The sequence below is a fragment of the Alcanivorax sp. 1008 genome (assembly GCF_020667895.1).
Classification (GTDB): domain Bacteria; phylum Pseudomonadota; class Gammaproteobacteria; order Pseudomonadales; family Alcanivoracaceae; genus PGZG01.
Genome location: NZ_JAFMPS010000006.1, coordinates 1 through 56,658, shown reverse-complemented (window position 1 = coordinate 56,658; position 56,658 = coordinate 1). Strand labels below are relative to the sequence as shown.

Here is a 56,658-nt window from a genome sequence, read left to right as displayed (position 1 = left end):
CCGCAGTTCAGTGTTTCAGAGGCTTCCACCCCCATAATCACGGCCAACTTGCCCTGCGCAATCACCTGACGCGCCTGCTGCGGGGAAGTGACGATACGGAAGAAGCCTTTGCCTGGCCCGCCATACTGGGCATCAATGTAGTCTTGCAGTTGTCTGATGCGTTCTGCCTGAAGCCGGATGCTGGCCATTGTGTCGCAGCTGTTGTGCGGCAGCCAGCCAATCGGGTTGAGGGTGGATTGCGCCAGACACAGCACCTGATTCTCTACCAGTTGCGTCACCAGGACGCGCTGACCGGACAACCAGGCCCGCTCAATCCACGACCAGTAGTAACCAGTATGCGTTTTTGCATCCTTTGAAGGCCAATAGGGGAAATGCGGCCAGCCCCTGGTGTCATAAGTAAATGTGGGGTCGCCCTTCACCTCAAGTTTGCCGATGATATCGAGCTGACCATTCGGTCCATGACTCTCCTTCGCATCACTGAGCGCATACGGAACGCCGTACTTGTGGAATGGCGCGCCATGGATCACCTTGCCGCCCATGAACTCATAGGAGGTGATGTGGGCGTGGGCATCAACAAAGCCGCGCACTGGATCAGTGACGTTGCCCTTCAGCCGATTGCGGTCGCCGCGCACGCCAGAGGCAATTTCCGGATAGGAGCGGCAATCACCGCGACGTACCACATCAAAATGCTGCTCCAGACGCGGCTCATGGGTGTACCAGGTAAAGCGCCACCAGCTATGTTTGGTACTCTTTATCCACTCATACTGGACCGGTGCCTGGGTCAGGCGGTTCTTGAAGCGGAAGCGGAAATGACTACTGCTGACCTGCGCAGCGCTGATGTCCCATTCGGCGGCAAGACCCGGATTGGAAGCCGGTGTTTCCACCAAAGGCACCACGCTGCTGAGGTAGCGGCCGTTGCGGTCGGTCATCAGGAAGTCGCCGAGTCGCGCCGGCTTCATGAAGAACTTCTCGGCCTGATTGACATCGGTGGTGGCAAACTGGAACACGCCATTGCGGTTTTGCAGATACTTGCCCGTGCCCGGTGAACGGATGGCATAGCATTGCTGCGCCATCTGGTAGACGGCATCGTCGGTGGCGCCGGCCAGAGCGGCGGGGCTGTGAATTGTGGTGGTCCAGATCAGGGCCTGTGCCACCAGGGCTAGCCAGTAAGATCGCTTCATGGCCGTGCATCTCCGCGTGATTAGTTATTGTCATGACGGTGCTGACGGCGCTGTTGCGCGGCGCCGTGCGCATTAAACCGCAGTTGGCATACGCAAATCTGGCCAATAACATGACAATTACCGCCAGTTGACGGGCTGCTGCCGGATTTACCACGAAGATCAGGACACCTTGCCGGCTCTCCTGTTGGCGACGTTAAGCATAAAAGGTTAATTCAGTATGGATTATAGTAGTACTGTCACGGCGGCATTCAACGACAATCAATCTACAGGCGCATTCAGACATGAGTGGCGAGCAACCAAATAATCCATTGCACGGCGTCACTCTTGAGAAGGTCGTGGTAATGCTTGTCGAGCACTATGGCTGGGAAGAACTGGCGACTAGAATTAACATAAACTGCTTCAAGAACGATCCCTCTGTGAAATCCAGCCTGAAGTTTTTGAGAAAAACACCATGGGCCAGAGAGCAGGTAGAGAATCTTTATATCTCTACGTCTTTTCTATGAGGAAACCCCACGTGGCGAGGTTAGTATGAAAGTAGTATCTATTAACACTGCTACTCCAGAAAAACTTCAGGTTGGTAAAAAGTCAGTTATAACCGGAATATTCAAGAAGCCTCAAAATGGCTCAATTTTAATTAATGAGCTTGGATTGAGCGGCGATACGATTGTAAACAAGAAATTTCATGGCGGGGTCGATCAGGCTATATACCTTTATAGTGCGAAGGACTACGCCTGGTGGCAAGACCAGCTAGGCCGTGAACTTCAGCCCGGAATTTTCGGCGAGAACCTTACTATCAGTGACTATCACGATGGCGATTTGCGCGTTGGAGATCGTTTGCTGCTAGCTGGCACTGTGCTTTTGGAAATCTCAGCCCCAAGAGTTCCCTGCGCTCAATTTACAACAAGGATGGGGGATGGCTCATTTGCGAAAAAATTCATTGCTGCGCAAAGGCCCGGTGCTTACGCCAGAGTGTTAGTGCCGGGAGAGATAGAGGCTGGATGTGAAATTGAATGGCAACCCACCGACCAGGATTACGCGACTATAAATGAGATATTTATTGAGTGGCATAGAAAATCATGGTCTCAATCTATGGCAAAAAAGGCGTTGAATTCGCCAATCTCAATGATCGCGAGAGACATCATTCAACAAAGAAGCGGCGTAGTGGTTTGATATATTTTAACCATTGAGGCCGCTCAACCAAACTGCAGCAGCGCCGCCTCACCCTCGTCTTTTGGTGCCTGCGCGGCGGCCCTTACCGGGCGTGTGGCAAGAAAGTGATCATACTGCTCGCGCGGCAGTGGCCGCCCGGCGGTCGCCCATGCCTGCTTGGCACTGACAGTGACCGGGTTTTCTGGTGCCAGTCTCAGCAAAGCTGGCCCCACCACCGGCACCGTGTTCGGTGAGATCATTTTCAAGATGCCGATCTGCGTGCGCGGGCCTTTCGGCACCACGCGCGCGGTGACCTTCATCAGCGCAACCATCACCGTATCTGTGGCACGACTCTGGCGAATGCCGCCAAGCTCACGCAGCCAACGCGGCAGCGTGGCGATGGTGCCGCGGCGGAACGCCTCGTTCACCACCGGCGCCACGGGCTTGAGATACCAGGGCGCCTTTTCCAGCAGGAACTTCGATGCGCCGAGCAGGTGGGCCACAGTTTTCTGCGTGGTTTCTGTGGCGCACAGGTGCGGCCGCATGCGCTGGTAATAGGCGCGCATCTCAGCGCGGTTCCGCGGCACCTCATCAAGATTGATGCTCTGGAACTTTGCCGCCTCACGGCACTCGGCCCAGTACTGACGGTCCTCCGCTTCAGTCAGCGGGCCGGGGCCGAACTTCTCGTACACATACAACACCGAGTGCCACTGGGTCAGGTGAATCCACAGCTGGGCATGCGGCTGGTTGGCATCGTATTCCAACCCGCTAAGCGGCTCGATGCCGCGAATACGCGAGTGAATCTTCATCAGAGTGTCGGCCGCGGTCACCGCCGACGAGCTGTCGTGAAAAGCAATGGTGGATACGTACTGCAGTGTGCGGTCATAACGCACTGCCGGGCGGTTCATCACTGCCTCGGTGTGATCCACCGAGGCGAGCAGGAACGGCTCGAACATTTCAACTACTACAGTGCGCTGGAAGCCCAGCGTCACCGAGCCAGCAAAGCGGAACACCCGCCAGGTGATGGAATCCGGGCCAAACAGGCCGTAATCCTTGTGCGGCCTGATGCGGGCGCGCGTCTGTTGTGAGCGGGTCATATGCGGATCTCCCCTGTGAGCGTGCCTCCAGACTATGACTAGCGTGCGCGCGACCCCATGGCCTACCATGCCGATAAGTAATCTTTTAAGGACAGGCATGGCCATTGCTGCTCACTGGGATTTCCCCCGCCCCATAGCCAGTGCCGCCATCCTCGTGGAGGTGGGCGAGGAATATGGCCTGACGCGGGCCCAGTGTCTGGCAGGCACCGGTATCGCAGCTAAGGTTCTGGCTAACCTCGAGGCCCAGATAAGCGCTGACCAGGAACTGCGCCTGATCCGCAACCTGCTTTTACACCTCGGCGATGGCCTGCCACTGGGCCTGCACGCCGGGCGCCGTTATCAGGCCACCAGCTTTGGCATCTGGGGCTTTGCGGTACTCAACGCCCGGACCATGCGTCAGGCGGTGGAAGTGGGCGTGCGCTATGCCCGCCTGACCACGGCCTGGTGCCAGCCGCGAGTCCTTGACCGGGGCGAGCAGGCGTTGATGACTGTGAGCGTGGATGGCCTGCCGGCGGACGTTAGCCAGTTCCTGCTGGAACGCGACGCCGCCATACTGATCAGCATCCAGCGCAGCATGGTGCCGCTGCATGTGCCGCTTACTACGGTTACCTGCACCTTCCCGCGACCGCCCTACCACAACGCTGTGGATGAGTACTTCGGCGCGCGTGTGGCTTACGACCAGCCGGAAAACCTTATCGGCATGCACCGGTCGCTTGGCGGGCTGCCGCTGCCCAGCCACAACACGGCATTCTTCAAACGCTGTGAACAGGAATGCGAGCGCCTGCTCGACAGTCATCGCCATAGAGGAGGTGGACTTGCCGGCCGGGTGCGCCAGAGCATCATGCGACACCTGTGTGCTGGCGCGCCACTGGAGCGCGTATGTGAGGACCTGGGCATGCACCGGCGCACGTTGCACAGACATCTGGCTAAAACAGGGATGGATTACGCCTCCTTATTGGAAGAGACGCGACAGGCGTTGGCGGAGCAACTGCTGCTAACAACAGACTTTTCGATTGAGGAGATTGCATATCAGTTAGGGTACCGGCAGGCGACAAACTTTATTCGCGCCTTCAAAGGGTGGCGCCAGATGACACCGCTCAAGTGGCAACGCGTCCATGGCGGCGGCAGGATTTCTTTAGCTGCCACTATATGAAAGCAATGCCGAAAAGAGCTGCGTAATATAGTGCCGAAGACCACAACACCGAGAAAGTGGCCAGCATCAATAAAATACGCGACTTGCGCGTACCAAGCCTTGCTGAAATCCAGGCACCCAAAGGTATGCCAACAAGCACAGGCGTCAATAACATTACAAAATAGAAGCCATAACGTCGCCAGAACCGTACGTACCGTCTCAAGTTCCCGCGAAATCTCGGTGTGGTATCTTTTTTTGGCAGCAGCCGCCGAACCAACAAATTTATGTTACGACTGAAGTGAAGCGTCACTGTGGCACTGAGCATGGCGCCACTTACGTTCCAGAAGATCATTTCCCAATAGGAGAATCCGTAGGGAGCACTCAGAGCCGGGCCCAACCAGGTCTTCCAGAAACTCAGGAAGAAAACCGACAGGCCCTGCAGTATGTAGGAATCGAAGAAGTCCATAGCCCCAACCTTGGATTCTTTATTAGACTTCTTAATCGGCCGCTTTTTTGGGAACCGCTCTGGGATGTTTCCCGAGTTGCCAGCCGTTCATATGGAGCCCTATGATTTCGCATCACCTAGGCTTAGGCTATCACGAATCGACTCGCCACCATCAGGCACAGGAGCCGATATGGGCTTAATGGAAATATTGGCTTTGTTTGCTGTAATGGCAGGTCTAGCCTTAGTGCCCAGCGCTAGTGTTGCACTGGTCATTGCGCGCTCCTCCTCCGCCGGATTTATCAACGGCTGCGCCGTGGCGGCAGGCATCGTAGTCGGCGACCTCGTCTTTGTGCTTTGTGCCATTCTAGGGATGGCGGCGTTAGCGGAAACCATGGGTGCTTTTTTTCTTATTCTGAGGTACTTGGCAGGCGCCTATCTTATTTGGTTTGGCATAGGCCTGATGAAATCAAGCGCTTCTATGCCAATTGCGAAGTTTGATCAGTCAAGACCAGAACTATCGGCGAGCTTTTTCTCCGGGCTACTTCTCACCCTGGGAGACATAAAAGCAATATTTTTCTACGCAAGCCTTTTCCCAGCCTTCGTTGATCTGGCCAATATTACCGAGGTGGATATACTAATGATCTCGGCTTTAACCGTGACTACAGTTGGTGGCGCTAAATTAGCATACGCATACTTCGCCACAGCCATAGTGTCTTTCGCAAAAAGCCATGGCGCAGGGCGCGCACTCAAGGTGACAGCCGGTGGAGTGATGACAGGCTCAGGCTTATATCTAATAGCAAAGACCTAGAAGTAGATCGCGTAATGCATTGGCTCTTTAATTAGCAAGCATAGCTCCCTGCGTATGCAAGGTATCGACACCATGACACCAGGTGTACTGCAGGCGTGTCGCCGCTGACTCTCAACTGGAACTGCCATACGAGACGTCGCCAGAGCAATAAGAAGGCACGTTAATGAAGAGCAGTTCGATAGTTTTCTTGGACAGCTTCCAGCGACCCTATTCGCTGCCATTCGCTTATGGGGTATAACTCACTGAGAGCGACACGCCAGCATTCCGGCAGCCGCCCTTCCATTTAACCCTGAACAACTGGAGCAACATTCATGCTGGTAAGCAATATCGAGATTATTCCCGGCCGCAAGGTGATTAAGCACTTGGGTATGGCACAGGGAAACACCGTGCGGGCGAAGCATCTGGGCAAGGACTTTCTCGCCGGCCTGAAGAACATCGTCGGAGGCGAGCTGAAGGGCTACACCGAATTGCTGCAGGAAGCTCGAGATGAAGCGGTTCAGCGGATGGTCGATCAGGCCAAGGGCATGGGCGCTAACGCGGTTATCAATGTGCGCTTCTCCACTTCGTCTGTCTCAGCGGGAGCCGCGGAGTTGTTTGCCTACGGCACGGCCGTTGTTCTGGAGTAAACCATGGATATTCTGATACTCCTTGGCCTGCTAACCACGGGCTATGTGTTCGGGCGGATTGCGGAAAAGCGGCATTTCATATCAATCCGCACTCGCGAGGAAGAATATCGCGACGTGCTTGCCTTCAGTGCACGCTTTCCTCCTCCGAGCTCTACGCCCACAACACCTGTACTGGTAGGCGGCAATGTGGTGGTAGCAGTGGACTACTTCAAAATGACCGCCGCCGCGCTGCGCAACCTTATAGGCGGCCGCGTAACCTCATTCGAAACGCTGGTAGAGCGAGCGCGCCGGGAAGCTATTCTGCGTATGAAAGAGGAAGCCCGAGCACATGGCGCCACCCAGATCTTCAACGTAAAGCTGGAAACCTCGTCCATCGGTCAGGGCACCTCAGGACAATCCTTCAGCGTAGAGGTGTATGCCTACGGCACCGCACTTGTGGCGGGCAAGACTGACTAATGGAATACGAAAACCGCCCGCCGCCGGAAGGCATCAATGTCAGCGACCAGCATCCGCTAGTGGACTTTTTCTGGATGCTGGCCGCGGTCGCGCTAGCGGCAACACTGCTAGTGCTAGCGTTGTCACTGGGCGCAGGCTGGCTGGCGCGCCAGATACCAATGGCTCAGGAAAATCGCTGGTCTGACGCCTATCTAGCCCAGCGACCTGTAGAGCTATCTGAAACCGCATTACGCAAACAGCGTTGGCTGCAAGATCTTGCGGACCGCCTTTCTCCCGCTATGGATCTGGGGCCAGACACAACCATTCATGTGCGCTACGTGGAAGATGACGAGGTTATCAATGCATTTGCCACTCTGGGTGGCAACGTTGTCATTTACAGCGGCCTGCTCAATAGCCTCGATACGGAAAACGCGCTGGCCATGGTGATGGCCCACGAAATCGCCCATATCAAACACCGTGATCCAATAACGGCGCTGGGGCGTGGCGCAGCAGTGGCGCTTGGTTTAAGCGCAATCAGCGGCGTATCTGATTCGGCAATGGCGCAACGAATCGTCGGCAACGTAGGCATGCTCACCGGGCTGAGCTTCTCTCGCGGGCAGGAAAACGCTGCTGATCAGCAAGCCATAGAGGCCATGCTAGCGCACTACGGCCACTTGAATGGCGCTGCCACCCTGTTTGAAAAGCTTCAAACAATGGGGTCGGGATTGATGCCGGAAATACTGGCCACTCACCCGCTGACAGAAAAGCGTATCGAAAGGCTCGCCAAGGCCACTGATGCGCAGAGTGATGGCGCGACTATCGCCCTGCCTGACTGGCTAACTACAGGATATTAATAGGCTTTCCTGGCACCATCATTGACACTGGCGCTGCGGCCACTATTGCTGTCATATACCTTTTGGACTGGAAACAAAACTGGAGGAGACATGGATATCATCAGCTTTCTTATCTTTTTGGCAATTGGCGCACTGGTCGGCTGGCTTGCTGGCAACATCGTTAAAGGCAAAGGCTTTGGCGTGATCGGCAATATTATTGTCGGCATTATTGGCTCTGTGCTGGGTGGCTTTCTATTCGGCCTGGTCGGAATAACAGCGGGAGGCCTATTGGGCTCCATTATTATGGCCACCATCGGCGCGGTTATCTTGCTCTACCTAATCAGCCTGATTAAGAAGGCGTGACCAGGCACTAGCTCAGACAGCGAGCCGTGCTATCAAGATGGTGCCAATACAAAGATCACCGACGCTATTCGCCCATCCTGATAAGCCGGCTCAATCTGCTGCTCACACTGCCAGCCAGTGTGAGCAAACAGTGCCAACCATCCCTCTAGCGTGCGGAAATACCAAGGTGCCGGGCGGGAGAATGCATCACTAAACCCCTGCCAGCTTCCTTCGCGCCAGCCGTCTTGATAGGGCTGGTCTCCACAGGCACTTGTCGGATGCAAAGTTTGTATGAGCAGGCTACCACCAGGACTAAGCATGGCGGGCAAACCCGCCAGCAGGTTTTCTACCGATGTCTCTCCGAGCAAGGAGAAATTACACACCAGCACATCGAAGCGTTGCCGTAGCTCTCCGGCCACCAGTTGCTGGTAGCTAAGCTGGTAATAGTCTGCCCCACCCGCCGCGCGGGCGGTGCCTATCAATGCAGGAATAGCGTCGACACCGGTTACCTGCATGCCCTGGTCTGCCAGCCTGCGCGCCAACCAGCCTTCGCCGCAACCGATGTCCAGTACGGTGGCTGGGCAACGTATCTTTATCGCTTCGATAATGGCGGCATCCGTCACCAGCTTTCGGCTGGCAATCTCCTGATTGCGAACCACCTGCGTCCACGGCGCAGCGTTAACTTCCCAGCTATGCAGTATCTGCTGTTCCTGATCACTCAAAACACGGTCTCCAGCACCGTACCCAACTGTTGTTTGCCAAACGGCGCTTCAAAGTGATCGCTACTCCAGGCGGGATGGCCATTGACCATCACCAGCGGCACGACGCCATCGGTGCGATTCACCAGTTGATCGTGTTGGAACTCGTCGCGGTAGATGCGCCGCGCACTGTCGTGATGATCAAATTGCTGCAGCGCTTCGGGATCAATGAGAATCAAGTCGGCTTGATCGCCAACTTCCATGCGCCCGCCCTTTACCCGAAATACCTCGGCAGCATCACGAGTCAGGCGTTTAACCATATAGGCCACATCCTGCTGGCCACCTTGGGCGGCCAACTTCAGGGCCCGCAAGTTGCCATCGTAGAACGCCATATTGGTGAGGTGAGCGCCACAGTCATTGAAGCCCGGTAGCAGCAGCGGATCCATGAGCAATTCGCGCACCATATTTTCGTCGCGATTGGCAGACACGGTGTACCAGCTCAGCTCCAGATCAAAGGCGCGCAGCATGCCCAGCATAAAATCGGCTTCGTCTTGCACCTGAGCAAAGAACTCCGCTATGACCTGCTGCTCCTCGCCGGCGGGGGCTGCCCCCATTTTACTATTGGCGTTAAGCACACGATCAAAAACTTGTTGGAAATTCATACCCTGCCAGACCTTTAGCGGACACAGGTCAATCACCATGTCTTCCAGGGTGCGGTTGAAGGCGTAGTCTTCCAGACGCAGCAGACGTTTTAGTCGCGCGGGGCCGAAGCCAGTCTTGCCGTGCATCCACATGGCTTTGAACTGTTCGATATAAGCCGGATCATCCAACACTCGGCGGCGCGCGGGGCGATCTTCCAGATCAATTTCATTTAGTGCGCGCAGCTCGGGGATTTCCTCGGAAAGTGGCGTTACCGCACCATCCGACCAAACTTTGAACGGCGCCGCCAGCGCCTGCAGGTGAAAGTCACCGCCGAGAAAACGGGAGTTCAAGACGCGCGCCAGCAGCCGGCCAAGACGCACGATTTTTCTGTTCGCCTGCACATCCAGCGCCGCTACCACGGTAGTCTTCAGCGGTTTGCCATGGAGCCGGCCGCAGCTGAGTAGAAAGGTGCGAATGGTGCCGATGGTGCTATCTTTCGGAGGTGTTGCTTGCCACACCGCGCCGCGCCGACGCAGCACCTCGGTGAGTCGCTTGATCTCCGCGTATTTGGCGAACTGGGTTGGTATGGTTTTGCCGGTGTTCGGCTGATTGGCCAGATAATGAAACGGCAACGCATCGGTAGACATGCCGACATAGCCATCGTCCAACGCCTGCTCCAGCAAGGCTTCCATTTTCTGCAACTCTTCTTCCGTGGGATCACGGGAAATACTGTCCTGAAAGCCCATCACTTCAATACGCAGCATGGAGTGCGGCAGCAGAGTGACCACATTGGGGCCAAGGCTGAGTTTATTCAGGTGCTGCAAATATTCACGCGGGCTATGCCAGTCGACTTTATCGGCGGTGGCGCGCAATACGGACTTCGGAATATTTTCCACCCGGGCATAGCAGTCAACGATGGGATCGGCGCCATTTTTACGCTGAGCCCCAAAGGCCAGACCGAGACTGCAGTTGGCAATCACTACCGTGGTGGTGCCATGACGTACGGATTCCGGCAGGCCCGGAGCCACTTCCAGCTCCAGATCATAATGGGTGTGAATATCGAACAGGCCGGGCATGGCCCAGCGGCCGTTGGCATCAATAACCTTGCGCGCATTGCCCCCATCCAGGTTGGCGCCACGGGCGGCAATGCGGCCGCCTGCCACGGCGATATCTTCACGCACGGGAGGTGCACCACTACCATCAAATACGGTAGCGCCCTGAATCAGATAGTCCCAATGCTGCTCACTCATGACGGCCTCTTCTGTTATTGTTCGTCAGGCTGCGATTATGTTGATAAATATCGCCACAGCCAGACTATATCAACGACGGCTCAATAACGCGTCAGTGTTCAGGAGAACAGCATGCGCCCCGACCAATGGCAACTCCGTGGCAGCCTTCACGCGGTGAATGGTTTCCAGCTTTTTGCCATGGATGAAGGCACCACTGAGCAGGACACGATTCTGCTGATTCACGGCTTTCCCACCGCCAGCTGGGACTGGCACAGAATCTGGCCAACGCTAGGCCAGCATTACCGCCTGGTGGCCGCAGACATGCTTGGTTTCGGCTTTTCCGACAAGCCGTCACGGCATCACTACTCCATTCACGAGCAGGCTGATTTACTGGAAGCGCTGGTACGCAAGCTCGACCTCAAGCGCTTTCATGTTTTGGCCCACGATTATGGCGATACCGTAGCGCAGGAGCTGCTGGCTCGGCAGAACGCCGGCGCGGGCGCGGGCGAATGGCTGTCGGTGTGTTTCCTTAACGGTGGCCTGTTCCCGGAAACCCATCGCGCCCTGCTCACTCAAAAGCTGTTGCTCAGTCCACTCGGCCCGCTGATTAACAAGCTCTCTAACAAGCGTACCTTTGATGGCGCCATGTCGCGGGTATTCGGGCCGAACAGCAAGCCGGATGCCAGGGAGCTGGAAGATTACTGGTCATTGGTAATGCATAACGACGGCAAGCATATCTTCCACAACCTGATCACCTATATGCGTGATCGCCGAGAGCATCGCGAACGTTGGGTGGCGGCGATTCGCGATGCCAAGGTGCCGGTTGCGCTAATCAATGGTTCGGCCGATCCGGTATCAGGCGCGCACATGGTGGCGCGCTTCCAGGAACTGGAACTACCCCTGGCCTTTCTGGCAGAGCTGCCCGAGATTGGTCACTACCCGCAAATGGAAGCAGCAAACCAGGTAGCGGCAGCCTATCTGAAGTTTCTTGATCAGATACTAAACACCTGACCCCGGTAATATTTCATCTCTTCAATCGAGTCACGGATATCATCCAGCGCCAAATGGGCTCCGGACTTTTTCACCCCTTCCAGCACTTCCGGCTTCCAGCGGCGGGCCAGTTCCTTGATGGTGGACACGTCCAGATTGCGGTAATGGAAGTAGGCTTCCAGTTGTGGCATTCCTCGCCACAGGAAACGACGGTCCTGACAGATGCTGTTACCGCACATGGGGGACATGCCGCGCTCAACCCACTGCTCAAGAAACTGCAGTGTCTCTTTTTCCGCACGGCGCTCGTCGTGCTCGCTTTGCCGTACTCGATCTACCAGGCCAGAGCCACCGTGCTGATTGGTGTTCCACTCGTCCATCTGCTTCAGCACTGCATCACTCTGATGCACGGCGATCACCGGGCCTTCGGCAAGAATATTTAGCTGACCATCGGTGACAATGGTGGCGATTTCAATAATGCGATCGGTGTCCGGGTTCAGGCCGGTCATCTCCAGATCGATCCAAATCAGGTTGTCGCGTTTCTTGTTCATTTTAGTCCCGTGAGGTTGGCAGAGATTTCCCAGAGTTTTTCCGCCGCCTGGCTATCCCGAGCGGCACGACTCGGCGTTTTCTCCCGGCAGTTTTCAAAATAGCTGCCACTGGCCTTGCCGCCGACATCACCGCTGGCAAGCCAGATGGAGGTGCGCGCACCTTTTTCCGCACTAATCAGAAAAAGACGCAGCACCTTGCTGAACGCTTTTTCCACCCAGTTACGCTCTGGCCAGATACTGGTGGATACCGCTCCCGGATGGAGGCAATTGGCGTGAATACCGTCCGCTTCAACGCGGGCAGCCAGCGCCTTGGTGAACAGAATGTTAGCCAGCTTCGACTGGGCGTAAGAGCGCAACACAAAATAGCCACGGCTAAGCTGCAAATCTGCCCAGTGCATGCGCCCGGCCTTGTGCGCCCCGGAGGCCACAGTGACCACACGACCTTTACCCGCACGTAGCGCCGGCAACAACAGATTGGTGAAAAGAAACGGGCCCAGATGATTCACCGCAAAGGTCATTTCGAAGCCATCTTCACTGGTCTGTCGCTGCATGTTAGCGAGGCCGGCATTATTGATCAGCACATCAACAACCGGATACTTGGCCATTACCTCGGCGGCAGCACGGCGCACGGATGCCAGCGATGCCAGGTCGATGGCAACGAAATCAAGTTGCGCCTGCGGATGCTCGCGGCGTATATCTGCCATGGCCTGCTGGGCCGCATCGGGGCGCCGGCACGCTAGCACCACGGTGGCCCCCATGCCCGCCAAGGCACTGGCCGCCACCTTGCCGATACCACTGTTAGCTCCGGTAATCAGTACGGTTTTCCCTTGCATGGCCATGGCTCCCACAATCTTCTCCTGATTAGTCAGCCCTGTCGCACTCTAGCGCGAACTGACACGACACCCAATAGCACACAGTATCAGCAGCACGTGAACATTGTGTCGGCGGCGCACTGCGGCTATGTTGCCGGCCATGAGCAAACGTAATCTCAGCCGCCGACAGCAATGGCGCATCGACAAGATTCAGGAAGAGCGTCTGGCCCGGGCAGCGAAACGCTCTGCCCGCGACGGCGAGCCGGCAGCCGAGACATTCGGCGAGGAGCAGCACGGCCTGGTGGTGACACACTATGGTCAGCAGGTCATCGTTAACAACGATCGCGGCGAGGCTTTTCGCTGTCACTTCCGCGCCACTCTGGAACAGCTGGTGGTGGGCGATCAGGTTCTCTTCCAGCCTCCCAAGGATGAGGGAACCGGCGTAGCAACCGGGGTGGTCACGGCCATCGCGCCTCGGCAAACGGTGCTGCGGCGTCCGGATCAGTACGGCAATCTGAAACCTGTGGCAGCCAATGTTGACCTGATGTTGGTGGTATTTGCGCCACAGCCGACCCCATCATCCGGATTGCTGGACCGCTATCTGGTGGCCGCAGAACTCAGTGGCATCACACCGCTGTTGATCCTCAACAAGGCCGACCTGATCAGCGCCGATGATCGCGACCATATTGATGCCCTGTGCCAACTGTACCGTGGTATCGGCTATCAGGTACTGGAGGTATCCGCCACCGAGGGCGACGGGCTGCAGCCCCTGTATCAGGCGCTAGCCGGGCACACTTCCGTATTTGTCGGCCAGTCTGGAGTAGGCAAGTCCTCATTGGTAAATGCCATGTTGCCGGATGCCGGGCTGGAGGTGAGTGAGCTATCCACTCGCTCCGGGCTGGGCCAGCACACCACCGTGACCGCAAAGCTGTTTGATCTGCCCGGCGGCGGCAAGCTGATCGATTCCCCCGGGGTGCGCGAGTTCGGCCTTTGGCATATCAGTGAAGAGGAGCTGCTGAGCGGCTACTGCGATCTGGCACCGCTGGCCGGACACTGCAAATTCCGCAATTGCTCTCATCGCCACGAGCCCGGCTGCGCCCTGCGACTGGCGGCGGAAGATGGCAGCATCAGCGCCGAGCGGCTGGATAACTTTTACCGTATCGCCGACACCCTTGATGAGGAAGGTCGAGAAAGGTACTAGTTGGCGCTACGGATGGACGCACTATCCCGACACAGGCCGCCGGCGGATGACGTTTCAGGTAGAATGGCGCCCTGACGTCGCCAAAGGACACCACCATGAGCAGCACTCTGCCCCTACTTCTGGAACCTCAGACGCTGGCCCAACGGCTGGGCGAGCCACAGCTGCTGGTTATTGACCTTGGCAAGGCACAGGTTTTCCAGCAGGCGCATATCCCGGGAGCCGTACATCTGGACCATCGGGCGCTGCAAAAAGGAAGCCAGCCGGCACCCGGCCTGCTGCCAGACAAAGAATCTCTTGAGGCGCTTTTTAGTGATCTTGGCCTGACTCCGGAAACCCACGTGGTGGCCTGCGATGACGAGGGCGGCGGCTGGGCCGGCCGTCTGTTGTGGGTACTGGAAAGTATCGGCCACACCCGTTACTCCTGGCTTAATGGTGGCATTCATGCGTGGCTGGCCGAGGGCCTGCCCACCGACATGCATAGCGAGCAGCGCGTCGCCAGCGAGTACCGCATCGAACGTATTCTTGAGCACACCGATATCACCCTTGAGGAACTGTTGGGCCGTATTGGTGATCCCACTGTGGCGATCTGGGATGCGCGCTCCGAAGAGGAATTTGCCGGGCTGCGCGCCTACGCACAAAAGGCCGGCCATATTCCTGGCGCCATCCATTACGAATGGACCGAGCCGATGGATCGGGGTCGTCATCTGCGCATTCGCGATCTGGATGCAGTACGGACCGAAATGGCTCAGCTCGGCCTGACCGAAGACAAAGAAATTATTGTCCATTGCCAAACCCATCACCGCTCCAGTTATAGCTGGTTGGTGGGGCGCCTGTTGGGACTGAACATCCGTGGCTATGCCGGCTCCTGGTCCGAGTGGGGCAACCACCCCGACACCCCGGTAGAGAAATACTGACTGAATTTCTGACAAAAAGAGGCTTACCGTGAATCCGTTTCTTGAAAAGCTGTTCGGCCTGCTGCAACTGATTTTACCGCACCACCTGCTATCACGGCTGGTGGGCACACTGGCGCGTAGTGAGATCCCCTGGATCAAGACCATCTTTATCAACCTGTTTCGCAAGCAATTTAAAATCGACCTGAGCGAAGCGCAGATTGAGGACCCGGATCAATTCGCCAGCTTTAATGCGTTTTTTACCCGCGCTCTCAAAGAAGGCGCCCGGCCTATCTGTGAAGAGTCTTCAGCGATTGTTTGTCCCGCTGATGGTGCCATCAGCCAGCTGGGCCGCATCCGCGGCTCTGATGTAATGCAGGCCAAAGGGCAATACTTTTCCCTGTACGAACTGGTCGGCGGAGATAGCGAGCTGGCCAGTGAATTTATTAGCGGCAGCTTTGCCACGGTGTATCTGTCACCGAAGGATTACCACCGCGTGCATATGCCACTGTCCGGCACCCTGCGTGAAATGATCTACGTTCCCGGCCGGCTGTTTTCAGTGAATCAGGTAACCACCCGACAGATTCCGGATCTGTTTGCCCGCAATGAACGGGCCGTCTGTGTGTTTGATTCAGACAACGGCCCGTTTGCGGTCATTCTGGTGGGCGCCATGATTGTGGCCGGCATTGAAACCGTATTTGCCGGTCAGGTAGCACCGCAACCGCGCAGCATCGTGCGCACGCAATATGCGGCACGGGGTGAGATTAGCCTGGAAAAAGGTGATGAATTGGGCCGCTTCCTGCTCGGCTCCACCGCTATTCTGCTATTTCCCGAGGGTAAGGCGAGCTTCCTGAAAGGGCTTGGCGAAGGCAGCCCGGTACAGATGGGACAGAAGCTCGGCGAAGTAAAGTAACTGGAGCCGAGCGTTACCGACTAGACACTTTCCTGCAGCAATCTGGCAGCCTGGTCAGCAATCAACTTTTGATAACGCTGGGCCAGCTGCTCGATGGGCTGCACCCGAATAGTCTCACCATCGGACAACACGTGCAGACAGCGCTCACCCTGAAATAACAAGCGGGTATCCAGCTCGTAGCGCGCCATTTCCGATTCCGGCACATGGACTCGACCGGGCAACCCAGCCAGCGCCAACGCCCAGCTATGCGCCATGTCACCATTGGTAGTAACGAGCAGCTTGAACTCCAGTGGAGTCCGACCCTGCTCTTTACGCTGCTCACTGAGTTCGCGCGCCAGGCGACGGAACAGGGTTCCCGCACAAAGCGCTTGAAAGCAAGCCTCAGCACGAGTTTCTCCACCAATCACCATGGCTGCTTCGGCACCGATATTTTGCAATACACGGCCGCCATAAACCTCGGCCACCTGCTGCAACAAAGCGCCATAACCGTTCAGCATTTCGCTGACCATATCGGCCGCATAGCGATCTCTGATCCTGTCAAAGTTGACGATACCGATACGTAGCCAGGCGCGCGGCGCCTCGCTGGTCTGGTTCATGGTGAGCACCGGCACCAGATCCGCTTCCAGAGTTTCCTCCTCCGGCAACACTTCTGGCTCGGCCCGCAGTCGGCGCCAGGCCAGCTCTACTAAAAGACGAAAGCCCAGCAGACTAAGCACCACCAGCACAAAGCGTGTTTCCAGCTGGCGAGACTGTGCCGCATCAATTCGTCGGGGCCATACCACTGCGGTACCAACCAGAGCCTGATCATCAATCCGGACGGGACGACTGGCAGAAATACTACCAACGGATTCATCGCCAGCACTGGCCAGCACCCTGTCGGCAGGATTACGGATCTCCACCCGGGACACCATCCCCAATGCGGCCGTCTGCTGCGCCATCACATTCAAGCTGACCAGGTTGCCCGAGGCGAGGTATTCGGAAGCGCTGGTGGCCAGCTGCTGCGCCAGCGCCTCAGCGGAACGGCGCTGCCCCTGCTCCACTGCCACTCTGGCGTTCTCAAGAAAGTACACCCCGACCACCACAGCCATCAGCAGCATCAGCGCCAGCTCACGAATCAGCTGCTGCTCTTTCTGCCACCAGTTGCGCCAGTCGACTTTATCTGCGGGCATGCCCGACCCTCCGTTTCTGGCGCGCAGTATAGCAGCAGCCATCCGCACAGCACGTTATACTGTGCGCCACCTCACAAGGAGACCGCTGTGCGCGAGATTATTTTGATTCAGGTATCCGGTGGCGACCGACCCGGCCTGACAGCCGCCTTTACCAGCATACTCGCCCAGTATCAGCTGAATATCCTTGATATCGGTCAGGCCGTGATCCATGACTCGCTATCACTCGGCATCCTTATCGAAGTGCCACCGGGCCGGGAAACGTCGCCAGTACTGAAGGATCTTCTGTTCGAAGCACATAAGCTCAATATCTCCGTACGCTTTCGCCCCATTGATTACGACCGTTACGAAGACTGGGTCGCCGGCCAAGGCAAAGACCGCTACATCATCACCCTGCTGGCCCGAAAAATTACCGCTGAGCAGCTCAGTGACGTTACCGCCGTGGTGGCTCGCAACGAGCTGAATATCGAAAGCATTACCCGCCTTTCCGGCCGGGTACATCTGGAAGGCGAAGGCATGGATGAAGATGCCCGTGCCTGCATCGAAATTTCCGTGCGCGGCGAACCGGCCAATAGCGAGGCAATGCGCGCCGATTTTTTACGCATTGCCAACGAGCGCAATCTGGATATCGCCTTCCAAAAGGACACTGCCTTCCGCCGCAACCGGCGGCTGGTGGCCTTCGATATGGACTCCACCCTGATCGAGTCGGAAGTCATTGATGAACTGGCCCGCGAAGCCGGGGTGGGCGAACAGGTTTCCGAGATTACTGAAAAGGCCATGCGTGGCGAACTGGACTTCGATGAGAGTTTCCGCCGCCGCGTCGCCCTGCTAGAGGGGCTGGATGAAGCGGCGCTGGAACGGGTGCGCTCACGCCTGAAGCTAACCGAAGGCGCGGAGAGGCTGGTTGCCACTTTGAAAGCACTGGGTTATCGCACTGCCATTCTTTCCGGGGGCTTCACCTGGTTCGGACGCCATCTGCAGGAGCGACTAGGCATTGACCACGTGCATGCCAACGAGCTGGAAATCGAAAACGGCAAAGTTACCGGCCGGGTAGCCGGGCAGATCGTAAACGGGCAGCGCAAGGCGGAGCTTCTTCGGGAAATCGCCAACCAGGAAGGCATCAGCCTGGAGCAGGTAATCGCAGTGGGAGATGGTGCTAACGACTTGCCGATGCTCGGCATTGCCGGACTGGGAATCGCTTTCCGCGCCAAACCGATGGTCAAGGAAACAGCCAAGCAGGCCATCTCCACGCTCGGGTTGGACGGCATTCTGTATCTAATCGGAGTACGTGACAGGGACCAGGCAGAACTACTGGCGTCCGGCAGCACCAAGTGATGAAGGCGAGTTACTCGCCTTCATCAACCTGAATATGCCCCACAGGCGGCTGCATATAATAGCCTTGCAGGAAATTCACCCCGCCCATGGTCCACAGTGTCTGCATCTGACTGGCAGCTTCGACAAAACCGACCATAACCTGCTTGCCCTTGCCGGACACCTCACCAATAAGCTTGGCGAATTTTTCCTTGCTTTCCTTGTTAGCAAGATCCTGCGTGTAGCTGCCGTCGAACTTGACCATGTTAACTGGCACATGATCAAACAACTTGAGTGGCTCCTGGGCGCCGGCAAATCGACTAACCGACACAGCACAGCCCATGGGCTGCACCTTGCCAGCGAAATCGGCAGCCTGCTTTAGGTGATTATTAACATCCACTTCAGAGAACTGGAACACCACCTGCTTACCGGGGATTTTCGAGGCTTTTATGGCCTTGCCTACCCAGTCAGAAAAACCATTATCCTGCAGGGAAAATCCACTTAAATTAATCAGCACCTTCACCGAGTGCTTCTGAGCTGCTGCGGCCTTGATTGCATTAAGCACCACCCAGCGATCGATCTTGCCTGCCATGCCAAGCTCGCCCGCCACTGGCATGAACTGGGCGGGCTGAAGAATGCTGCCATCGGCCTGCGGCAAGTGCACAAACACTTCGAAGAAATGACTGCTGTCGTCTTCCAGGTTCATGATCGCCTGATACTGCAGCGCTAGCGCGCCCTTCTCCAGGGCGTCGCGCAATACCAGGGCCACTGCCTCGCTGGACCCTGCCTCCACATCATCCATTGGACTGTGGACATACACCGTGTTGCCCTTGCCCTTGCTTTCATCGCGCGCTCGCACACAGCATTCCAGTGCTTTATTCACTGTAGCCTGAGCCGAACGGGTGTCATCAGTAACAAAGGCAACACCAATAGAAGCAGTTACCTTCAGGGTGCGCGACGCTACCGCCGGCATCATTTTCTCAATGCCGGCGCGAACCTTTTCCGCCCAGTCGCCGGCAACCTCTCGATCATTAACCGGACTCAGCACCGCAAAATCTTCGCCATCAATGCGCGACAGGCTGGAGTCAGCATCCGCGCTTTGGCTAATCAGTGTGGCCAGCTGGCGCAGCAACTCATCAGCGCCATCCAGACCCACAGCACTCTGATGCGTCTCGAAGTCATCAATACGAATCAGGGACACCGCATACATATGGCCTGTCCGCACCGCGTTGGCCAAAGAAGCATCAACCTGATCAAGGAACCAGCCGCGGTTATACAGACCAGTGACCTGGTCGATCTGGCTCATTTCCTGCAGCCTTTCCTGTATGGCGCTCTCGTCTACCTCGGCCGCACGAATAACGATCTGGGTGCAGGCTTCGCCATCATAGGTGGACGCAGAAAAAGTAAAGACTGCATCAAATTCCTTGCCGCCCGGGCCAATACCCCGGCATTCCAGCTCATTGGTCTGGTTTTCGTTCTGCGCGCGACTGCGCAGCAGCTTTTTCAACTTCTCGTGATCCGCCGCGGACACCATGTCCATAATCGGCATGCCGGCAAGATCATCGGAGCTGGCGTAACCGAACCGCTCAAGATAAACGTCGTTGGCATGAATATGCATGCCATCCACCACATAGGCGATGGCATCACGACTCTGATCCATCAGCACAGACAGGCGTTTCTCTGCGTCATGCAGAGCGAGCTGGCTATACTGCAGCTCTTTACGCAGGGACAGGTATTCAATCTGCCGGTCAATCACCAGCATCAATAGATCGCGCTCCGACATCGGAGCCACCATCCTGGCGCCCGCACTAAGTGCTTCAGCCATAACCGCCGGGGTGAGCGCATCAACCAGAACGATCATCGGCAGCGCTTTACCAAGACGGTTCAGGTGAGCAAGGATTTTCTGGTAGCTGCAGCCAGCAACTTCTGGCCGGCAGACAATCAGTTCCCAGCTGCCACTTTTAACGGCGCGAATAAAGTCATCTTCACTGAGCGCAATTTCGGCACGGGTAACCTTGCCGGCATTACGCAGCGAGTTCATCAGCTGCTCTGCATCGTCCTGAGAATCATGGACGATCAGCAACCTAACATGTTCAAGCGTATAGCTCATTCAGATCCGCCGGAAAGACGATAATCAGAGACTGGTCCAGATGGAGTCGAAATCTTCTCCACCATCTTTCTCTTCAGGCTCTGCCTGCGGCGCACCCCCCCCGGGTTGCACGACGCGGAATTCATACTGGCCAAAACTGGCCGTACCATTGACCTTACGGTGCAAGGTCACGCGCTGACTTTCATTGCCCGCAACCATATCAACCTTGCCACCAGCCTGAAACCCCACAGTTGGCACCAACAGTGTAGCCGGTTGGCCAATGGCATGCAGGGCTGGCAACAACAAAGCGCGCATAAAGTTACCAGAATCACCGGTTTTGCGCAGCGCCCGGGCAGCCGCCGGGGTGGCCCGGGGAGCCAACAGCTCAGCACCAAACTGGGCGCCTTGATGGGCCAACTGCTTGACCCAGCGCACGATACCAATGGCCCATTCATTCTGGCCCAGCTCACGCACACCAACCAGTTCACCGGTACGCAGGGCCGCAGGGCTGGCACCAACCCATTCCAGACAGTAACCGCCGGGACTGGAGTTGATCTTTTGACAGGTAAAGTGCTCCAGCGCTGGCTTGGCAGCTATCTGGCTATCCTGTGCCTGCTGCAGCCGAGTGGTGATGCCGCTAACGTCGATGGAGTCCAGCATGTCTTCGGACATGCGGTGACCACCGCCATCAAAGGCTTTGGACCAGGCGTCGTCGTCCTGTGGCCCAGACGCTGACTTGGCGCGCCCGGCGAGGAACGGGTTTTCCGCCGCCCCCTGAGCCAACACCTGCAGCTCGCCGCCCCGGACCATTCTCTCGAAATCCATACCGCCGGAAAGGTGGCTATGCAGGGCCGACAAACCGAGACAGATATCAATGGGCCCGGTCTGGCCAACGCGGCGGAACGAGCGCTCTGCCAGTGCACCCCAGGCCTGCTGCAAATGCACCAGCAAGTTATCGGGAATACCGTCCGGGACAAAAAATCCGTCGTGCGGCTTCCCGGCAATAGCAGCGGAAAGCTCGCCCACCAATTCCTTTGAGTCAATATAGCGGCTGTTTTCTGCAGCCACAGAAGCGTGGGTCCGATAGGTCGGCGGCCGATCTGTCTGCATATCAAAAACGAACAGATCGTCATCTGCACCGGCCGGCTTGATATCAATCAGCGAGCTCCACTCTTCTGTTGCCCGATAAAGCAGGGCAATCTCCTGCTGGCGCAGCTGGTTCGGCTTGGCCGTAGATAGCAATAAAGCTCTACCGTAGGCCTCTTTGACGGTGCTGGTTTCAATTGCCTTGAAGTCCGGATCAGACACTTCAGCCCGATCCAGCTTGTTCATTTCGGCTAACAGGAACAGCTGATGCAGCTCAAGCCAGAGGTGGCGAGGGGTAGGAAAATACAGCTGATAACTGCGCACCAAATTATCGGTTTGGGCGCTGATCGCCCGATGAATGGAACAGGCCACCAGGGTCTTTCCATCGCGCTCATTAAGCCTGCGAATACCACGCACGGCGGTGAGCTTGTAGCCCGCCGCGAGATGGGTTTGCAGTGCCTGCGCCAGACTGGCAACACGACGGGCCTTGTCAGGCAACACCAACGCCTGATTGAGATAATGCTTGCCGAGGGAGCGGCACACGTGCAGCACCACAGGACGAATAATTTCCAGAAGTTGAAAACGTTGCGGTGTGGGCACCTGAAAACGATTCAGTTCCTGAATAAACTGGTAAAGCTGCCGAGAGGTTTCGCCCATGTTCATGAGCGGCAGCTCGCTGACCCAGGCCTGCAGCTTTTTCGGCTGATCACTGCCAATCGTCAGGTACTGGAGATCCTGCTCGGGGAGCTTCAACCGAATTTTCTGTGCGGATTGCTCCATGCCAACCAAATCCTCAGGTGAGGGAGCGCTCTCTGGAGCCCGACATCCTTCTCAGGCAACGTATTAATAAACCCAGACAAGCGCTTGATTTATTTTGCTTTGTGCTAGAAACAGAACTTTAAGGCATTGGCCAAGGTGTTGTAAATCAACCAGAAGTCTCAAGCAGCGTCTTACCTGCCGCCCCGGACTCCTCACGAACCAGCCTGGGGACAAGGTAACCGGGCAATCTGGCATGCAGTTCAACGAGCAGTTGCAGCGCTTGCTGGTCACTGACAGCGAAGTGGGCTGCCCCCGCCACCCGATCCAGCTGGTGCAGGTAATAGGGCAACACGCCCACCTCCAGCAATCGCTCACTCAGGGCGGCCAGCGTGGCCGCGTCATCATTAACCCCGCGCAGCAGCACCGACTGGTTCAGCAATTGCACCCCGGCGGCGCCCAGAGCGGCCAGCGCAGCGCCCGCCTCTGGCCCTAATTCAGCACCATGATTGGCATGTACCACCATAACCGGCTTCAGCCTTGAAGCACCCAGCATGGCTAGCAAGCACTCACTTACACGCTCCGGCATCACCACCGGCAGACGACTGTGGATACGCAGCCGCTTGAGGTGCGGAATTGCCTGTAACGCGGCCAGCAGCTCTGCCAGACGACGGTCGGTGACGCTAAGGGGATCTCCGCCGCTGAGGATGACTTCGCTAATATCCGTCTGCCGGGCGAGCCAGTCCAGAGCAGCGGCCAGACGATCCCGCGTAGGCAGATGCTCGCTATAGGGAAAATGACGGCGAAAACAGTAGCGACAATGAATGGCGCATGCCCCGGTGACCATCAGCAGCACCCGGCCCTGATATTTATGCAAAATGCCCGGCACTGGAGTGTGCTCGGCCTCCTCCAGCGGATCCGCACTATAGCCTGGCACCTCATCCAGCTCTTCGGCCCGGCTCAGCACCTGCAGTAGCAATGGATCCGCAGGATCGGCCAGGCGCATTTGCTTTACGTAGCTGCGCGGCACTCTCAAGGGGAAGTCCCGGGAAGCGGCCAGCGCCGCTGGCAGGCAGGCAGAATCGAGCTGAACAAGCCGCAGAAGTTCGGCCGGATCAGTGATGATATCGGCAGCGCTGCCGTCCCAGTCGCGGGGCGGCAGCGTCTGCGCTATGATTGCGCGCTCTTTCAAGGGATCCGACCCTGCAACAGGTGACCAATGGCCAACTATTCTACCAACGATTTCAAACCCGGTCTGAAAGTAATGCTCGACGGCGACCCCTGCGCCATCCTCGAGAACGAATACGTTAAACCGGGCAAAGGACAGGCTTTCAACCGGGTGCGTCTGCGCAACCTGAAGAATGGCAAGGTCTGGGAACGCACCTTCCGTTCCGGCGATACGCTGGAAGGTGCCGACGTTGTCGATCAGGAAATGCAATTCCTGTACAGCGACGGCGAGTTCTGGCACTTCATGCACCCGACCTCGTTCGAGCAGCTGGCTGCTAGCGAAGCCGCCGTTGCCGATAGTGCCAAGTGGCTGAAGGAAGAGGACAACTGCCAGGTGACGCTGTGGAATGGTGTGCCGCTGGTGGTTTACCCGCCGAATTTTGTCGAACTGGAAATCATCGAAGCCGACCCGGGTGTCAAAGGTGATACCGCCGGCACCGGCGGCAAACCCGCCAAACTGGCCACCGGTGCGGTGGTGCGAGTGCCGCTGTTTGTCCAGACTGGCGAGATTGTCAAAGTGGACACCCGCTCTGGCGAATACGTCGGCCGCGTCAAGGAGTAATCGGTGACAGACTGGCGCCCGGCCACGGCTCGCGAAGCCCTCGCCGCGCGCGCCAGTCTACTCGCTCAAGTTCGTGCGTTCTTTGCCGAGCGCAATGTTCTCGAAGTAGAAACCCCCTGTCTGGCGCGCCACGGCGTCACTGATCTGCATATCCAGTGCATCGAAGTTCCCGGCTACGGCTTCCTGCAGTCCTCCCCCGAATATCATATGAAGCGCCTGCTCGCCGCCGGCAGCGGCGCGATCTGGCAAATCAGCCGGGTATTTCGCCACGGCGAGGCCGGACAGCGGCACAATCCTGAATTCAGTTTGCTGGAATGGTATCGGCCAGGCTTTTCTCTGGATCAGCTAATTAATGAATGCGTGGCGCTGCTATCGCCACTACTGAAACCTGTTGCGGTAACCCGCCATCACTTTCGCGACGTATTCCACCAGCACACCGAACTTGATCCGCTCACCGCATCCGCCAGCGAACTGACCCAGCGGGCGCAGCAAAATGGCGCCCCGGACGGACTCGACAAACCGGCCCTGGTGGACTGGCTGATGGCCACCGTGGTCGAGCCGGCCCTGGCAAAAGACCAACTGGTAATAATCGATGATTTTCCCGGCTGGGCTGCCGCCCTGGCGCGCAAACATCAGGACCACGACGGCGAATGGGTGGCCCAGCGCTTCGAAATCTATTTTGGCGGCTATGAACTCGCCAACGGCTACCACGAGCTAACAGATGCTAACGAACAGGCAGCACGCTTTGAGCAGGATCGCCAGCTACGCCAGCAACACGGCCAGCGCGACATGACCGCCGACCCCCACCTGCTCGCCGCACTGCAACACGGATTGCCGGATTGCAGCGGTGTGGCCATGGGGCTTGATCGAGTACTGATGGCGCAGCTTGGCTTTGGCGATATACGGGAGCTACTAGCGTTTCCGACGGAACGGGCTTGAGGCAGCACACAATACTATCCATCTGTACAGTATAAATAATTAGATAGCAGCCCCTGCTGTGTTTTTCGGCAGTGTAAGAAATGGCTTACACGCGGGGCGTTGATTTTGTTGAATAATCCCTACCAACAATCGGATCAGAGCGGAGTTAGACAGCATGCTGCTTTTTTCTGGAAACACAGCACGCTGTCTAATAACTGTTATGTGCTATGAGCGATATGAGCTTTAATCTAAAAGTGGTTCTTGATGGATTGCGGGTTATCTGCGCGGATCACGAAGAAAGACTGGCTTTGCTGTCTGGCTCTGAATCGGTGATGGATGAGAACTTTGATTTCATTGTTCTTGACTATCTCAGCGGGGCAGTTGAGGAAGGTCTGATTCCGCCTGACACCGCTGAGAGCATCGAGCGTCTCTTCAAAGAGGCAGATGAATTCTTGAGCCCCTTAACCTGGAAGCAAGAGGATGCGTTGATGAAGGCTTGGCCGGCGAAGGTGAAAGCATGGCAAGAACAGGCCCACATCTGCATGGAGCAGATTGAGGCACATAACAAGAAACTGCAGCCGATCGCTTCGCGTCGGCTGAGTTAAGCGTTATATGCCATGAAGCTAAGAGAGATCATCACAATCTTCGCTTTAGTTATGCCAGGCCAGGCACTTTCATCCGACGATTGGGGGCCTGACTTGATCGAGTTCGATCTCGAGGGTGGCTCGAAAATGGAGACCATGCTTTGGGTGTCGGGGTACTCATACAGTAGCACTGAACTACTTCGCTCCATTGGATGTCTCGATCAAGAGGCGAATGTGGGGAGTAGAGAGTTGATCGTAGCCTTGAACAAAGCGCATCAAGGCATGAGCATTGATTCGGGGGCTGCTAGTAGTACATTGGGTCGGTATCTGCGTTCCAGCTACTACTGTGCAGCATATAACAAGCAGCACCAGTAAAGGCCCTTTGGGCCCGGACGCACATCGTGCGCCGCTGTGCAGGTCGTTATAGCTCAAGGAGAGAACGTGCTAAGCAATAAAATCATTAGAAAACTTCTCAGAGAGCTTTGTGTTCTATATAAAAAAGAACATGGCCAGTCTGTAAGCAAATTGTCTGAATGGTGTTTTAGCTACAGCATTCTAGCCGATGAACCAGCGCTAATGAGGATCCTGCAAGCACACTACGTTGGCGACACTTTAGGAGACGGACTGGAATCAGTGTTTCAAGAGCTTGTAGCAAGAGGCCTATTGGAAGAGCATCCAGATGGAACATACTTCATTACAGAAACTGGATATAGCATAGGCTTAGAAAGTGGTTTTGAGAGATTTATGCGTTATTTGAATCTTAATCCAGGAGCCAATACATTCATCGCAATACTTGCATTGATTGTTTCTGTTATTGCTTTGCTGGTGGCAGCATGAGCTATAACAAGCGACTGCACCGGACAAATTTCCGCTGTCATCTTTTGTGCATGAAGCCGCACAAAAGCCGCCAACAAAAATTTACCCGGTGAGCCGGTCGTTATGTGAGTCTATGAATCCACGCGTTAGGAGTGCACTAGAGGAAATGCGGTCTCACTATGATGACCTGTCTTACGAGGAAGTATCGTCCGTGAAGTGGAGAAAGATGGCTCCGATCAGCATTGAAGGGAAGAGATACTTTCCAGCAGTTTGGGCGGAGATTTTTCCTGATCAAGAGGTGCTTCTGGTGGTTCAACTGACAAAGTGGTACTTCTTTAAGTGCATTGGCGCCACGGACTGTATTGGCTTTACTCTTACCCCCGACGGGCGCCGAAAATACGTGGACGAGCATTGGCTAATGCACGAGGTGGGCTACCCATGAAAGCACATAACAAGCCAGTCAACTACGCGCCTGCGGCGCCGGACGGCTTGCACTGCGCTTCGCTTCGTTCCAGCCGCCGGTTACTGAGTCGTTAGGCAGACAAATATGACTCGAGCTATTGAAGACAAAGCAAGGGCGTACTTGCTAACCGAATTCAGTCATCCAACGTGTACGTTCAGAGACAAGGCTGCGGGTGACCAAGGCTTTGACCTCTGGTTCGACGAGCAAGGTGAACCGCCGAGAAAGATCGAATTGAAGGCTACGGATTCTTCGTACCAAAGGCCTAGCGATCTCTTTGAGCGCCTGGTCTTTAACGCTGAAATCGAGAAAGAACTTTTTGAAAGTGGCGAGTCTATAATTGCTAGAGTCTTTATGGGGTCTGCTCCGCCAAAGGTTTTTATCATCACAAACGCCATATTCTCGGACGGCGCCCAGTTAACTGCTGAAGCCAGGTATGTGGTTCGTGGAAGAGTTAACTATGAAGATTCCATTACAGAGCTTGCCTAACAAGCGACTGTGATCCCAAATCAACCCCGTAGCCGACTTAATTCATGCCATCTGCCATGGTCTCTGGTCGCGGACCATGGCATTTAAAATCGTCATCATCTTGCGCATGCAGGCCGTAATCGCCACCTTCTTGTGCTTGCCTTGGGCGACCAGCCGCAGGTAGAAGCTACGCATCACCGGGTTGTGCTGGATGGCGCTGAGCATGGCCATATATAGCACTGTGCGTATTGGCGCGCGGCCACCCTTGATGCGACGCTTACCCTTCATGGTGCCGCTGTCCTTGTTGAACGGAGCCAGCCCACACAAGGCGCCGACCTCCCGGCTGGTGAGAGAGCCGAGCTCGGGCAGCTCTCCCAGCAGGGTGAACGCCACGCCGTCGCCGATCCCAGGCACGGTGCTCAGCAACTCATAGGTCGCCTGCCACTCCTCGATTTCACTCATGGCCTGGGTGAGCTTGTCGTTGACCCAGGCAATCTCCTTGTCGAGGAGCTTGATCATCGCTGTGTGTGACCGTGCGACGACTTTCGTGGCTTTCTGTTGGCGGTTCAGCTCCTGGGTGCGCGCCTCGTTCAGTTGGCGCTTCCTTGCCAGCAACTCTCTGAATGCCCGGATATTCTTGCTGGAGAGCGGACGTACATCTGGCTTCATCATCGCGCCAAACTCGGCAATCACCCGGGCATCCAGCTTGTCGGTCTTGGCCATTACACCCCGGATGCGGGCGAAGCCTCGTACCTGCCTTGGCTGCACGATGACAACGGGCAAGCCCTTCTCGGCACAAGCCTCGACCAGATCGCGCTCATACCCGCCGGTGGCTTCAACGACAATTCGGGCCAGCTTGTAGCGTGCCAGCCGGGATACGAGCGCTTTGATATCAGCTGCGTTATTGCCTGAAGACCAATGGTTGTCCTGTTCATGGATGTGGATATCGAGTTGTGATTTGCCGACATCAATGCCGACGTTCTTGCCCTGCGGATCGCTGTAGACCTGGTTCATTGTGCTCATAACTCACCCTTGCTACATTCGAGCTCGAGGCTCTTTCGACTGTTCGAGTTAGACAAACGAATCAGTGTGGTGCCCCGGCTTGTTAACGGGCTCACTCGGGCGCCGGCAAAGCATCGGGCTACCACACTGAAAACCTGCGGCTACAGGTTTGGGCCTCACCTTATCGCGATCGGGGAGACAGTCAAAATGGGGGCTTTTCGATCATACAAGGCCATGCACGCGACAATGTAGTTCCCCCGATTTAGTGGACACCTTCTCCTAACCGAGGAGGTGTGGAAATACCGAAGTACAACAATCCGAGAAAGACCTGGCGGTACGCGGACGAGTTCAAGATCCGTGCTGTCGAGATGAGCTATCAGGAAGGGATTCAGATCCAGCAAGTTGCCGAGGGACTGGGCATTCACCCCTTCATGCTGTCGCGCTGGCGCAAAGAGTACCGGGAAGGCAAGATCAGGGCTGACGGCCGCAAGCGTGTATCAGTGATGAAGAATCCCAAAACCCCTAGTACTGCAGAGCTCAACGAGATGGCTCCGCTGAAGCGGGAGAACGATCGCCTCAAGAAGGAGAGCGATCTCCTAGAAAAGTGGCAACGGTATCTGGCGGAACAACATCAGAGCGATTTGGATTCATCCAAGTCCACGGATGAGAACTAGGCGTCATATACCTGTGTACATGGCTCGGGGTTTCCCGGAGTGGCTACTATGCGTGGCTAAAGCGTCCTGCGAGTGCGCGAGCGCTTGAAGATCGCTGGCTTTCCCGGCGCATTGAGCGGGCTCATCAGAAAAGCGATGGGCGCTACGGCAGCCCGCGGGTGCATAAGGTATTGGCCCGGCAAGGTATCCGGGTCGGCAAGAAACGTGTGGAGTGTATTATGCGGGATGCAGGCCTGGTGGGTCGGGCGGCAACGCTGTACCGGAGGATTCTCGGCCTAGAGAAGTTCTTTGCCCGCCATCAGAACCTGAGGGTGGATGCCGGTTCGCCGACGGCGGTGGATCAGCAGTGGGTTGCGGACCTGACCTGTATCAGGGTCGCCAGATAGTGGCGCACATATACTACAGAATAAGCTTGAGCGTCACGGCATTCGTTGTAGTATGAATCGACCTGGCCGTTGCACAGACAACGGACACATGGAGTCATTCTTCCACAGCCTGAAGGCGGAGCTAATCCACGGAGAGGAGTTTGGAAATGAAACGGAGCTACGACTGGCGCTATCCGGATACATCAACCAATTTTACAACCTAAGCAGGCTGCACTCGGCCTTGGGCTATCTGAGCCCAATGGAATTCGAGAGAATGGCTGCGTGAAAAGAAGCGTGTCCATTTTATCAGGGGAAGATCATAAATTTCCGCCGTCACTTTTTGCGGGCAAGACCAAGTAGGCTAGGAAAAATTTTGAAAAAACCACTTATAACTATTTTCACCATTTTTTTAGCAACAAATCTGGCTTCTTGTGGCGGGGGAAGCGAGAGCAACGATTCGATTCAGAATGGTGGCGCTTCTATTATTTTGCAGCCTGTTGGGCTTCTGCTAGGTTTTGGTTTTTTACCTAACCCGCTTAGCAAGCACTATGATGAATATTACTCTGGTTATTGGCGGTCTATCTATTCGTGCGGAGGGGGCGGTAAAGCAATTCTCGGCATTTCAGGAAACGCTGTCGAGCTAAACACTGGGACTTCAGGATCAGTTTTTGGAGAAATAGATCCAGATGGAAATTTATTTTTCAACGCAAGGGAGCCAGGCTGGAGCTGTGAAACATGCGGGGAGGTACGACCTCTAGAGACAACTGGCGAGATCGTTTTTGAGGAGAATAGAGCTACTTTATATTTTGAGGCGGCGTGTGCCAATTACTTCCGTACAGATCATACAATTGTTAGTGTAAAAATTGACTTAACATCGGGGACTTCACAACCTCACCCTAGGAGTGAAATGGGCCGAATAAAGAACGAAGCTCATAACCTGATAGATGCAAGCGTGCAATCTTGTCAGAGCTACGCTGATTGCAGGACATTTAATATAGATATAAATGAAGATTTTTGTAATTTTCAGGCCAAAGCTTATTCAATTCAGGCAGTCGATGAAGAGGTGTTAGATACCCTTAAAAGTGAATACGCGTATCAAAAGTGGCTGATAACCAACCCAGGTACTAGTACGACTTTATGTGGTCTTTATTATAGAGACTCTTGCGTTTCGAATGTTTGTATCATGGAGTAATTTGACAAGCCAGATCAATTGGACGCAGCTTACGCATGAATGCCCCCCGCATCCCGCCGATACCTCCCCGGCGACACACCCACCCATCGCCTGAAGGCGCGGTTAAACGCACTCTGCTCGGAAAAGCCGAGCAGCAAGGCAATATCACTTAACCCCAGCCCGCGATCCTGCAAATACTGACGGGCCAATTGCTCGCGGTTTCGATCCAGCCACTGCTGCCAGCTAAGGCCATGCTTTGCCAGCCGGCGTTGTAATGTGCGCGGCGCCAGATGCATAACAGATGCGGCACGCTCCAGCGTCGCCTCACCATCCGCTAACAGGCGCAGCAACACCTGCTGCAACGCACGATCAAAATCATCGGAGCCGGGCAAGGCTCGCAACAGCGCTTCAGCCTGACGATCAAGCAGGGCTTTAAGCCCTGGGTCCGCATGGGGCATACGGATCTGCAAATAGCCCAGCGGGAAACGCACGCGGATATGGCTGTCGTTATCCTGTACCGGACATTGGAAGAACTGCTCGTAGGCAGCGCGACGAGAATCAGATAGCGGATGGGCAAAGCTGACCAGGGTTGGCGGCGGCGGATCCGGCACCTGATTGCGCATAAAGGTTATCAGGGCGGCGATGGCCACCCCGTCGCCGTCCTGTCCAAGCTCGGCGGTCTGCTTTGCCCAGCGCATTTCGATCTGATCACCCAAGCCCGTCAGCTCCGCCAGACCTACCCCGTAAAACAGCTTTTCATAACGCTGGTAAGCGAGCATGGCTTCGCCAAGGGTGTCAGCGGCCAGCACCAAATAGCCCAGCACACCAACATGGCGTGGCTGCACCATGGCGCCGATGGCCAGCTCCGGCGCTGGCTCATCGCTGGCTAGCGCCATGCCAGCGGATAGCAGGTCACTCCACACCGGCAACGGCACGATATCGTCCGCCGCCCAGCGGCTCAGCCGGGCACGCAGTTCGATGGCCGGCAAACCTCGCTGGTCGAGCCAGTCACTCAACAGCCCGGTCCAGGCACCGGTTACCCGCATCATTGCCGCCATATCTATCCCCATCCACCAGGTGGCGTCTATTGTCAAAATATAGGCGTTTTTCGTCAATAAAGACACAGGCGTGCTGGTCAGAATAGGTGTTATCGCGCCCTGCCCGGCGCTTATTGTCGGAGACACCGATGAACTTGATCGAAATGATGACGGAGATGCTGACCCAGAGCGGGCTGCTTGAGCTGTGGAACCGGGTTGCCCCGTGGCTGGCACTGGACCTGCGCCAACTGATTTTTGTTATCGCCACGCCGTTCTTTGTCGGCGTTGCGGTATGGGAATATCGTCGCATCCGCCACGACCCCAGCCGCATGAATGTGGCCGAGGCCATTCGCAATTTCATGCTCGGCGCCGGTTATCAGGTAACCGAATTACTGTTCGCCGGCATCATCGCCTTCCCGGTGTTTGCCTTTGCCTTCCACCACCGTTTGTTCGATATCGAGCTAACCTGGCTGACCGCACTGGCAACCTTTATCGGCGTGGAGTTCTGCTTTTACTGGATGCATCGCGCCGGCCACCGGGTGCGCTGGTTCTGGGCCGGCCATGTGGTGCATCACTCCTCCGAGCGGATGAACTTTTCCACCGCCATGCGTCAGAACGCCACCAATATTTTTAACGGTAACTGGCTGTTCTATGTGCCGCTGGCACTGATCGGCCTGAACCCGGTGTGGATCGGCGTCGCCTATGCCCTGTCGCTGGTTTATCAGTTCTTTGTCCACACTACGCTGGTGGATAAGCTACACCCGGCCGTTGAGTTCGTTTTCAACACGCCAAGCCATCATCGAGTTCATCACGGTAAGAATCCGGATTGCATCGATACCAACTACGGCGGCGTGCTGATTATCTGGGATCGTATGTTCGGCACTTTTGTCCGCGAGGAAGACAAGGGCAAGATTGAGTACGGCATTACCCGGCCGCCACGCTCAAACAACCTGATTCACCTGTGGACCCACGAGTATCAGGATATGTTTCGGGATATGGCCCAGTCAGGTCCGCTGCTGTCACGCCTGAAGCATCTGTGGATGCCGCCGGAGTGGCAGCGCAGCGAACCGGCAACGGTCACCTCGCGCGACGCGCCGTCTCCTCAATAAGGGAAGCGATTTGTGGCAGGGCCTGGTCGGGCAGGTCATGGCCCATGCCACGAATCAGTTCAAAGCGCGCACCGGGAATCGCCTTTGCCGACTCGCGACCACTGGCGGGACGGATCAACGGGTCCTCACTACCGTGAATAACAGTGGCTGGCACGCGAATTTTCTTCAGCTGATTACGGAATGCGCCGGTAGAAAGCACCGCCATAAACTGCTGACGCACACCACGGGGGTGCAGTCCGCGCTCCCAGCTCTGGCGGAACATCTGTTCCGCCAGCGCGTCACTGGTCTGCAATGAGCCACCAAGGGTGCGCATCATCTGCTTGCCAAAGGCGACGAATTGATCGGCGTTTTCAATTCTGACGTTTGGGCCAACCAGAGTCTTTAATGCCGCTGGTTTCGGTGGCGCGATGGGCCAGCGGGTATTGGGGCTGGACATAATAGAGGTCAGGCTTCTCACCCGCTCCGGTCGTGTGGCGCTCATCAGCTGACTGATCATGCCTCCCATGGAGGCACCGACCATATGGGCGCGCTCGATCTCCAACGCATCCAGCAAGCCGACGGTGTCAGCCACCATGTCATACAGGTTGTAAGCAGCACGTACCGGCATGCCAACGAAGTAACGCGCCACGGCTGCGGCCGGGCCATGACTGGCCGGGGCACGCAACTTGGAGGACAGACCGACATCGCGGTTATCGAAACGAATTACCCGATAGCCACTATCCGCCAGCTGATCTAATAGAGGCTCTGGCCAGAACACCATCTGCGCCGACAGCCCCATAACGAAGACAATCGGTTCGCCGGTCTCCGGCCCTCGGGCATCATAAAACAACTCAATGCCATTGCTGCTGACAGTGCCGGAAGTCAGTGTCATGAAACTTTCCCATGGTGTAAGGTCGGGCCGATTGAAAACCGCGCGACTGAATGGACGCAACCGCTATGGCAACAATTGGCCTGAAAAGATTTCGCCTCGCCAGTCTGCTGACTCTGGCAATCATCATCATTATTGGCATCCTGCTGGCAGCCTTTTACTGGTTCGCCGGGCGTGACTGGATCAGTCAATGGCACAGCGATCGCCAGCTGGCCCATGCCCTGCAGCGGAGCGAAGCCGTTCAGCAGCCGCTGCGAGAATTCATCCAACGCACCGGCTTCTGGCCCAACAGCGCGCTGGATGCGCGCCTGGATGAGAGCCTGCTGCAAGCCGATGACATCATTGAAGAGATCCGCATTGGCAACTCTTCTCTACTCACCGTCACATTTGCCGCCCAATCCGCTCAGCTGGGTGGCCACACAATGATATTTATCCCGGAGAAGCTGGATCAGGGGGACATACGCTGGCGCTGTGAGGGCGGCACCCTGCCCCGGGAGCTGCGCCCGGCGAGCTGCCGCAGTAGCAACCCGATAGTTGCCAAGACCCTGACCACAGGTCCGTTGCCCACTCTTCCCACACCGGTACGGGAAGCGCTCAAACAGCATCAGGACCCGCTCCTGCAACGCGCCGGAAAAGTGCGCCAGATACTGGCAGACCGGGTTCGGGCTGACCGCGGCATGCGCAAAAAAATCAGCCGGTTTTTTCAGCAAAACGGGGTGCCGGCTACCAGCAATGAGCAGATTGGCTTGCCCGAGGCGCACCGCTCCAGCGACCCCAACTTCCGTCGTTTCGGACTGGAGAGCGATGGCGCCATCCTGTACGAATTCAGCAATGCCATCGCCGGCATGGAGGGCTATCGGTTCCGTCTGGTGCCCACCGGGCTGCCGGGCGTATGGCGCTGCGAAACCAGCCTGCCGGAGGACCATATCCCGGAGCTCTGCGCCCAGCAGGTTCTGTAATCCTTATGGCCCATATTCACTGCCAGACCGCGACTGACAGTCTGCTTTGACAGTTACTGACAGGTCATGGCCTTGCTTGATGGGGCGGAGTAGATTCGGTGTATACCAATAGATTCACTCGAGGATCACGCCGTGAACACCATGCAATCAGCCCAGCAGAAGGCCGCTCACCTGCCCCGTTTCCCGCAGCGCAAGCTCGACCACATTCCGGGTAAGTACGGCCTGCCGCTGTTCGGCCAGACCTTCGAGTTCCTGCGCGACTTTCAAGGCCTGGTGAACCGGGGCGCCGCCGAATACGGGCCGGTGTTCAAGGGCAGCATCTTCTTCCAGCGCGGCCTGACCGTGCTTGGCCCGGAAGCCAACGAATTTGTCCTGCGCGATCAGGCCCATGTGTTTTCCAGCCGAGCCGCTTGGAACCCTATGTTGGAAAAGCTGTTTACCAACGGCCTGATGATGCGCGACTTTACCGACCACAAGCTTCATCGCCGCCTGCTGCAGCAGGCCTTCAAGAAGCCGGCCCTGACCAGCTACATGACCAGCATGAACCCGCATATCGCCAGTGGCATCCAGAACTGGCCGCAGGGCAAAGAGTTCAGCTTCTTTGAAGCGATCAAATCGCTGTTACTGGACGTCGGCGCGGGTACATTCCTGGGCTTGAAAATGGGCCCGGAAGCACAGCAGGTCAACGAAGCCTTCGTGGCGGAGGTGGATGCCTCTCTGGCCGTACTGCGCGTCGAAATCCCAGGCACCATCTGGTATCGGGGAATGAAAGGCCGACGCTTTCTTGAAAAGTTTATGACCGACCTGATTCCGCAAAAACGAACTGGCAATGGCACTGACTTTTTCTCTGAGCTATGCCGGGCAGTGGACGAGGAAGGTGAGCTAACACTGAGCGATGAAGACATCATGAACCACATGATCTTCCTGCTATTTGCTGCTCACGACACCACCACCAGCACGCTCAGCTCGATCATCCACGCACTGGCAAGAAACCCGGAATGGCAAGAGCGCTTGCGCGCGGAGTTCAATGCACTGGGTAAGGAACATCTTGATTACGAAGACCTCGACAAAATGGACAGCGCCACCTGGGTATTCAAGGAAGCCCTGCGCATGTATCCACCGCTGCCGACCATTCCACGCCGCGCCATCGAAGACACCGAGTTTAAGGGCTACAAAATCCCCAAAAATACTCTGGTCAGCATTGTCCCGCTGCATACTCACTATATGGAGGAGTACTGGAGCAACCCTTACACCTTTGATCCGCTGCGCTTCTCTCCTGAGCGCGCCGAAGAAAAGAAACATTTCTACCAATGGGTGCCTTTCGGTGGCGGCCATCACAAGTGCATTGGACTGAACTTCGCCGAACTGCAGTCAAAGATCTTCCTGTTCCACTTCCTGCGCACTTACAAGGTATCAGTGCGGCCGGGCTATGAAGCTCCTTATCAACTGGTGCCCCTGGCAATGCCAAAAGACGGCCTGCCAGTAACCATAGAACGCCTGTAACAACAGTTGCATACAGCAAAGGCCCCGCAAGGGGCCTTTTTGCTATACTGCCGGCTCGTTTGATGACGCGGACCTGTGAATGAAATACGCAATCCTGCCGGTGACTGCTTTCGAGCAGAACTGCTCGATACTGCAATGCGAACAAACCGGCAATCTGGCGGTGGTCGATCCCGGTGGCGACATTGAGCGCATTGTTGATGCCCTGCAGCAGATTGGTGGCACCGTAGAGAAAATCCTGGTCACTCATGCGCATATTGATCATGCCGGTGCCGTGGCAGACTTGGCCGAACGCCTCAGCTTGCCCATCGAAGGCCCGCAAAAGGAAGACAGCTTCTGGATTGACATGCTGCCACAGCAGTCACAAATGTTTGGTTTTCCACCGGCAAAAACCTTCGTTCCGACCCGCTGGCTGGAACATGGCGATACCGTCACCGTTGGCAATACCAAACTGGATGTGCTGCATTGTCCGGGCCACACTCCCGGTCATGTGGTGTTTGTTGAGCCGCAGTCACGCCTCGCTGTGGTTGGCGACGTACTGTTTGCCGGCTCCATCGGGCGCAGCGATTTTCCCCGCGGCAACCATGCCGAGCTGGTCAGCTCTATTCGGGAAAAACTGTTTCCGCTGGGTGATGACGTTGCCTTTATCCCCGGCCATGGTCCAATGTCGACCTTTGGCGAGGAGCGACGCAGCAATCCATTTGTCAGCGATCATCGAGGGTGACCCCATGCGCTATGCGTTTTTTGCAGCAGCACTACTGGCACTGGCCGGCTGCCAGACCAGCGAGGAAAGATTGCCTGAACAATGCCAGCTAAAGCCCGAATCAGGACGCTGTCGAGCAGCCATTGAGCGTTACTGGTTTGACCCGCAAAGCGGCACCTGCAAGGCCTTTATCTGGGGAGGCTGTGACGGCACAGTGCCATTTGAAACAATGCAGGACTGTCAACAGACCTGTGATGCAGCGGCGGAGGAGTCTGAAACGCAAATACGCCGTCTGCGCCCTGGCTCCTACTAAATCAAGCCAACAGCCACTGACACATAAATGTCATCATAGCGGGCCAAGCTGTCGCTCCTGATTTGCCCGGCCAAACGAGGTATGCCATGCACCTGACTGCAATGCGTCTAACAGCAATCACACTGTTCGCCCTGCTCAGCGCCTGCGCCCAAAGCCCGGTGATCAAGCTTTACGAGGGCAGCGAGCTGCCGCCTCAACAGCTGCTACTTATCGACGTGCCAGTGGAACTGGAAATCGTCACCATCAATGATCGTCGACTGGAAGGCATCAACAAACTATTCGGTTTTGGCGATCGCACCCTGCAATTACAGCCCGGTGACTACCGCATCACTGCCTATTACAAAAACCTGTTCGAGCTGTCGGACAACGAGCATGACGTGGTCAAGTCAGATCCGGTGCTGTTTCGTGTCACCGGTCAGGCAGGCGAGCGCCACCGTCTGGCTTTCGATGTGCCGGCGGATGTTGAGGCGGCAAAGCAGATGGCAAAGCAGTTCAGCGGTTACAGCGTTGATCTGTCCACTGGCCAGCGCCGCCCCACAGAAGCCAGCGGCATGATGCTCAGTCAGGGGTTTCTAAGCGTGCCAACGGCACAGCCTGCACCGCTGTATAACTCGGTGGCACCCGCCGCAGAAGGGCTGAGCCATAGCGATTTACTCAAGGCAAGCTGGCGTAATGCGACAGCAGAAGAACGCCGCGAGTTTCTGCGCTGGATTGCGGAACAGGGAGAGTAAGGAGCCAGATTACCAGCCCCTGCGCCGATGGCCCCTGCCATCAAACCTTCTTGACGAATTCGGACTTCAGCTTCATGGCTCCGATGCCATCGACCTTGCAATCGATGTCGTGATCACCGTCAACCAGGCGGATGTTCTTTACCTTGGTGCCGACCTTTACAACCAGGGACGAACCTTTCAGTTTCAGATCCTTGATCACGGTGACGGTATCGCCGTCAGCCAGTACCGTGCCATTGGCATCCTTAATCACCGGAGCATCATCCTGGGACTCTAGCTCTGTGTCCTTCGACCACTCGTGGGCGCATTCCGGACAGACCAACATGACGCCATCTTCATAGGCGTATTCGCTGCCACATTTCGGGCAATTGGGTAACTCACTCATGGCATCTCCGGGGACAGAGGGTGCGCCGATCACGACGCAAGCAGGGCGGCATCATGCCAGATCGCGACGGCAAACAAAAAAGCACACTCAGGCCAGCACTGGATTAACCGGCTTGCCTGCCTTCCAGCCCTCAATATTTGCCACCACGCCATCGAGCAAGCGCTGGCGACATTCACGACTCACCCAGGCGTTGTGAGGAGTAATAATCAGATTCGGGATCGCCGCATCGAGCAACAGATGATCCGCAGGCGGGGGCTCCACGCTGAGCACGTCCAGCGCAGCCCCCGCCAGCTGCCCATCGAGCAACGCCTGCTTCAGTGCCGCCTCGTCAACCAGGCCGCCACGGGCCGTGTTAATCAGCACTGCACCTGGCTTCATGGCCGCCAGAAAATCCTTGTTTACCAGCTGAGCGGTGGCCTTATCCAGTGGGCAATGCAGCGAGATCACATCACTTTCCCTAAGCAGCGTCGCCAGTGGCACCCGATCAGGCTGGGACGCCACACCGGGGCGCAGACTGTCGCTAACCAGCACCCGCATGCCAAAAGCCTGTGCCAGCCTGGCCACCTCCCGGCCAAGCACCCCGTAGCCGATCACTCCAAATGTCTTGCCTGCCAGCTCCATCACCGGCCGGTGCATCAGGCAAAACATGGGTGAGCGCGACCATTCTCCAGCCTGCACATCAGCCGCATATTGGTGCCAGCGGGTGGCCAACGCCAATAGCAGTGCGAAAACATGCTGCGCCAGACTGGCCGCCGCATAGTCACGCACATTGCACACCACGATGCCTCGCTCTGTGGCCGCCTGCAGGTCCACGTTGTTAGTGCCAGTGGCAGACACACAGATCAGCTTCAGGTCAGCACAGGCATGCATCGCCGCCCGGTCAATTACCACCTTGTTGGTAACCACAACCTGACAACCCGCTATCCGCGCCGCCGTATCCTCCGGGCTGGTGCCGGCAAACAACTGCCAATCCGGCAAACTGGCTTGCAGGTCGTCCAATGACAGGTCCTGCGGATGCAAGGTGTCGAGATCCAGTACCACTCCGCGCATAGCTCCCCTCCGGTTTGTAGACGGCGTCTCATTAGAAGGACTGATAATAGCAGCAGCCGCCAACCGGTAATGACCCGGCCATACAAGGCGGGCTAACATCGTACCTATGGCCGCACTAAAGCTGATCACATTTGATCTGGATAACACCCTCTGGCCGGTGGATGAAGTGATCCGCCGGGCGGAGCGCCGTTGCGCAGAATGGATTGCCGAGAAACACCCTGATGCTGCCGCCTATATGGGGCGCGATACCATGGTGCGCATCCGCAATCAGCTATTACGCGACAAACCTGGCTACATCCACAACCTGACAGCCCTGCGCCGTGATGCACTGGCGCTTGGCTTTCGTGAGGCGGGCTACTGCACCAACGAAGCCGCACTACTGGCCGGTCAGGGTTTCCGCGTATTCCATGATGCCCGTAACGAAGTGGTGTTTTTCCCGGGAGCCCTTGAGACTCTGGAACTATTGGCTGGCAGCTATCAACTGGGCGCGCTGACCAATGGCAACGCGGACCTGAAAAAAATTGGCATTCATGAGCTGTTCGATTTTCATCATTCAGCGGAGTCCATTGGCCGGCGCAAACCGGAACCGGAGATATTTCAGGCAGCGCTGCAGTCCGCCGGGGTAAAGCCCGAGCAGGCAGTGCATGTTGGCGACCATCCAGAAGAAGACATTCATGGCGCCCGCCAGCAAGGCTTTCATGCGGTCTGGGCCAATCTGCTCGACCAGTCCTGGCCACAACACTTGGACAGCCACCCCCATCGCATCCACAATCTGCACGAACTGAGCGATCTTTTGGCAATGCTTGATGACTGACCCTCGCGCACCCACTGTCTCTGTACTACTGGATGATATCGAAATAGAGCTACGTAATTTGGGGGTCTGGTCAGGCCAGCCTCCGTCGCCGGAGGCGTTCGCCAGTAATGTGCCATTTTTTGCCGACCGGATGAATTTTGACGAATGGCTGCAGTGGGTATTGCTACCTCGCTTTCGCGCCTTGATTGAAGGAGCGCTACCGCTGCCAGAACGCTGCCAGATCGCGCCCATGGCGGAAGAGTCGCTAAAGCATATCGAACAGGACACCCAGGCTATTATTGATCTGTTACATCAACTTGACGGCGTATTTTCCAGCGCTCTTTGAGTACCCCGGCTGCAGGGCGTAGTATCAAGGGCTCCCCCTACGGATCAGACGGGAGCTCGCCATGACCACGTTCGGCAATAATACCCTCGGCACCGCCACCAGCTTCGAACTTGATGGTCGCCAGTACCGCTACTTTTCTCTGCCCGCACTGGCCAATCAAGGCTGGGGCAATCTTGATCAACTCCCCTTCTCACTCAAGGTGCTGCTGGAGAACCTGCTGCGCTTTGAGGATGGCGTCAGTGTCAGCAAAGACGATATTCGCGCACTGGTTAAATGGACGGAAACGCGCACCTCGGATCGGGAAATTGCCTTTCGCCCGGCACGGGTGCTGATGCAGGATTTTACCGGCGTGCCCGGCGTGGTAGATCTGGCTGCCATGCGTGACGCTATTGCTGCCGCGGGAGGTGATCCGCAACGCATCAATCCACTCACCCCAGTGGACCTTGTTATCGATCACTCGGTGATGGTGGACAACTTCGCCTCCGATCACGCCTTTACCGACAATGTTCGTCGTGAATACGAACGCAATGGCGAACGGTACGAATTTCTGCGTTGGGGCCAGAAGGCGTTCAATAATTTTCGCGTGGTGCCACCGGGCACCGGCATCTGTCATCAGGTCAATCTGGAATATCTGGCAAAGGCCGTCTGGTCAGAAGAAAAATCCGGCGAGCTGTGGGCCTATCCGGACACTCTGGTGGGCACAGACTCGCACACCACCATGATCAACGCGCTTGGCGTACTTGGCTGGGGTGTGGGAGGCATTGAAGCGGAAGCGGCCATGCTTGGCCAACCCGTATCCATGTTGATTCCGGAAGTAATCGGTTTTCGTCTGGTGGGTAAACTGACAGACGGAATTACCGCCACCGATCTGGTGCTGACGATTACGGAAATGCTGCGCAAGCGTGGCGTAGTCGGGAAGTTTGTCGAATTCTGCGGCGACGGACTTAATCAACTGCCGCTGGCTGACCGCGCCACCATTGCCAATATGGCACCGGAATATGGCGCCACTTGTGGCTTCTTCCCGATTGATGAGCGGACCCTTGAATATCTGACCCTATCCGGTCGCGATGGCCATAGCGTTGCGCTGGTGGAGCAGTACAGCAAAGCTCAAGGTTTGTGGCGCGAACCCGGCATGAAAGAGCCCACATTTACTGACTTGCTAACACTCGATTTGAGCACCGTACAAGCCAGCCTGGCAGGCCCGAAGCGACCCCAGGATCGGGTCGACCTTAACAAAGTGGCCGCCACCTTTACTCACCTGCAAAGCAAACAAATTCCGGTGCGCGACGAGGCAGCGATGCAAAGCGAGGGCGGCATCCAGCCCGAGATTGCTAGCACACCTGGCGTCGTTGCTGTTGAGATTGAAGGCCAGCAGCATGACCTGAGCCACGGTGATGTGGTCATTGCGGCAATCACATCCTGCACCAACACCTCCAACCCATCAGTAATGATGGCTGCCGGGCTGCTGGCGAAAAAAGCCAGAGAGCACGGCCTGAGCAGAAAGCCCTGGGTAAAAACATCTTTGGCGCCTGGCTCCAAGGTAGTGACCGACTATCTAGCCAAAGCCGGACTGCAGGATGACCTTGATGCTCTGGGGTTCCAGTTGGTGGGCTATGGCTGCACTACTTGTATCGGTAATTCCGGCCCCTTGCCGGAGGTGATCGAAACAGCAGTTCATCAAGGTGACCTGATGGTTGCGTCAGTGCTATCAGGCAATCGTAATTTTGAAGGACGGGTGCACCAGAGCGTCAAAACAAACTGGCTTGCCTCTCCACCTCTGGTAGTCGCTTATGCACTGGCTGGCTCAGTAAAGATTGATCTGAGCAAAGACCCGGTAGGCCGTGATAGTCAGGGCAAAGCGGTATACTTGCGCGACATCTGGCCAAGCAACGCGGAAATCCAGAGCGCGCTAAAAAATGTCAGCGGCGACATGTTTCGCCATCAATATGCCTCTGTATTCGACGGCGATGCTCACTGGCAAGCCATGCCGGCGCCCACCGCCGATACCTATGAATGGAAGGATGACTCCACCTATATTCAGCATCCGCCATATTTCCATGGGCTGACAAAAACACCAACGCCGCTAAGCGCCATTAGTAATGCGCGCATTCTGGCATTGTTCGGCGACTCGATTACCACGGACCATATTTCCCCGGCTGGCAACATTCAGGCGGACAGTCCGGCCGGTCACTATCTGCAAAGCCACGGCGTGCAAGCAAAGGATTTCAATTCCTATGGCTCCCGTCGCGGCAACCACCAAGTCATGATGCGCGGCACCTTTGCCAATATCCGCATCAGAAACGAAATGGTACCGGGCAGTGAGGGTGGTGTTACCAAACATATGCCGCAAGGCGAGGTACTTCCCATCTACGGTGCAGCAATGCGCTATCTGAACGATGGCGTGCCCACGGTGATATTTGCCGGCAAGGAATACGGTACCGGCTCATCACGGGACTGGGCAGCAAAGGGCACGAATCTGCTTGGCGTACGAGCGGTGGTTGCGGAAAGTTTTGAGCGCATCCACAGGTCCAACCTGATCGGCATGGGCATTCTGCCACTGCAGTTCCCGCAAGGCGTTGACCGGCATTCCCTGAAACTGGATGGCAGCGAGGAGATCGATATTCCAGATCTGCTGGATGATCTGGTGCCACACGGCATCACCCGTGTAAGAGTCCGCAAAAATGGCGAAGAACAAACCTTCGCCGCGCTGGTACGACTGGATACGGCTACGGAGGTGGAGTACTACCGCCACGGCGGCATTCTGCACTATGTGTTACGGCAGATGATGTAGTGATGGCTATAAAGGCGGCAACAGCAACTCCAGAGTATTGCCCTTGCTGTAGCGCGTCTTCATGGCGTTGAGGTGCTCCAGCGCCTCTCCTCGCAAGTAGGGTGCCTCAAGGCAGACAATCTGATAGATGCCCTGACGTAGCAACGTTCTGTCCAACTCTTCGTCACGTCGCTCCGCTGGCACCATACTGTGCACAAAACCGGCCCAGGACGCCGCCATAACCCAGGTGTTGACCAGCAGCGCCTGCATTTCCTCGTCGCCGACATCAATCAGCCCGGCGGCGCGCAACCCCTCATACACCTGCAGGCCCTGCTCCAGACTACGACGCACAAAGTCACTGTAGCTGGATCGCAAACGCTCATCCTGATTGAGCAGATGGGCCATATCACGATGCAGGAAGCGCGCCCCCCACATACTCTGCAGAATCGACTCGAAGTACCCCACCTTGTCCTGCCAGGTCAGTGGACGGCCCGGCGGCACCTGCAGAAATGCCTTCACCGTGTCCTGATAGCGCTCGAACAGGGCAAATACGATGTCGGCCTTATTGCGGAAATGGTAGTAGAGATTACCCGGCGAGATACCCAGCGCCTCCGCGATATGGTTGGTGGTGACGTTGCGTTCGCCGAGCCGATTAAATAGCTCAAGACTGGTGGCAAGGATGCGCTCTTTGGTGCTGGTCATATCGGGCCAGAAGTCCTGTTAAAAAGGTGCTGATGCAGCCAGTTGGGCAGCAGGGATTGACAGTTAGAGTAATTGCTCTAAAAATCACTAGTCAAGTTTCCACTTATTTATTGCAGCTTCAGGAGAGTCCCATGGTTGCCGATATTCAGGCCCTGCATAGCCAGAACGAAGAAATCCAGCGAATGGAGCAGATCTTCCAGGCGCAGAAAGAGGCCTTTGCCCGCCATCCCTATCCGGGCGCGGAAGAGCGCATTGACCACCTGAACAGGCTGCGCCCCCTGCTGCTCAAGTATCAGGATGAGATTTGTGACGCCCTGAATAACGACTTCGGTGGCCGCTCGGCTGACGAAACCCGGCTCGCGGAGATCCTCACCAGTCTTGAGGGCGTCGGCTATTACGCCAAGAACCTGCGCAAATGGATGAAGCCGCAAAAGCGCAAAGTTGGCGCCGCCCAGTGGCCCGGGTCGGCCATGGTGACCTACCAGCCGGTGGGCGTGGTCGGCATCATTTCGCCGTGGAACTATCCTTTCTACCTCGCCCTTGGCCCTATGATCGGCGCACTGGCGGCCGGCAACCGGGTGATGATCAAGATGAGTGAATCCACTCCGGCAAGCGGCGCGCTGCTGCGGAAAATTCTTGCCGAAGTCTACGAACAGGATCATGTGGCCGTTTTCAATGGCGAAGTGGATGTGGGCGCGGCATTTTCGAAATTGCCGTTTGATCATCTGCTGTTTACTGGAGCCACCTCTATCGGTCGCCATGTGATGCGTGCTGCGGCTGAGAACCTGACGCCCGTCACTCTTGAGCTGGGCGGCAAAAGCCCCTGCATCATCAGCGATGATTTCCCAATTCCGGACGCGGTGGAGCGCATTGCTTTTGGCAAGTGTTTCAACGCCGGTCAAACCTGCGTCTCTCCCGATTACGTCATGCTGCCAAAGGGCAAGACGGACGAGTTCGTTAAAGCCTTTAATGATCAGGTCAGCGGCATGTATCCGACCATGCTGAACAATCCGGATCTGACCTCGGTGGTTAATGAGCGACAGCACAAACGGCTGATTGGCTATATTGAAGATGCCCGCGAGAAGGGCGCTACTGTTATTCAGATCAATCCAGCCAACGAAGACTTCAGCCAGTCGCGCAAGATTCCATTTACCTTGCTGCTAAACGTCACCGCAGATATGAAAGTCGCTGACGATGAAATCTTCGGCCCGCTGATGATCGTCCATGAGTATGACTCTGTGCAGCAGGCAATCGATTTCGTTAACGCCGGCCCACGTCCTCTGGCCCTGTATTACTTTGACTGGAACAGCGAGCGCGCCCGCTATGTGTTGAACAACACCCACTCCGGTTGTGCCGCATTGAATGACACCATGACTCAGGTAGGTGTTGATGACATTCCATTTGGTGGTGTCGGACCGTCCGGCATGGGCCACTATCATGGCTATGAGGGCTTCCTGACCTTCTCCAACGCCAAGGGTGTTTTCCGCCGCGGTCGCATTAACCCAACCAAGAATGTGTTGCCGCCCTTCGGCCGCGGTATGCACAAGTTCATTTATAAATATCTGATGAAGTGAGGCACAGATGAACGACACTCTGGCCCTGAACCGGCGCGCATTTCTGCGCGCCGGCTTATTTGGTTCTGCCCTGCTGGCCGGCGGAGCCGGCGTTGCCTCGCTGAGCGGATGCAGTGCCGCCAAGGTACCGGCTGACGGCTTCCTGCACTTGCGCCAGGCAGATATCGAACTACTTACTCCAATGATCCCGGTACTGTTAGCTGGCGCCCTGCCAAATGCTGACGCAGATGTACCCAGAGTGCTGCAGCGCCTGGATACCTTGCTCGACAGCCCAGCCCAGGGTGGCCGCGACGCCATTTTTCAGCTCTATGATGTGTTGCAGCTGGGTGCCTTTCGCTGGTGGACCATGGATGCCTGGTCGCACCCCGGCACATTGAGTGCTGAGCAAATTGATCAGGGGCTGGCGAGCTGGAGCCGCAAGCAAAACAGTTTTGCCCGACTTGCGTTTAATGGCCTGTGCCAACCACTGACGCTGGCCTGGTACACCGACCCCGAGATTGCCAAAGGCACCGGTTATCCGGGCCCACCAAGAAAGGTGGTTGCATGAACGACTTATCCAAGCTCGAAGTAAGAGGCATCCGCGATCCGTGGAAAGAGGGCGTGGCAGCAGGCTGGTCCGTTATCGACGCATCGCAGTTGAATGAAGACCGAACCATTGAAGCGGATGTGGCGATTATCGGCTCCGGCGCCGGCGGCGGTGTTAGTGCAGAAATCCTGAGTCAGTCTGGCCTTCGTGTGGTGATCATTGAAGCCGCCAAACTTAAAAGCACTGATCAGTTCAATATGGACGAGGGCGAAGCCTACCGCGATCTTTATCAGGAGGGCGCTGCCAGAGCAGCCAAAGATGGCAGCATCGCCATTCTTCAGGGGCGTGCCGTGGGCGGCACCACGGTGGTTAACTGGACTTCCAGTTTCCGCACCCCGGAGCAAACTCTGTCCTACTGGCAAGATAATTTTGGTGTCACCGGCCTGTCTCGCGGCGAGCTCGATCCGTGGTTTGAGAAAATGGAAAAGCGCCTGCGGGTCAGCAAGTGGGCGATGCCGCCCAACAGCAACAACAACGCCTTGAAAAATGGCTGCGAGGCGCTCGGCTGGGGCTGGAGCGTGATCCCGCGCAATGTTGATGGCTGCTGGAACCTCGGTTACTGCGGCACCGGCTGCCCGACAAACGCAAAACAATCCATGCTGGTGACCACACTTCCATCTGCCATGGAAAATGGTGCCACGCTAGTGCACAGCGCCGAGGCACGCACGCTGGAGCATGACGGCACACGTGTTACTGCTGTGGTTTGCAATGCACTGGATGGACGGCGTCAGGCCACTGGCAAAACCGTACGGGTAGTTGCAAAGACGTTTGTAGCAGCGGGCGGTGGCATCAATACGCCTGCGCTACTGATGCGGGCCGGCGTGCCTGATCCCCACGAACGGCTCGGCAAGCGTACTTTTCTACATCCAACCACATTGGTACTGGGTGATTTTGAGGAGCGGGTCGACGGCTACTATGGTGCGCCGCAATCGCTGTACTCCGACCAGTTCACCTGGCGAGATGGCGTTGATGGCGCCATCGGCTACAAGATGGAAGTCATGCCGACCCACCCCGGCCTGATGTCCTCACTAATTGGCGGCTACGGCAGCCTGGCCCGCACTCAAGTGTCGCGCTTACCTCATTATGCTGCCGCCATTGCCATGATGCGTGATGGCTTCCACGATGAAAGTGAGGGTGGTGCGGTGGAGCTGAGCAAGTATGGCGATGCGGTGCTCGACTATGTACTCAATGATTATGTTCTCGAAGGGCTGCGCCATAGCCACCTGAAGATGGCGGAAATGCTGTTTGCTGCCGGGGCGCAGTCTGTTCGCGCCGGCCATGGCGACATGCCGTTCATGAGCAGCTGGAAGCAGGTCAAGGAGCTTATTCCGACGCTGAAATATGCTCCCGGAATGGCCGGCTGCGGCAGTGCTCATGTGATGGGTGGCTGCACCATGGGGGCCGATGAAAGCCGCTGTCTGACTGACAGCGATGGCCGCTACCACCACTTGGAAAACCTGTACGTGTTTGATGGCTCGGTGCTGCCCACCAGTCTGGGCGTTAACCCTCAGCTGACCATCTACGGCATGACCGCACGCAACGCCACCCGGCTGGCGACCCGGTTGCAGGCCTGACCATCCGGGGCGGCGCCCTTCCGGTCGTCGCCCCGAGTCGCTATCCTTGCCGCTTCGCTGCTAATACCGGATTCGCTGTATGACCAACCGTGTTGTCTATCCCGGCACCTTTGACCCGATCACCAACGGCCACAAAGACCTGATCGAACGGGCTGCAGCCATGTTTGACGAGGTTATCGTCGCCATTGCCGCCAGTGAGAAAAAAGGTCCTCTATTTACTCTGGAGGAGCGCGTCACCTTGGCGGAGGAGTCTCTATCCCACCTGAGCAACATCAAGGTGGTGGGCTTTTCCAAGCTACTGGCCCACTTCTGCGCCGATCAAAACGCCAACATTTTGCTGCGCGGCCTGCGCGCGGTCAGTGACTTCGAATACGAATTCCAGCTCGCCAATATGAATCGTCAGTTGGCGCCGGATCTGGAAACCGTATTTCTGACTCCGGCAGAGCACCTGTCCTACATTTCCTCCAGTCTGGTGCGCGAGATTGCCCTGCTGGATGGTGATATCAGCAAGTTTGTGCCACCCGCGGTGGCCGCTGCACTGGCCCGCAAGCGTGACGCCCGGCGCGGGTAATCACCCTTAGTTGGCGGCTCTGGAACATTTGCCAGGCCGCCCACTCGCCCCTCCGTCTGATAGACCTCGGCAGCAAACATCCCCATTATTGGCCTGCTTACGATAACGATGCCCGGCCATGACGCCGGGCCGTACCGCCGTGGTGCGGATCACGGCACTGCAAGGAGAACTAGCATCATGAAGTGGACCCTGCGCGGCCCGTTTGCCGCTATTTTGCTGTTTGTCATCGCCGCCACCGGTCATGCCCGCCTGCCTGCGGCGGCAATTTCCTCGGCACACCCTCTGGCGACCGAGGCCGGCTTCGCAGTTCTTGATCAGGGCGGCAACGCCTTCGATGCCGCTATTGCGGTCAGCGCAGCGCTGGCCGTGGTGGAGCCGTATAGCTCAGGAATGGGTGGCGGCGGTTTCTGGCTACTGCACGACGCTGCCAACGGCCGCAATGTGATGATCGATGGCCGGGAAAAAGCGCCTGGCGCAGCTAGCCGCGATATGTATCTGGATAATCGCGGTGCGGTAGTACGGGATTGGGCAATCAACGGCCCCAGCGCTGCCGGCATACCCGGCCAGCCAGCTGCACTGGCTCACCTTGCTGCAGGTTACGGCAAACTCCCCCTGTCGGTAACACTTGCACCGGCCATCCGGCTGGCGAAAGACGGCTTCCAGGTCGAAGAACACTACCGGCGCATGGCAAATTATCGACGCGATGTACTGAACCGTTCCCCGGAAGCGCGGCATATTTTTCTGAATAATGGTGAGGTGCCACCGGTTGGCCACCTGATTGTGCAACCGGAACTCGCCCGCCTCCTTGAGCTGCTTGCGGATCAAGGCCATGACGGCTTCTATCGCGGTGAGTTGGCGCAAAAGCTTGTGGACGGGGTGATCAATAATGGCGGCCTTTGGTCGATGGAAGATCTGGCCAACTATCAAGTGGTTGAACGAGAACCCGTTACCGGCACTTTTCGTGGCGCAAAAATCATCAGCGCTGCGCCGCCTTCCTCCGGCGGAGTAGTACTGATTCAAGCCCTGAATATTCTCGAGCGCTTCAATAACGGCCAGCCCGATCCAGCCTTGCTGCCACACCTTGCTGTTGAAAGTATGCGTCGTGCATACCGTGACAGAGCGCTACACCTTGGTGACCCGGACTTTGTCGACATGCCCATTAACCGGCTGCTCGACAAGGACTACGCAACCGCTCTGGCCGCCAGCATTAAACTCGATCAGGCTACCCCGTCGGCAAGCCTTGGCGAGCCGATCACCGTTGAGCAGGGCAATCACACCAGCCATTTTTCAATTATTGACCAGCAGGGTAACCGGGTCTCCGCCACACTGAGCATCAACCTCCCGTTTGGCTCAGGCTTCGTGGTACCGAAAACTGGCCTGCTGCTGAATAATGAGATGGATGATTTTTCTGCCAACCCCGGCAGCGCCAATGCCTACGGATTAATCGGCGGCGAAGCCAACTCCATTGCCGCCGGTAAGCGCCCTCTGTCTTCCATGACGCCGACCTTTATCGAGTGGGACGGCAAAGTTGCCATTCTCGGCACGCCAGGAGGCAGCCGTATTATCAGCATGGTGATGCTGGCAGCTCTTGAGGCGCTACAGGGAAAGCCGGCTGAGGACTGGGTATCCAGACCCCGTTTCCACCACCAGTATATGCCCGACATGGTTCAGGGAGAGCCAGACTTTGTTGGCACCGAGGCAGGTAAATCATTGTTGGTAAGGGGCCACCAGATGGAGTCCACCGGCCGACGCTACGGCAATATGCAGGCCATCTTGTGGGATAGCAAAACCGCTTCATTGCAGGCGGCAGCCGATCCCAGAGGAATAGGAGAGGCCTTGGTAAGGAAGCCTGAAAGGAAGGATTGAAGGACTAAAAAAAGGCCCGCATTTTGCGGGCCTTTTCATCACAGCTTATTTTAATCAGGGCTTGGTAACGGTAAATACCCTTGCCGTCTCAACCCTTGATGACACCCGCACCTGAATAGCCTCCACTGTGCCGGAGGGAATGGCCGCCGGGAATATCATGGTGAAGAAACAGACCAGCGGCTCAGTGCTGTTGAAAGCAGAACACTGAGCGCCAAACACGTCTGCCTGACCATTTACCGCCGTTGCCAGCACCGAAGTGGTTGACTCTCCATCGCTGATGGGAGCATTGCCGTTAGCATCAGCAACCACCACTTTGAAAGTAGCTGAGTTAGCGGTGATGTTCTGGATCTGGCCGTCCGCTGCAATGGAATCAAAGATAGTCGGGTCTGCTCCAGAGCTGTCACCAACGATCACCGTACGGCCCCAGTTCTGCGGTGCGCCACCATCCCGATCTTCCCAGATCCAATCAGTATCCACTGGAAACACATAGGCATATGAGGCATCTGTCGACAACGCCATGGTGGTCGAGGTGCGCACGTTAGCCAAAGACGCGCAGTGACCTGCCGCCTTGGCAGCTGCCGAACAGCTCAGGCCCCGGAACAGCGTACCCGCTGGGGTGTATTGTCCATCTTCGTCAAAATCCATGAAGTCGTTAGCCGCAGACTGTGGTGCGCTGGTACGAACGCCGGTTTCATTGTCGTCGCGGAAAGCCTCGGGGAGTGCCCGCCACTCTTCTGTCAAATCGAAGACGTTGTTGCGGTTAACCGCGTCATCAAAGCTCTCTTCACCGACTGTCCAGGCGGTAATAGTGGTGCGCCCAAAACGATCGTGTACACCACATGGCATGTCTGCCACCAGGCCATTCTTGATGCGGTCCAGCGCAGTACCAGAGAAAAACTCTGGAGCCCCACATGCACGTGCAGCACGAGTGGCATCGTATTTATTCACCGTAATACCCGGGCTAGTCCAGGTCACATTACAGACACCGTCAATAGTTTCGCAGCTTGGGGTAATACCACCCAGCTCGGTGGTGAAGTTAACCAACGTGCCATCAGCTACCAACTGCCCCATACGATCCTGCAGGGAAATTACCACAGGTACTTCCTGGGCCACGCGGTTGCCAACCCCGGGGTTAAGGAACTCCGTAGCGATAGAGAAACGTTCCTGCTCAGGCAAACCAACCTGAACGGAAACCGAGCCCGTACCAAGAATCTCTGGATTGGACCCCACTACGCGAGCACGAACGCTGCCAATAGTCGGCACAGTACCGCTAGTTACTGTAACGCGCGCTTCACCATTCGCATTTGTTGAACCAATCAGGCCAGAAGTAATATCAAAGCCACCAGCACCGGCGGTGACTTCAAACTCTACCGAAACGCCGCTGCCCACCGGCTCACCATTCTGGTTGCGAACCAGGAAGGTCATCACCGACTCCTCCGGCACGCCAGCCTGAGCAGCCCCCTTCAAACCAATCACGGTTGGGTCAGCCTCAAGGAAGGAAATCGAACTACTCGGAGACTGAGCGACAGTGATCTGCGGAGATACGGCAGCCTGCGCCTCGCCGCCCAAAGTGACGGTGGCCCGAATAACATCGGAGGTACAGTTAGTGGCTGGCTCATAGGTGGTGCTTACATTGCCGCCGACTGCTGTTCTTGGTGAATCAATCTGGGCGAAGCCACTGTCGACGCAGTCCGAAGAAAAATTAACCTGCGCGATGCCACCAGTCCACAGGGCATTGCCCGGATCAACCACAATTGAAGCCTGAACCGAAACGCTAGAGCCGACACCGGTGGAAGTTGCAGAAACAGCGAGCTCACCCTCGGTAAACCCTACTCCACTGCCATTACCGAACAGCAGGGTCTCCGTTACCGGTGGCTCTTCTGGAGTGCCGCCGCCATCACCTGCATCGATCTGGTAATAGCTGGTGAAAGTAGCACCTTCATAACTGGCCTCAATACCACCGGCACCAGACGCCTCTCCTGCCTGCAACGTCACTCGGGCAACGCCATTGGCGTCGGTAAGTGCGGTGCCACTACTTGGCACCAACAAGCCCAGGGTTACAGAGAAATTAACCACACGATTAGCAACCGGGACACCTGAATCAGTAACCGTCACAGAAAAAATGCCAGCACGGTCAGCACGGATCGGACGATCCGTGGAGCCAACAGGCACGCCACCTGCATCAAGCAGGGTCCCCGTCAGCTGAATAGCCGAGGGATCGGTGGGATCAGTCGGGTCACCCGGATCAACCGGTGGCACCGCTGTTCCGCAGGACAGCAGGTGGACGAATTTCGGATCACTGGACGCCGATTGCGTGGATGAACCAAAACGGCAAGTGGCACCGGTAGCCGTGCCTAGTCGTACCGTATGAAGGGCCGCATTGGAAACACGCTGGGTAAAGCGCTGCGTGGTGTTAGTGGTAAAGCCAAGAGTTTCATAATCCGTGCCACTCTGCGAAAGGATCACGCTAACCGACTGACCCGCTTCGAGACCGACCACTTCAACGCCCGGCGAGCCGAGCACCAGACCGTCGCCGGAAGAGGAACCTCCACAGGCTGATAGCCCCAGAGATGCCAGAACAATCATTACCAGACTTTTATACTTATTCATCGCTTTTCCCCGACAATCGCTCTGCAGCACGGTCACCCTGGCTGCCAAATCTGTTCAATCAGAAACGCCAGAACACGCCCGCTGATGGGCCCGTCCGGTTGATATCACTTATTGGCTTCATGGTCAGTGCAAAATACTCAAGATTCAGTCCCAGGTTTTCACCCAAAGAAATATCCACGCCAACCGCTGCCGCCACATCAGCAACAGTCGCCTCACCGGAAAGTGGACCTGCCCCGGACAGCTCTTCTCGGGTCCACATATAACCCAGTCCAAGATAAGGTGTCAGCGAGCCGTACTCTTTACGCACCCGCAGCAGGCCACCAATGGAATACAGATTCTTCAGCTCCGCAGCACCATCTTTAACGGAGGCAGTGGTCATGCCAACGCGCAATTCGGAAGAGAAGTACTCATTGATTTCGCCACCGAAGCGAACAACTGTCTCGCCGGTATCAATAGTATCTCCCGGAACGAAACGACTATCCTGCTCGATAATCATATAGTTGACGCCAATATAGGCATTGCTTTCACCCGCGTGCGCCACAACTCCAAGGCTCGCTATCACGCCAGCAAACAGGCCGATAAAACCTCTTTTCATTTTTCTTCTCCGTCAGAAATTCTTGCGCTGCTGGCAGACTGCGGCACGTTGTGCCGGGCTGGCATCAGCGGTTCGCTTTATCCGTTGCTCTTTCGCTCTGCAGAAAATCGTGTTGCGCTGGAGTGCAACCCAGGCAGCGCAGAAAAGTAGATCTCGCAGGCGCTTTAACCAGCTTCTCCGCTGACTCATCAACGTTGTCGCCGAGGATCGATGCAGGCAGCGCCAGCGTGAATATCCCCAAACCGATCAGGGAAATAGTCGCCAGAGCCGGACGGGCCAAGAATGTATCTGCAATCATCGCAAACTCACCCGGACGATCGCTGTCCGGGTCAAATGCGTGCGCCACTGGCACCACGCCTGCGAACAAGATACTAAAGGCGAGGAACGAGGCCAGAAATGGGCGCTTTGCTCGCAGCATGATGGAACCCTCTAATTGCTTGTTATAGTTAATGTAACGCTGCCATTATGGCTTCTAAGTTCTTAATAAACCGGCAATTGCTTACAATCTACACCTTTGATTCCATCGCGGCAACCCATCAGCGCTGACATTGCGGGCAATAGCACGTGGTGCGCTGGCCGTGGCGAGCCCCCTTCAAAATCGTCCCACAAATGAGACAACTCTGGCCGGCTCGACCATAAACCGACAGGTCCTGAGCGAAATAGCCAGGCTGACCATCTACCCGGCTAAAATCCCTGAGGGTGGTGCCGCCCGCCTCGATTGCCCGCCCCAGTACGGTACGAATAGCCTCCGCCAGTCTGATATAACGCTCCCTGCTAATGCGGCCGGCCTGCCGCGAAGGGTGGATGCCGGCCAGGAAAAGACTCTCCTGAGCATAGATGTTGCCAACGCCGACTACTGTGCGGTTGTCCATAATAAAGGTCTTCACCGACTGCTTGCGGCCCGCAGCGCGTGCCGCCAGCCACTGACCATCGAATCCCGCTTGCAGCGGCTCAGGCCCCAGATGCCCCAGCAACGGATGACCATCGATCTGCTCGCTCCAAAGCACCGCACCAAAACGGCGCGGATCATTGAGACGCAGCAGCTGGCCGCTATCGAGCAGCACATCCACATGGTCATGCTTGCCTGCCGGCGTGCCCACCGGCAGCACGCGCAGACTGCCAGACATTCCCAAATGGATCAGCAACTGGCCCTGGGCCAGATCGATCAACACGAATTTGGCCCGCCGCCGCACTCCCACCACCGGCATATCGCGCAGCCCCATGACCTCAGCTGGTACCGGCCAACGCAGCTGCGGCTGACGTACCCGCACACTAAGAATCTTCACCCCCCTAAGGTAGGGGGCAATGCCACGGCATGTGGTTTCCACTTCAGGTAGTTCGGGCATACTTGATATCCGGGCAGCAGGGCCAATGCGGGCGACTCTGTAAAACTGGCACCATCGGCCTTGTATGTCAGGCGCAACTTCGCCAACAATCTGTGTTCTGATATGCATCATTCACGATTATAAACCCGCAGTGGAATCCCATGAGTCTTAATGGCCTGTTTTCTCCCTCCGCTTGGCAGGTGGTGTTAATCACCCTTGTCCTGACCCATATAACCATCGTCAGCGTCACCGTGTATCTGCACCGTCACTCTGCCCACCGGGCCCTCGACCTGCATCCGGCACTGGCCCATTTCTTTCGCTTCTGGCTCTGGCTTACCACCGCCACCAACACCAAGCAGTGGACTTCGATTCACCGTAAACATCACGCATTTTGTGAAACTGAAAATGACCCACATAGCCCGGTAATATATGACATCAGCAAGGTGCTGTGTGAAGGCGCCGAGCTATATCAGGCGGAAGCACGTAATCAGGAAACCCTGGACCGATTCGGCGCCGGCACACCGGACGACTGGATTGAGCGCAATCTGTATAGCCGCTTTCCCAATCTGGGCATTGCTCTGATGGGCGCTATTAACCTGATCTGTTTTGGCGCTATTGGCATTACCATCTGGGCTATCCAGATGATTTGGATCCCGCTGTTTGCTGCCGGGGTAATCAATGGAATTGGTCACTACTGGGGTTATCGCAACTTTGAATGCCGCGATGCGTCACGCAATATTGTCCCGTGGGGCATCCTCATTGGTGGCGAAGAGCTGCATAACAATCACCACACCTATCCTAACTCCGCTAAATTGTCGGTACGCCGTTTCGAGTTCGACATGGGCTGGGCCTGGATTCGCCTGTTCGAGACCCTGAGGCTTGCCAAGGTCAACAAGGTGCCGCCGCGGCCGGTATTCGCCGAGGACAAGGCAAGCATCGATATCGATACCCTTCGCGCCCTGATGCAAAACCGCTTTCAAGTCATGGCTCGCTACCGCCGTGAAGTGATTGCGCCGGTCTTTCGCGAGGAAAAAGCCCGTGCCTCTGAAGCCACCAGCGCATTTCTACGGCGTGCCGGCGCCCTGCTCCACCGCGAGGAGAGTCTGATTTCCGAGCGCGGCCGGGAGAACCTGAGCAAGCTGGTTTCGGAAAATGAGACACTGGCAGCTATTTACCAGCATCGCCTGCGCTTACAGGCCATATGGTCTCGCACCAGCGCCAACTCTCAGGAAATGGTCGAGGCCCTGTGTGAATGGTGCCGTGAGGCAGAAGCTTCCGGCATTCGCGCCTTGCAGGAGTTCTCCGCGCAGCTGAAGTCCTACACCTTACAACCAGCAACGGCTTAGTGCCGTTGCCATCGGGCGGCAGGATTATCGCAAACACGAAAAAGCCCGGCATTGCCGGGCTTTTTCGTGAGGCCGGATTGTTTCAGCAAGTGCTTACTTGATCTTGCCTTCCTTGTACGGAACATACTTGCGCAGCACCGGATCGAACTTGTTCATTTCAAGCTTTTCCGGGTGGTTACGCTTGTTCTTGGTGGTGGTGTAGAAGTGGCCAGTACCACCGCTAGAAACCAGCTTGATCTTTTCGCGAGCGCCGCTCTTTGCCATGACTTACTCTCCTCAGGCCTTGATGCCACGGGCGCGGATGTCGGCCAACACCGCATCAATACCCAGCTTGTCGATAATCCGCATGCCCTTTGACGAGACACGCAGACGCACAAAACGCTTCTCGGACTCAACCCAGAAACGGTGATGGTGCAAATTCGGCTCGAAACGACGCTTGGTCTTAATATTCGAGTGAGAAACATGGTTGCCCGTGATGGGGCGCTTCCCGGTAACTTGGCAAACTCTGGACATTGTCTTGCTCCGACATCAATCAACGGGGGAGACGCCCCCGGAAAAGGCGCGTTTTATACCAGAAGGGCATCAGGCACACAAGCAACAATGGCCAAATGCCCAATATGACCGGCGGCACCCGGCCTTTGCCGGGCCACTCAGGGCTTAACCAGGCAGGATCTAGAGCCAGCCACGCTCCGCCAGCGACACCCAGTTGCCATCACCAATAA

General features: G+C 56.5%; 58 protein-coding genes and 1 pseudogene (1 of these 59 only partly in view). 36 read left to right on the top strand and 23 right to left on the bottom strand.

Translation table 11 applies throughout. The features are described from left to right. Positions 1–1,181 carry the 5' portion of a membrane dipeptidase gene (locus J1C54_RS09015; protein ID WP_229146638.1) on the bottom strand. It extends 943 nt beyond the left edge of the window, so 1,181 of the gene's 2,124 nt are visible here — the first part of the coding sequence; its start codon is at positions 1,179–1,181; its stop codon lies beyond the left edge, outside the window. Between the two features lie 281 nt (positions 1,182–1,462). Between J1C54_RS09015 and J1C54_RS09010 the strand changes: the two genes are divergently transcribed. Then, complete coding sequence (locus J1C54_RS09010; RefSeq protein ID WP_229146636.1) at positions 1,463–1,684, top strand: VF530 family DNA-binding protein; 222 nt, start codon at positions 1,463–1,465, stop codon at positions 1,682–1,684. 25 nt (positions 1,685–1,709) lie between these two features. Continuing rightward, the gene (locus tag J1C54_RS09005) at positions 1,710–2,351 is read left to right on the top strand and encodes an MOSC domain-containing protein (protein ID WP_229146635.1); all 642 of its coding nucleotides are present in this window, start codon (positions 1,710–1,712) and stop codon (positions 2,349–2,351) included. 23 nt (positions 2,352–2,374) lie between these two features. Here J1C54_RS09005 and J1C54_RS09000 read toward each other — a convergent pair whose 3' ends face one another. After that, positions 2,375–3,427, bottom strand: coding sequence for an oxygenase MpaB family protein (locus J1C54_RS09000; RefSeq protein ID WP_229146634.1), 1,053 nt, complete (start codon positions 3,425–3,427; stop codon positions 2,375–2,377). A 97-nt stretch (positions 3,428–3,524) separates the two neighbouring features. On the opposite strand from J1C54_RS09000, the gene J1C54_RS08995 reads away from it, so the two are divergent. Next, the gene (locus J1C54_RS08995; RefSeq protein ID WP_229146633.1) at positions 3,525–4,580 is read left to right on the top strand and encodes an AraC family transcriptional regulator; all 1,056 of its coding nucleotides are present in this window, start codon (positions 3,525–3,527) and stop codon (positions 4,578–4,580) included. On the opposite strand, the gene J1C54_RS08990 is transcribed toward J1C54_RS08995, so the two are convergent. After that, positions 4,573–5,025: a hypothetical protein gene (locus tag J1C54_RS08990; RefSeq protein WP_229146632.1), complete on the bottom strand. Its 453-nt coding sequence runs from the start codon at positions 5,023–5,025 to the stop codon at positions 4,573–4,575. The two genes, J1C54_RS08995 and J1C54_RS08990, sit on opposite strands and share 8 nt — an antisense overlap. Before the next feature lie 169 nt (positions 5,026–5,194). Between J1C54_RS08990 and J1C54_RS08985 the strand changes: the two genes are divergently transcribed. The 5 genes from J1C54_RS08985 (at position 5,195) to J1C54_RS08965 (ending at position 8,069) form a co-directional block, all read left to right on the top strand. Continuing rightward, complete coding sequence (locus J1C54_RS08985; protein ID WP_229146631.1) at positions 5,195–5,812, top strand: LysE family translocator; 618 nt, start codon at positions 5,195–5,197, stop codon at positions 5,810–5,812. A gap of 311 nt (positions 5,813–6,123) precedes the next feature. After that, positions 6,124–6,438 (top strand): YbjQ family protein, encoded by a 315-nt coding sequence (locus J1C54_RS08980; RefSeq protein WP_229146628.1) that lies wholly within the window; start codon positions 6,124–6,126, stop codon positions 6,436–6,438. Between the two features lie 3 nt (positions 6,439–6,441). Continuing rightward, positions 6,442–6,894: a YbjQ family protein gene (locus J1C54_RS08975; protein WP_229146627.1), complete on the top strand. Its 453-nt coding sequence runs from the start codon at positions 6,442–6,444 to the stop codon at positions 6,892–6,894. Next, positions 6,894–7,727 (top strand): M48 family metallopeptidase, encoded by an 834-nt coding sequence (locus tag J1C54_RS08970; RefSeq protein WP_229146626.1) that lies wholly within the window; start codon positions 6,894–6,896, stop codon positions 7,725–7,727. Before J1C54_RS08975 ends, J1C54_RS08970 begins: the two co-directional genes overlap by 1 nt. Before the next feature lie 90 nt (positions 7,728–7,817). Continuing rightward, a complete protein-coding gene (locus J1C54_RS08965; RefSeq protein ID WP_255612591.1) occupies positions 7,818–8,069 on the top strand; it encodes a GlsB/YeaQ/YmgE family stress response membrane protein in 252 nt (83 codons plus the stop codon). A 32-nt stretch (positions 8,070–8,101) separates the two neighbouring features. On the opposite strand, the gene J1C54_RS08960 is transcribed toward J1C54_RS08965, so the two are convergent. Together J1C54_RS08960 and J1C54_RS08955 are read right to left on the bottom strand one after the other, a co-directional pair. Next, a complete protein-coding gene (locus J1C54_RS08960) occupies positions 8,102–8,770 on the bottom strand; it encodes a bifunctional 2-polyprenyl-6-hydroxyphenol methylase/3-demethylubiquinol 3-O-methyltransferase UbiG (protein ID WP_229146625.1) in 669 nt (222 codons plus the stop codon). After that, positions 8,767–10,638 carry an amidohydrolase family protein gene (locus J1C54_RS08955; RefSeq protein ID WP_229146623.1) on the bottom strand — a complete coding sequence of 624 codons (1,872 nt, stop codon included), beginning with the start codon at positions 10,636–10,638 and terminating at the stop codon, positions 8,767–8,769. The genes J1C54_RS08960 and J1C54_RS08955 overlap by 4 nt, the downstream gene beginning before the upstream one ends. A gap of 111 nt (positions 10,639–10,749) precedes the next feature. Here J1C54_RS08955 and J1C54_RS08950 point away from each other — a divergent pair, with 111 nt between their 5' ends. After that, on the top strand, positions 10,750–11,628 hold the full coding sequence (locus J1C54_RS08950; RefSeq protein WP_229146622.1) for an alpha/beta fold hydrolase: 879 nt from the start codon (positions 10,750–10,752) through the stop codon (positions 11,626–11,628). Here the strand turns inward: J1C54_RS08950 and orn are convergent. After that, positions 11,610–12,155, bottom strand: coding sequence for an oligoribonuclease (orn, locus tag J1C54_RS08945; RefSeq protein ID WP_229146621.1), 546 nt, complete (start codon positions 12,153–12,155; stop codon positions 11,610–11,612). The two genes, J1C54_RS08950 and orn, sit on opposite strands and share 19 nt — an antisense overlap. Continuing rightward, a complete protein-coding gene (locus tag J1C54_RS08940; protein WP_229146620.1) occupies positions 12,152–12,988 on the bottom strand; it encodes an SDR family oxidoreductase in 837 nt (278 codons plus the stop codon). Before J1C54_RS08940 ends, orn begins: the two co-directional genes overlap by 4 nt. Before the next feature lie 139 nt (positions 12,989–13,127). Here J1C54_RS08940 and rsgA point away from each other — a divergent pair, with 139 nt between their 5' ends. The 3 genes from rsgA to asd all read left to right on the top strand — a co-directional run bounded on the left by rsgA (position 13,128) and on the right by asd (position 15,971). After that, positions 13,128–14,168: a small ribosomal subunit biogenesis GTPase RsgA gene (gene rsgA / locus J1C54_RS08935; RefSeq protein WP_229146611.1), complete on the top strand. Its 1,041-nt coding sequence runs from the start codon at positions 13,128–13,130 to the stop codon at positions 14,166–14,168. 95 nt (positions 14,169–14,263) lie between these two features. Then, positions 14,264–15,082, top strand: a complete 819-nt coding sequence (locus tag J1C54_RS08930; RefSeq protein ID WP_229146609.1) for a sulfurtransferase — start codon at positions 14,264–14,266, stop codon at positions 15,080–15,082. Between the two features lie 28 nt (positions 15,083–15,110). After that, positions 15,111–15,971 (top strand): archaetidylserine decarboxylase, encoded by an 861-nt coding sequence (asd, locus tag J1C54_RS08925; protein ID WP_229146604.1) that lies wholly within the window; start codon positions 15,111–15,113, stop codon positions 15,969–15,971. A 20-nt stretch (positions 15,972–15,991) separates the two neighbouring features. Here asd and J1C54_RS08920 read toward each other — a convergent pair whose 3' ends face one another. After that, a complete protein-coding gene (locus J1C54_RS08920; RefSeq protein WP_229146602.1) occupies positions 15,992–17,140 on the bottom strand; it encodes a hypothetical protein in 1,149 nt (382 codons plus the stop codon). 87 nt (positions 17,141–17,227) lie between these two features. Here J1C54_RS08920 and serB point away from each other — a divergent pair, with 87 nt between their 5' ends. After that, on the top strand, positions 17,228–18,472 hold the full coding sequence (gene serB / locus J1C54_RS08915; protein ID WP_229146598.1) for a phosphoserine phosphatase SerB: 1,245 nt from the start codon (positions 17,228–17,230) through the stop codon (positions 18,470–18,472). A gap of 10 nt (positions 18,473–18,482) precedes the next feature. Here the strand turns inward: serB and J1C54_RS08910 are convergent, their stop codons facing one another. From J1C54_RS08910 to epmB, 3 genes are all read right to left on the bottom strand, one after another. Beyond that, complete coding sequence (locus J1C54_RS08910; RefSeq protein WP_229146595.1) at positions 18,483–20,558, bottom strand: EAL domain-containing protein; 2,076 nt, start codon at positions 20,556–20,558, stop codon at positions 18,483–18,485. Positions 20,559–20,582: 24 nt separating this feature from the next. Then, on the bottom strand, positions 20,583–22,403 hold the full coding sequence (locus J1C54_RS08905) for a hypothetical protein (protein ID WP_229146591.1): 1,821 nt from the start codon (positions 22,401–22,403) through the stop codon (positions 20,583–20,585). 145 nt (positions 22,404–22,548) lie between these two features. Beyond that, positions 22,549–23,571 (bottom strand): EF-P beta-lysylation protein EpmB, encoded by a 1,023-nt coding sequence (gene epmB, locus J1C54_RS08900; protein ID WP_229146590.1) that lies wholly within the window; start codon positions 23,569–23,571, stop codon positions 22,549–22,551. Positions 23,572–23,598: 27 nt separating this feature from the next. Here epmB and efp point away from each other — a divergent pair, with 27 nt between their 5' ends. From efp to J1C54_RS08870, 6 genes are all read left to right on the top strand, one after another. Then, positions 23,599–24,168, top strand: coding sequence for an elongation factor P (efp, locus tag J1C54_RS08895; protein ID WP_229146586.1), 570 nt, complete (start codon positions 23,599–23,601; stop codon positions 24,166–24,168). Positions 24,169–24,171: 3 nt separating this feature from the next. Beyond that, positions 24,172–25,107 (top strand): EF-P lysine aminoacylase EpmA, encoded by a 936-nt coding sequence (epmA, locus tag J1C54_RS08890; protein WP_229146584.1) that lies wholly within the window; start codon positions 24,172–24,174, stop codon positions 25,105–25,107. A gap of 206 nt (positions 25,108–25,313) precedes the next feature. Next, the gene (locus J1C54_RS08885) at positions 25,314–25,691 is read left to right on the top strand and encodes a hypothetical protein (RefSeq protein ID WP_229146583.1); all 378 of its coding nucleotides are present in this window, start codon (positions 25,314–25,316) and stop codon (positions 25,689–25,691) included. A 420-nt stretch (positions 25,692–26,111) separates the two neighbouring features. Continuing rightward, entirely contained in the window at positions 26,112–26,507 is a 396-nt protein-coding gene (locus J1C54_RS08880) for a hypothetical protein (RefSeq protein WP_229146582.1), read from the top strand. 190 nt (positions 26,508–26,697) lie between these two features. Further along, positions 26,698–26,928: a hypothetical protein gene (locus tag J1C54_RS08875; RefSeq protein ID WP_229146579.1), complete on the top strand. Its 231-nt coding sequence runs from the start codon at positions 26,698–26,700 to the stop codon at positions 26,926–26,928. Positions 26,929–27,033: 105 nt separating this feature from the next. Next, positions 27,034–27,435 carry a hypothetical protein gene (locus J1C54_RS08870; protein WP_229146576.1) on the top strand — a complete coding sequence of 134 codons (402 nt, stop codon included), beginning with the start codon at positions 27,034–27,036 and terminating at the stop codon, positions 27,433–27,435. A 42-nt stretch (positions 27,436–27,477) separates the two neighbouring features. On the opposite strand, the gene J1C54_RS08865 is transcribed toward J1C54_RS08870, so the two are convergent. After that, a complete protein-coding gene (locus J1C54_RS08865; RefSeq protein WP_229146572.1) occupies positions 27,478–28,437 on the bottom strand; it encodes an IS110 family transposase in 960 nt (319 codons plus the stop codon). Positions 28,438–28,715: 278 nt separating this feature from the next. Here J1C54_RS08865 and J1C54_RS08860 point away from each other — a divergent pair. After that, positions 28,716–29,741, top strand: a pseudogene (locus tag J1C54_RS08860) (IS3 family transposase). Between the two features lie 87 nt (positions 29,742–29,828). Next, complete coding sequence (locus tag J1C54_RS08855; protein ID WP_229146569.1) at positions 29,829–30,647, top strand: hypothetical protein; 819 nt, start codon at positions 29,829–29,831, stop codon at positions 30,645–30,647. A 29-nt stretch (positions 30,648–30,676) separates the two neighbouring features. Here J1C54_RS08855 and J1C54_RS08850 read toward each other — a convergent pair whose 3' ends face one another. Beyond that, positions 30,677–31,684, bottom strand: coding sequence for an AraC family transcriptional regulator (locus J1C54_RS08850; RefSeq protein WP_229146567.1), 1,008 nt, complete (start codon positions 31,682–31,684; stop codon positions 30,677–30,679). Positions 31,685–31,812: 128 nt separating this feature from the next. Here J1C54_RS08850 and J1C54_RS08845 point away from each other — a divergent pair, with 128 nt between their 5' ends. Further along, entirely contained in the window at positions 31,813–32,772 is a 960-nt protein-coding gene (locus tag J1C54_RS08845; RefSeq protein ID WP_229146564.1) for a sterol desaturase family protein, read from the top strand. Here the strand turns inward: J1C54_RS08845 and J1C54_RS08840 are convergent. Continuing rightward, entirely contained in the window at positions 32,741–33,643 is a 903-nt protein-coding gene (locus J1C54_RS08840) for an alpha/beta fold hydrolase (protein ID WP_229146561.1), read from the bottom strand. The two genes, J1C54_RS08845 and J1C54_RS08840, sit on opposite strands and share 32 nt — an antisense overlap. 65 nt (positions 33,644–33,708) lie before the next feature. Here J1C54_RS08840 and J1C54_RS08835 point away from each other — a divergent pair, with 65 nt between their 5' ends. From J1C54_RS08835 to J1C54_RS08815, 5 genes are all read left to right on the top strand, one after another. Next, positions 33,709–34,599, top strand: coding sequence for a pilin (locus J1C54_RS08835; protein WP_229146557.1), 891 nt, complete (start codon positions 33,709–33,711; stop codon positions 34,597–34,599). Between the two features lie 141 nt (positions 34,600–34,740). Further along, a complete protein-coding gene (locus tag J1C54_RS08830; RefSeq protein ID WP_229146824.1) occupies positions 34,741–36,102 on the top strand; it encodes a cytochrome P450 in 1,362 nt (453 codons plus the stop codon). A 79-nt stretch (positions 36,103–36,181) separates the two neighbouring features. Further along, the gene (locus J1C54_RS08825) at positions 36,182–36,823 is read left to right on the top strand and encodes an MBL fold metallo-hydrolase (RefSeq protein WP_229146554.1); all 642 of its coding nucleotides are present in this window, start codon (positions 36,182–36,184) and stop codon (positions 36,821–36,823) included. A gap of 4 nt (positions 36,824–36,827) precedes the next feature. Continuing rightward, positions 36,828–37,115: a BPTI/Kunitz domain-containing protein gene (locus tag J1C54_RS08820; protein ID WP_229146552.1), complete on the top strand. Its 288-nt coding sequence runs from the start codon at positions 36,828–36,830 to the stop codon at positions 37,113–37,115. 86 nt (positions 37,116–37,201) lie between these two features. Next, on the top strand, positions 37,202–37,846 hold the full coding sequence (locus J1C54_RS08815) for a DUF2057 family protein (protein WP_229146549.1): 645 nt from the start codon (positions 37,202–37,204) through the stop codon (positions 37,844–37,846). A gap of 40 nt (positions 37,847–37,886) precedes the next feature. Here the strand turns inward: J1C54_RS08815 and J1C54_RS08810 are convergent, their stop codons facing one another. Further along, a complete protein-coding gene (locus J1C54_RS08810; RefSeq protein ID WP_229146547.1) occupies positions 37,887–38,228 on the bottom strand; it encodes a zinc ribbon domain-containing protein YjdM in 342 nt (113 codons plus the stop codon). A gap of 87 nt (positions 38,229–38,315) precedes the next feature. Next, a complete protein-coding gene (locus J1C54_RS08805) occupies positions 38,316–39,278 on the bottom strand; it encodes a D-2-hydroxyacid dehydrogenase (protein WP_229146544.1) in 963 nt (320 codons plus the stop codon). Positions 39,279–39,384: 106 nt separating this feature from the next. Here J1C54_RS08805 and J1C54_RS08800 point away from each other — a divergent pair, with 106 nt between their 5' ends. The 3 genes from J1C54_RS08800 (at position 39,385) to acnA (ending at position 43,208) form a co-directional block, all read left to right on the top strand. Further along, positions 39,385–40,092, top strand: coding sequence for an HAD family hydrolase (locus J1C54_RS08800; RefSeq protein ID WP_229146540.1), 708 nt, complete (start codon positions 39,385–39,387; stop codon positions 40,090–40,092). Continuing rightward, entirely contained in the window at positions 40,085–40,417 is a 333-nt protein-coding gene (locus J1C54_RS08795) for a YqcC family protein (protein WP_229146539.1), read from the top strand. Before J1C54_RS08800 ends, J1C54_RS08795 begins: the two co-directional genes overlap by 8 nt. Positions 40,418–40,478: 61 nt before the next feature. After that, positions 40,479–43,208, top strand: coding sequence for an aconitate hydratase AcnA (gene acnA, locus J1C54_RS08790; protein ID WP_229146538.1), 2,730 nt, complete (start codon positions 40,479–40,481; stop codon positions 43,206–43,208). A 6-nt stretch (positions 43,209–43,214) separates the two neighbouring features. Here the strand turns inward: acnA and J1C54_RS08785 are convergent, their stop codons facing one another. Beyond that, complete coding sequence (locus J1C54_RS08785) at positions 43,215–43,889, bottom strand: TetR/AcrR family transcriptional regulator (protein ID WP_229146534.1); 675 nt, start codon at positions 43,887–43,889, stop codon at positions 43,215–43,217. A gap of 131 nt (positions 43,890–44,020) precedes the next feature. Here J1C54_RS08785 and J1C54_RS08780 point away from each other — a divergent pair, with 131 nt between their 5' ends. The 5 genes from J1C54_RS08780 to ggt all read left to right on the top strand — a co-directional run bounded on the left by J1C54_RS08780 (position 44,021) and on the right by ggt (position 50,060). Further along, entirely contained in the window at positions 44,021–45,463 is a 1,443-nt protein-coding gene (locus J1C54_RS08780; RefSeq protein WP_229146532.1) for a coniferyl aldehyde dehydrogenase, read from the top strand. A 7-nt stretch (positions 45,464–45,470) separates the two neighbouring features. Continuing rightward, complete coding sequence (locus J1C54_RS08775) at positions 45,471–46,010, top strand: Tat pathway signal protein (RefSeq protein ID WP_229146529.1); 540 nt, start codon at positions 45,471–45,473, stop codon at positions 46,008–46,010. After that, a complete protein-coding gene (locus tag J1C54_RS08770; protein ID WP_229146526.1) occupies positions 46,007–47,623 on the top strand; it encodes a GMC family oxidoreductase in 1,617 nt (538 codons plus the stop codon). Before J1C54_RS08775 ends, J1C54_RS08770 begins: the two co-directional genes overlap by 4 nt. Positions 47,624–47,702: 79 nt before the next feature. Next, positions 47,703–48,194, top strand: coding sequence for a pantetheine-phosphate adenylyltransferase (gene coaD / locus J1C54_RS08765; RefSeq protein ID WP_229146523.1), 492 nt, complete (start codon positions 47,703–47,705; stop codon positions 48,192–48,194). A 177-nt stretch (positions 48,195–48,371) separates the two neighbouring features. After that, on the top strand, positions 48,372–50,060 hold the full coding sequence (gene ggt, locus J1C54_RS08760) for a gamma-glutamyltransferase (protein ID WP_229146520.1): 1,689 nt from the start codon (positions 48,372–48,374) through the stop codon (positions 50,058–50,060). Between the two features lie 54 nt (positions 50,061–50,114). Here the strand turns inward: ggt and J1C54_RS08755 are convergent, their stop codons facing one another. The 4 genes from J1C54_RS08755 to mutM all read right to left on the bottom strand — a co-directional run bounded on the left by J1C54_RS08755 (position 50,115) and on the right by mutM (position 54,611). Beyond that, positions 50,115–52,670, bottom strand: coding sequence for an Ig-like domain-containing protein (locus J1C54_RS08755; protein WP_229146519.1), 2,556 nt, complete (start codon positions 52,668–52,670; stop codon positions 50,115–50,117). 58 nt (positions 52,671–52,728) lie between these two features. After that, positions 52,729–53,265 (bottom strand): outer membrane beta-barrel protein, encoded by a 537-nt coding sequence (locus tag J1C54_RS08750; protein ID WP_229146516.1) that lies wholly within the window; start codon positions 53,263–53,265, stop codon positions 52,729–52,731. Positions 53,266–53,329: 64 nt separating this feature from the next. Beyond that, positions 53,330–53,683, bottom strand: coding sequence for a hypothetical protein (locus J1C54_RS08745; protein WP_229146512.1), 354 nt, complete (start codon positions 53,681–53,683; stop codon positions 53,330–53,332). Positions 53,684–53,801: 118 nt separating this feature from the next. Beyond that, positions 53,802–54,611, bottom strand: a complete 810-nt coding sequence (gene mutM, locus J1C54_RS08740; RefSeq protein ID WP_229146510.1) for a bifunctional DNA-formamidopyrimidine glycosylase/DNA-(apurinic or apyrimidinic site) lyase — start codon at positions 54,609–54,611, stop codon at positions 53,802–53,804. Between the two features lie 140 nt (positions 54,612–54,751). Between mutM and J1C54_RS08735 the strand changes: the two genes are divergently transcribed. Further along, the gene (locus J1C54_RS08735; RefSeq protein WP_229146506.1) at positions 54,752–55,936 is read left to right on the top strand and encodes a fatty acid desaturase; all 1,185 of its coding nucleotides are present in this window, start codon (positions 54,752–54,754) and stop codon (positions 55,934–55,936) included. 93 nt (positions 55,937–56,029) lie between these two features. Here the strand turns inward: J1C54_RS08735 and rpmG are convergent, their stop codons facing one another. After that, positions 56,030–56,200: a 50S ribosomal protein L33 gene (gene rpmG, locus J1C54_RS08730; protein ID WP_229146501.1), complete on the bottom strand. Its 171-nt coding sequence runs from the start codon at positions 56,198–56,200 to the stop codon at positions 56,030–56,032. A 12-nt stretch (positions 56,201–56,212) separates the two neighbouring features. After that, positions 56,213–56,449 (bottom strand): 50S ribosomal protein L28, encoded by a 237-nt coding sequence (gene rpmB, locus J1C54_RS08725; RefSeq protein ID WP_229146498.1) that lies wholly within the window; start codon positions 56,447–56,449, stop codon positions 56,213–56,215. Positions 56,450–56,658 lie beyond the last annotated feature (209 nt).

Excerpts from the sequence above, each read along its gene's own strand:
- J1C54_RS08955 (WP_229146623.1), bottom strand. The coding sequence starts at position 10,638 with ATGAGTGAGCAGCATTGGGACTATCTGATTCAGGGCGCTACCGTATTT.
- J1C54_RS08990 (WP_229146632.1), bottom strand. The coding sequence starts at position 5,025 with ATGGACTTCTTCGATTCCTACATACTGCAGGGCCTGTCGGTTTTCTTC.
- J1C54_RS08800 (WP_229146540.1), top strand. The coding sequence starts at position 39,385 with ATGGCCGCACTAAAGCTGATCACATTTGATCTGGATAACACCCTCTGG.
- rpmB (WP_229146498.1), bottom strand. The coding sequence starts at position 56,449 with ATGTCCAGAGTTTGCCAAGTTACCGGGAAGCGCCCCATCACGGGCAAC.
- J1C54_RS08870 (WP_229146576.1), top strand. The coding sequence starts at position 27,034 with ATGACTCGAGCTATTGAAGACAAAGCAAGGGCGTACTTGCTAACCGAA.
- J1C54_RS08970 (WP_229146626.1), top strand. The coding sequence starts at position 6,894 with ATGGAATACGAAAACCGCCCGCCGCCGGAAGGCATCAATGTCAGCGAC.
- J1C54_RS08810 (WP_229146547.1), bottom strand. The coding sequence starts at position 38,228 with ATGAGTGAGTTACCCAATTGCCCGAAATGTGGCAGCGAATACGCCTAT.
- J1C54_RS08980 (WP_229146628.1), top strand. The coding sequence starts at position 6,124 with ATGCTGGTAAGCAATATCGAGATTATTCCCGGCCGCAAGGTGATTAAG.
- J1C54_RS08825 (WP_229146554.1), top strand. The coding sequence starts at position 36,182 with ATGAAATACGCAATCCTGCCGGTGACTGCTTTCGAGCAGAACTGCTCG.
- J1C54_RS08835 (WP_229146557.1), top strand. The coding sequence starts at position 33,709 with ATGGCAACAATTGGCCTGAAAAGATTTCGCCTCGCCAGTCTGCTGACT.
- J1C54_RS08850 (WP_229146567.1), bottom strand. The coding sequence starts at position 31,684 with ATGGCGGCAATGATGCGGGTAACCGGTGCCTGGACCGGGCTGTTGAGT.
- J1C54_RS09000 (WP_229146634.1), bottom strand. The coding sequence starts at position 3,427 with ATGACCCGCTCACAACAGACGCGCGCCCGCATCAGGCCGCACAAGGAT.
- J1C54_RS08865 (WP_229146572.1), bottom strand. The coding sequence starts at position 28,437 with ATGAGCACAATGAACCAGGTCTACAGCGATCCGCAGGGCAAGAACGTC.
- J1C54_RS08995 (WP_229146633.1), top strand. The coding sequence starts at position 3,525 with ATGGCCATTGCTGCTCACTGGGATTTCCCCCGCCCCATAGCCAGTGCC.
- J1C54_RS08815 (WP_229146549.1), top strand. The coding sequence starts at position 37,202 with ATGCACCTGACTGCAATGCGTCTAACAGCAATCACACTGTTCGCCCTG.
- efp (WP_229146586.1), top strand. The coding sequence starts at position 23,599 with ATGGCCAACTATTCTACCAACGATTTCAAACCCGGTCTGAAAGTAATG.
- ggt (WP_229146520.1), top strand. The coding sequence starts at position 48,372 with ATGAAGTGGACCCTGCGCGGCCCGTTTGCCGCTATTTTGCTGTTTGTC.
- orn (WP_229146621.1), bottom strand. The coding sequence starts at position 12,155 with ATGAACAAGAAACGCGACAACCTGATTTGGATCGATCTGGAGATGACC.
- J1C54_RS08845 (WP_229146564.1), top strand. The coding sequence starts at position 31,813 with ATGAACTTGATCGAAATGATGACGGAGATGCTGACCCAGAGCGGGCTG.
- J1C54_RS08805 (WP_229146544.1), bottom strand. The coding sequence starts at position 39,278 with ATGCGCGGAGTGGTACTGGATCTCGACACCTTGCATCCGCAGGACCTG.
- J1C54_RS08745 (WP_229146512.1), bottom strand. The coding sequence starts at position 53,683 with ATGCTGCGAGCAAAGCGCCCATTTCTGGCCTCGTTCCTCGCCTTTAGT.
- J1C54_RS08840 (WP_229146561.1), bottom strand. The coding sequence starts at position 33,643 with ATGACACTGACTTCCGGCACTGTCAGCAGCAATGGCATTGAGTTGTTT.
- J1C54_RS08750 (WP_229146516.1), bottom strand. The coding sequence starts at position 53,265 with ATGAAAAGAGGTTTTATCGGCCTGTTTGCTGGCGTGATAGCGAGCCTT.
- J1C54_RS08785 (WP_229146534.1), bottom strand. The coding sequence starts at position 43,889 with ATGACCAGCACCAAAGAGCGCATCCTTGCCACCAGTCTTGAGCTATTT.
- J1C54_RS08820 (WP_229146552.1), top strand. The coding sequence starts at position 36,828 with ATGCGCTATGCGTTTTTTGCAGCAGCACTACTGGCACTGGCCGGCTGC.
- J1C54_RS08905 (WP_229146591.1), bottom strand. The coding sequence starts at position 22,403 with ATGGAGCAATCCGCACAGAAAATTCGGTTGAAGCTCCCCGAGCAGGAT.
- J1C54_RS08770 (WP_229146526.1), top strand. The coding sequence starts at position 46,007 with ATGAACGACTTATCCAAGCTCGAAGTAAGAGGCATCCGCGATCCGTGG.
- coaD (WP_229146523.1), top strand. The coding sequence starts at position 47,703 with ATGACCAACCGTGTTGTCTATCCCGGCACCTTTGACCCGATCACCAAC.
- J1C54_RS08910 (WP_229146595.1), bottom strand. The coding sequence starts at position 20,558 with ATGAGCTATACGCTTGAACATGTTAGGTTGCTGATCGTCCATGATTCT.
- J1C54_RS08795 (WP_229146539.1), top strand. The coding sequence starts at position 40,085 with ATGACTGACCCTCGCGCACCCACTGTCTCTGTACTACTGGATGATATC.
- J1C54_RS08930 (WP_229146609.1), top strand. The coding sequence starts at position 14,264 with ATGAGCAGCACTCTGCCCCTACTTCTGGAACCTCAGACGCTGGCCCAA.
- acnA (WP_229146538.1), top strand. The coding sequence starts at position 40,479 with ATGACCACGTTCGGCAATAATACCCTCGGCACCGCCACCAGCTTCGAA.
- J1C54_RS08755 (WP_229146519.1), bottom strand. The coding sequence starts at position 52,670 with ATGAATAAGTATAAAAGTCTGGTAATGATTGTTCTGGCATCTCTGGGG.
- J1C54_RS08975 (WP_229146627.1), top strand. The coding sequence starts at position 6,442 with ATGGATATTCTGATACTCCTTGGCCTGCTAACCACGGGCTATGTGTTC.
- J1C54_RS08985 (WP_229146631.1), top strand. The coding sequence starts at position 5,195 with ATGGGCTTAATGGAAATATTGGCTTTGTTTGCTGTAATGGCAGGTCTA.
- rsgA (WP_229146611.1), top strand. The coding sequence starts at position 13,128 with ATGAGCAAACGTAATCTCAGCCGCCGACAGCAATGGCGCATCGACAAG.
- mutM (WP_229146510.1), bottom strand. The coding sequence starts at position 54,611 with ATGCCCGAACTACCTGAAGTGGAAACCACATGCCGTGGCATTGCCCCC.
- J1C54_RS08885 (WP_229146583.1), top strand. The coding sequence starts at position 25,314 with ATGAGCGATATGAGCTTTAATCTAAAAGTGGTTCTTGATGGATTGCGG.
- J1C54_RS08735 (WP_229146506.1), top strand. The coding sequence starts at position 54,752 with ATGAGTCTTAATGGCCTGTTTTCTCCCTCCGCTTGGCAGGTGGTGTTA.
- J1C54_RS08830 (WP_229146824.1), top strand. The coding sequence starts at position 34,741 with ATGCAATCAGCCCAGCAGAAGGCCGCTCACCTGCCCCGTTTCCCGCAG.
- J1C54_RS08950 (WP_229146622.1), top strand. The coding sequence starts at position 10,750 with ATGCGCCCCGACCAATGGCAACTCCGTGGCAGCCTTCACGCGGTGAAT.
- J1C54_RS08940 (WP_229146620.1), bottom strand. The coding sequence starts at position 12,988 with ATGCAAGGGAAAACCGTACTGATTACCGGAGCTAACAGTGGTATCGGC.
- J1C54_RS09010 (WP_229146636.1), top strand. The coding sequence starts at position 1,463 with ATGAGTGGCGAGCAACCAAATAATCCATTGCACGGCGTCACTCTTGAG.
- J1C54_RS08965 (WP_255612591.1), top strand. The coding sequence starts at position 7,818 with ATGGATATCATCAGCTTTCTTATCTTTTTGGCAATTGGCGCACTGGTC.
- rpmG (WP_229146501.1), bottom strand. The coding sequence starts at position 56,200 with ATGGCAAAGAGCGGCGCTCGCGAAAAGATCAAGCTGGTTTCTAGCGGT.
- J1C54_RS08775 (WP_229146529.1), top strand. The coding sequence starts at position 45,471 with ATGAACGACACTCTGGCCCTGAACCGGCGCGCATTTCTGCGCGCCGGC.
- J1C54_RS09005 (WP_229146635.1), top strand. The coding sequence starts at position 1,710 with ATGAAAGTAGTATCTATTAACACTGCTACTCCAGAAAAACTTCAGGTT.
- J1C54_RS08920 (WP_229146602.1), bottom strand. The coding sequence starts at position 17,140 with ATGCCCGCAGATAAAGTCGACTGGCGCAACTGGTGGCAGAAAGAGCAG.
- J1C54_RS08780 (WP_229146532.1), top strand. The coding sequence starts at position 44,021 with ATGGTTGCCGATATTCAGGCCCTGCATAGCCAGAACGAAGAAATCCAG.